The organism is Virgibacillus xinjiangensis (assembly GCF_042643145.1).
GTDB lineage: Bacteria > Bacillota > Bacilli > Bacillales > Amphibacillaceae > Virgibacillus_O > Virgibacillus_O xinjiangensis.
On sequence record NZ_JBHRSA010000031.1, the window covers coordinates 1 to 57671 of the forward strand.

Annotated in this window: 54 protein-coding genes, 2 tRNA genes and 1 other annotated feature (1 of these 57 running past the window's edge); of the genes, 8 read left to right on the top strand and 48 right to left on the bottom strand. The window is 44.2% G+C overall.

The features are described 5' to 3' along the window. Positions 1-115 precede the first annotated feature (115 nt). The 8 genes from minD to ACFOGI_RS07130 all read right to left on the bottom strand — a co-directional run bounded on the left by minD (position 116) and on the right by ACFOGI_RS07130 (position 7427). Positions 116-913 carry a septum site-determining protein MinD gene (gene minD / locus ACFOGI_RS07095; protein WP_390270590.1) on the bottom strand — a complete coding sequence of 266 codons (798 nt, stop codon included), beginning with the start codon at positions 911-913 and terminating at the stop codon, positions 116-118. Next, positions 906-1592 carry a septum site-determining protein MinC gene (gene minC, locus ACFOGI_RS07100; protein ID WP_390270593.1) on the bottom strand — a complete coding sequence of 229 codons (687 nt, stop codon included), beginning with the start codon at positions 1590-1592 and terminating at the stop codon, positions 906-908. The genes minD and minC overlap by 8 nt, the downstream gene beginning before the upstream one ends. Positions 1593-1625: 33 nt before the next feature. Further along, entirely contained in the window at positions 1626-2165 is a 540-nt protein-coding gene (gene mreD / locus ACFOGI_RS07105) for a rod shape-determining protein MreD (protein ID WP_390270596.1), read from the bottom strand. Beyond that, positions 2162-3034 (bottom strand): rod shape-determining protein MreC, encoded by an 873-nt coding sequence (gene mreC, locus ACFOGI_RS07110; RefSeq protein WP_390270599.1) that lies wholly within the window; start codon positions 3032-3034, stop codon positions 2162-2164. The genes mreD and mreC overlap by 4 nt, the downstream gene beginning before the upstream one ends. Before the next feature lie 12 nt (positions 3035-3046). Next, positions 3047-4084, bottom strand: a complete 1038-nt coding sequence (locus ACFOGI_RS07115) for a rod shape-determining protein (RefSeq protein ID WP_390270602.1) — start codon at positions 4082-4084, stop codon at positions 3047-3049. Between the two features lie 204 nt (positions 4085-4288). Then, positions 4289-4978: a RadC family protein gene (gene radC, locus ACFOGI_RS07120; RefSeq protein ID WP_390270605.1), complete on the bottom strand. Its 690-nt coding sequence runs from the start codon at positions 4976-4978 to the stop codon at positions 4289-4291. A 175-nt stretch (positions 4979-5153) separates the two neighbouring features. Next, complete coding sequence (locus ACFOGI_RS07125) at positions 5154-6029, bottom strand: hypothetical protein (protein ID WP_390270607.1); 876 nt, start codon at positions 6027-6029, stop codon at positions 5154-5156. 123 nt (positions 6030-6152) lie between these two features. Further along, on the bottom strand, positions 6153-7427 hold the full coding sequence (locus ACFOGI_RS07130) for a bifunctional folylpolyglutamate synthase/dihydrofolate synthase (protein WP_390270610.1): 1275 nt from the start codon (positions 7425-7427) through the stop codon (positions 6153-6155). Between the two features lie 59 nt (positions 7428-7486). Between ACFOGI_RS07130 and ACFOGI_RS07135 the strand changes: the two genes are divergently transcribed. After that, positions 7487-8398 carry an ATP-grasp domain-containing protein gene (locus tag ACFOGI_RS07135; protein WP_390270613.1) on the top strand — a complete coding sequence of 304 codons (912 nt, stop codon included), beginning with the start codon at positions 7487-7489 and terminating at the stop codon, positions 8396-8398. Further along, positions 8395-9246 carry an ATP-grasp domain-containing protein gene (locus tag ACFOGI_RS07140; RefSeq protein WP_390270616.1) on the top strand — a complete coding sequence of 284 codons (852 nt, stop codon included), beginning with the start codon at positions 8395-8397 and terminating at the stop codon, positions 9244-9246. Before ACFOGI_RS07135 ends, ACFOGI_RS07140 begins: the two co-directional genes overlap by 4 nt. Before the next feature lie 52 nt (positions 9247-9298). Here ACFOGI_RS07140 and ACFOGI_RS07145 read toward each other — a convergent pair whose 3' ends face one another. Beyond that, the gene (locus ACFOGI_RS07145) at positions 9299-11944 is read right to left on the bottom strand and encodes a valine--tRNA ligase (RefSeq protein ID WP_390270619.1); all 2646 of its coding nucleotides are present in this window, start codon (positions 11942-11944) and stop codon (positions 9299-9301) included. 43 nt (positions 11945-11987) lie between these two features. Continuing rightward, positions 11988-12227, bottom strand: a binding site (T-box leader). Positions 12228-12369: 142 nt separating this feature from the next. On the opposite strand from ACFOGI_RS07145, the gene ACFOGI_RS07150 reads away from it, so the two are divergent. Further along, positions 12370-12558: a hypothetical protein gene (locus ACFOGI_RS07150; protein WP_390270622.1), complete on the top strand. Its 189-nt coding sequence runs from the start codon at positions 12370-12372 to the stop codon at positions 12556-12558. On the opposite strand, the gene ACFOGI_RS07155 is transcribed toward ACFOGI_RS07150, so the two are convergent. The 8 genes from ACFOGI_RS07155 to hemA form a co-directional block, all read right to left on the bottom strand. After that, positions 12555-13568 (bottom strand): hypothetical protein, encoded by a 1014-nt coding sequence (locus ACFOGI_RS07155; RefSeq protein ID WP_390270624.1) that lies wholly within the window; start codon positions 13566-13568, stop codon positions 12555-12557. The two genes, ACFOGI_RS07150 and ACFOGI_RS07155, sit on opposite strands and share 4 nt — an antisense overlap. Positions 13569-13651: 83 nt before the next feature. Next, entirely contained in the window at positions 13652-14704 is a 1053-nt protein-coding gene (spoVID, locus tag ACFOGI_RS07160; RefSeq protein WP_390270628.1) for a stage VI sporulation protein D, read from the bottom strand. Between the two features lie 133 nt (positions 14705-14837). Continuing rightward, positions 14838-16124 carry a glutamate-1-semialdehyde 2,1-aminomutase gene (gene hemL / locus ACFOGI_RS07165; protein ID WP_390270631.1) on the bottom strand — a complete coding sequence of 429 codons (1287 nt, stop codon included), beginning with the start codon at positions 16122-16124 and terminating at the stop codon, positions 14838-14840. Positions 16125-16136: 12 nt separating this feature from the next. Then, the gene (hemB, locus tag ACFOGI_RS07170; RefSeq protein WP_390270634.1) at positions 16137-17144 is read right to left on the bottom strand and encodes a porphobilinogen synthase; all 1008 of its coding nucleotides are present in this window, start codon (positions 17142-17144) and stop codon (positions 16137-16139) included. Then, positions 17144-17905, bottom strand: coding sequence for a uroporphyrinogen-III synthase (locus ACFOGI_RS07175; RefSeq protein ID WP_390270638.1), 762 nt, complete (start codon positions 17903-17905; stop codon positions 17144-17146). Before ACFOGI_RS07175 ends, hemB begins: the two co-directional genes overlap by 1 nt. Next, positions 17905-18834, bottom strand: a complete 930-nt coding sequence (hemC, locus tag ACFOGI_RS07180; RefSeq protein ID WP_390270641.1) for a hydroxymethylbilane synthase — start codon at positions 18832-18834, stop codon at positions 17905-17907. Before hemC ends, ACFOGI_RS07175 begins: the two co-directional genes overlap by 1 nt. A 26-nt stretch (positions 18835-18860) precedes the next feature. Then, complete coding sequence (locus ACFOGI_RS07185) at positions 18861-19679, bottom strand: cytochrome C assembly family protein (RefSeq protein ID WP_390270644.1); 819 nt, start codon at positions 19677-19679, stop codon at positions 18861-18863. An 18-nt stretch (positions 19680-19697) separates the two neighbouring features. Continuing rightward, positions 19698-21071, bottom strand: coding sequence for a glutamyl-tRNA reductase (gene hemA / locus ACFOGI_RS07190; protein ID WP_390270647.1), 1374 nt, complete (start codon positions 21069-21071; stop codon positions 19698-19700). Positions 21072-21299: 228 nt separating this feature from the next. On the opposite strand from hemA, the gene ACFOGI_RS07195 reads away from it, so the two are divergent. Continuing rightward, positions 21300-21782: a hypothetical protein gene (locus ACFOGI_RS07195; protein WP_390270650.1), complete on the top strand. Its 483-nt coding sequence runs from the start codon at positions 21300-21302 to the stop codon at positions 21780-21782. Positions 21783-21830: 48 nt separating this feature from the next. Here the strand turns inward: ACFOGI_RS07195 and yihA are convergent, their stop codons facing one another. The 12 genes from yihA to ACFOGI_RS07255 all read right to left on the bottom strand — a co-directional run bounded on the left by yihA (position 21831) and on the right by ACFOGI_RS07255 (position 33448). After that, positions 21831-22412 (bottom strand): ribosome biogenesis GTP-binding protein YihA/YsxC, encoded by a 582-nt coding sequence (yihA, locus tag ACFOGI_RS07200; protein ID WP_390270653.1) that lies wholly within the window; start codon positions 22410-22412, stop codon positions 21831-21833. Next, a complete protein-coding gene (gene lon / locus ACFOGI_RS07205; protein WP_390270656.1) occupies positions 22402-24729 on the bottom strand; it encodes an endopeptidase La in 2328 nt (775 codons plus the stop codon). Before lon ends, yihA begins: the two co-directional genes overlap by 11 nt. A gap of 233 nt (positions 24730-24962) precedes the next feature. Then, positions 24963-26240 (bottom strand): ATP-dependent protease ATP-binding subunit ClpX, encoded by a 1278-nt coding sequence (gene clpX / locus ACFOGI_RS07210; protein ID WP_390270659.1) that lies wholly within the window; start codon positions 26238-26240, stop codon positions 24963-24965. Between the two features lie 318 nt (positions 26241-26558). Then, positions 26559-27845, bottom strand: coding sequence for a trigger factor (gene tig, locus ACFOGI_RS07215; RefSeq protein WP_390270662.1), 1287 nt, complete (start codon positions 27843-27845; stop codon positions 26559-26561). Between the two features lie 138 nt (positions 27846-27983). After that, positions 27984-28967, bottom strand: coding sequence for a tetratricopeptide repeat protein (locus tag ACFOGI_RS07220; protein WP_390270665.1), 984 nt, complete (start codon positions 28965-28967; stop codon positions 27984-27986). Between the two features lie 139 nt (positions 28968-29106). Beyond that, a tRNA-Arg gene (locus tag ACFOGI_RS07225) sits at positions 29107-29180 on the bottom strand. A gap of 19 nt (positions 29181-29199) precedes the next feature. Continuing rightward, positions 29200-29273: transfer RNA gene (locus tag ACFOGI_RS07230), tRNA-Gly, on the bottom strand. Between the two features lie 316 nt (positions 29274-29589). Continuing rightward, a complete protein-coding gene (locus ACFOGI_RS07235; RefSeq protein ID WP_390270668.1) occupies positions 29590-30099 on the bottom strand; it encodes a metallophosphoesterase family protein in 510 nt (169 codons plus the stop codon). A gap of 13 nt (positions 30100-30112) precedes the next feature. Then, positions 30113-30706 (bottom strand): XTP/dITP diphosphatase, encoded by a 594-nt coding sequence (locus tag ACFOGI_RS07240; RefSeq protein ID WP_390270670.1) that lies wholly within the window; start codon positions 30704-30706, stop codon positions 30113-30115. A 191-nt stretch (positions 30707-30897) separates the two neighbouring features. Further along, positions 30898-31989, bottom strand: a complete 1092-nt coding sequence (locus ACFOGI_RS07245) for a GerMN domain-containing protein (protein WP_390270673.1) — start codon at positions 31987-31989, stop codon at positions 30898-30900. A 164-nt stretch (positions 31990-32153) separates the two neighbouring features. Then, a complete protein-coding gene (gene racE, locus ACFOGI_RS07250; RefSeq protein WP_390270676.1) occupies positions 32154-32975 on the bottom strand; it encodes a glutamate racemase in 822 nt (273 codons plus the stop codon). A 20-nt stretch (positions 32976-32995) separates the two neighbouring features. Beyond that, positions 32996-33448, bottom strand: a complete 453-nt coding sequence (locus ACFOGI_RS07255; protein ID WP_390270679.1) for a MarR family winged helix-turn-helix transcriptional regulator — start codon at positions 33446-33448, stop codon at positions 32996-32998. A 222-nt stretch (positions 33449-33670) separates the two neighbouring features. Between ACFOGI_RS07255 and ACFOGI_RS07260 the strand changes: the two genes are divergently transcribed. Continuing rightward, entirely contained in the window at positions 33671-33895 is a 225-nt protein-coding gene (locus tag ACFOGI_RS07260; RefSeq protein WP_010651078.1) for a helix-turn-helix domain-containing protein, read from the top strand. Between the two features lie 228 nt (positions 33896-34123). Here the strand turns inward: ACFOGI_RS07260 and sdhB are convergent, their stop codons facing one another. Genes sdhB through ACFOGI_RS07275 form a run of 3 tightly spaced genes read right to left on the bottom strand, consistent with a single transcriptional unit; the run spans position 34124 to position 37308 of the window. After that, a complete protein-coding gene (sdhB, locus tag ACFOGI_RS07265; RefSeq protein WP_390270685.1) occupies positions 34124-34891 on the bottom strand; it encodes a succinate dehydrogenase iron-sulfur subunit in 768 nt (255 codons plus the stop codon). Then, complete coding sequence (gene sdhA / locus ACFOGI_RS07270) at positions 34891-36657, bottom strand: succinate dehydrogenase flavoprotein subunit (protein ID WP_390270688.1); 1767 nt, start codon at positions 36655-36657, stop codon at positions 34891-34893. Before sdhA ends, sdhB begins: the two co-directional genes overlap by 1 nt. A 30-nt stretch (positions 36658-36687) precedes the next feature. Further along, on the bottom strand, positions 36688-37308 hold the full coding sequence (locus ACFOGI_RS07275; RefSeq protein WP_390270691.1) for a succinate dehydrogenase cytochrome b558 subunit: 621 nt from the start codon (positions 37306-37308) through the stop codon (positions 36688-36690). A gap of 324 nt (positions 37309-37632) precedes the next feature. On the opposite strand from ACFOGI_RS07275, the gene ACFOGI_RS07280 reads away from it, so the two are divergent. Further along, positions 37633-38073 (top strand): DUF2507 domain-containing protein, encoded by a 441-nt coding sequence (locus ACFOGI_RS07280; RefSeq protein WP_390270694.1) that lies wholly within the window; start codon positions 37633-37635, stop codon positions 38071-38073. Positions 38074-38108: 35 nt separating this feature from the next. Here ACFOGI_RS07280 and uvrC read toward each other — a convergent pair whose 3' ends face one another. The 12 genes from uvrC to zapA form a co-directional block, all read right to left on the bottom strand. Then, positions 38109-39890 (bottom strand): excinuclease ABC subunit UvrC, encoded by a 1782-nt coding sequence (gene uvrC, locus ACFOGI_RS07285; protein ID WP_390270696.1) that lies wholly within the window; start codon positions 39888-39890, stop codon positions 38109-38111. A gap of 105 nt (positions 39891-39995) precedes the next feature. Continuing rightward, positions 39996-40310 carry a thioredoxin gene (gene trxA / locus ACFOGI_RS07290; RefSeq protein WP_390270699.1) on the bottom strand — a complete coding sequence of 105 codons (315 nt, stop codon included), beginning with the start codon at positions 40308-40310 and terminating at the stop codon, positions 39996-39998. A gap of 225 nt (positions 40311-40535) precedes the next feature. After that, positions 40536-41507, bottom strand: coding sequence for an electron transfer flavoprotein subunit alpha/FixB family protein (locus tag ACFOGI_RS07295; RefSeq protein WP_390270702.1), 972 nt, complete (start codon positions 41505-41507; stop codon positions 40536-40538). Between the two features lie 27 nt (positions 41508-41534). Continuing rightward, positions 41535-42308 (bottom strand): electron transfer flavoprotein subunit beta/FixA family protein, encoded by a 774-nt coding sequence (locus ACFOGI_RS07300; protein ID WP_390270705.1) that lies wholly within the window; start codon positions 42306-42308, stop codon positions 41535-41537. A gap of 16 nt (positions 42309-42324) precedes the next feature. Further along, a complete protein-coding gene (locus tag ACFOGI_RS07305) occupies positions 42325-43098 on the bottom strand; it encodes an enoyl-CoA hydratase (RefSeq protein ID WP_390271046.1) in 774 nt (257 codons plus the stop codon). 49 nt (positions 43099-43147) lie between these two features. Then, positions 43148-43732 (bottom strand): TetR/AcrR family transcriptional regulator, encoded by a 585-nt coding sequence (locus ACFOGI_RS07310; protein WP_390270708.1) that lies wholly within the window; start codon positions 43730-43732, stop codon positions 43148-43150. Between the two features lie 163 nt (positions 43733-43895). Next, the gene (locus ACFOGI_RS07315) at positions 43896-45572 is read right to left on the bottom strand and encodes a long-chain-fatty-acid--CoA ligase (protein ID WP_390270711.1); all 1677 of its coding nucleotides are present in this window, start codon (positions 45570-45572) and stop codon (positions 43896-43898) included. A gap of 200 nt (positions 45573-45772) precedes the next feature. Beyond that, the gene (locus tag ACFOGI_RS07320; RefSeq protein ID WP_390270713.1) at positions 45773-46183 is read right to left on the bottom strand and encodes a DUF350 domain-containing protein; all 411 of its coding nucleotides are present in this window, start codon (positions 46181-46183) and stop codon (positions 45773-45775) included. Positions 46184-46212: 29 nt separating this feature from the next. Continuing rightward, positions 46213-48555: an endonuclease MutS2 gene (locus ACFOGI_RS07325; RefSeq protein ID WP_390270716.1), complete on the bottom strand. Its 2343-nt coding sequence runs from the start codon at positions 48553-48555 to the stop codon at positions 46213-46215. Positions 48556-48586: 31 nt separating this feature from the next. After that, a complete protein-coding gene (gene polX, locus ACFOGI_RS07330; protein WP_390270719.1) occupies positions 48587-50305 on the bottom strand; it encodes a DNA polymerase/3'-5' exonuclease PolX in 1719 nt (572 codons plus the stop codon). A gap of 96 nt (positions 50306-50401) precedes the next feature. Then, positions 50402-50968 (bottom strand): CvpA family protein, encoded by a 567-nt coding sequence (locus ACFOGI_RS07335; protein ID WP_390270722.1) that lies wholly within the window; start codon positions 50966-50968, stop codon positions 50402-50404. 5 nt (positions 50969-50973) lie between these two features. Further along, positions 50974-51252, bottom strand: a complete 279-nt coding sequence (gene zapA, locus ACFOGI_RS07340; protein WP_390270725.1) for a cell division protein ZapA — start codon at positions 51250-51252, stop codon at positions 50974-50976. 128 nt (positions 51253-51380) lie between these two features. Here zapA and rnhC point away from each other — a divergent pair, with 128 nt between their 5' ends. Next, entirely contained in the window at positions 51381-52316 is a 936-nt protein-coding gene (rnhC, locus tag ACFOGI_RS07345; RefSeq protein ID WP_390270728.1) for a ribonuclease HIII, read from the top strand. A gap of 227 nt (positions 52317-52543) precedes the next feature. Here rnhC and pheT read toward each other — a convergent pair whose 3' ends face one another. The 3 genes from pheT to ACFOGI_RS07360 all read right to left on the bottom strand — a co-directional run bounded on the left by pheT (position 52544) and on the right by ACFOGI_RS07360 (position 57127). After that, complete coding sequence (pheT, locus tag ACFOGI_RS07350; RefSeq protein ID WP_390270731.1) at positions 52544-54973, bottom strand: phenylalanine--tRNA ligase subunit beta; 2430 nt, start codon at positions 54971-54973, stop codon at positions 52544-52546. A gap of 13 nt (positions 54974-54986) precedes the next feature. Next, positions 54987-56021, bottom strand: coding sequence for a phenylalanine--tRNA ligase subunit alpha (gene pheS, locus ACFOGI_RS07355; RefSeq protein WP_390270734.1), 1035 nt, complete (start codon positions 56019-56021; stop codon positions 54987-54989). 332 nt (positions 56022-56353) lie between these two features. Continuing rightward, positions 56354-57127 carry a TrmH family RNA methyltransferase gene (locus ACFOGI_RS07360; RefSeq protein ID WP_390270737.1) on the bottom strand — a complete coding sequence of 258 codons (774 nt, stop codon included), beginning with the start codon at positions 57125-57127 and terminating at the stop codon, positions 56354-56356. 110 nt (positions 57128-57237) lie between these two features. On the opposite strand from ACFOGI_RS07360, the gene sspI reads away from it, so the two are divergent. Next, entirely contained in the window at positions 57238-57462 is a 225-nt protein-coding gene (sspI, locus tag ACFOGI_RS07365) for a small acid-soluble spore protein SspI (protein WP_390270740.1), read from the top strand. Positions 57463-57550: 88 nt separating this feature from the next. On the opposite strand, the gene ACFOGI_RS07370 is transcribed toward sspI, so the two are convergent. Next, positions 57551-57671: the final stretch of a M42 family metallopeptidase gene (locus ACFOGI_RS07370; protein WP_390270743.1), read on the bottom strand. 965 nt of this gene lie beyond the right edge of the window; only the last 121 of its 1086 coding nucleotides appear in the window; its start codon lies off the right edge, out of view — the gene reads right to left on this strand; its stop codon occupies positions 57551-57553.

The following is a 57671-nucleotide window of genomic DNA, read 5'->3' on the forward strand; positions in this document are numbered from 1 at the left end:
GGTTACAATGACCTTCACCGCTCGGGACTCGAACCCTAAAGCGTGCGCACATGCCGGGCACACAAAAGAAGCAATGATTGCACACAATCATTGCTTCTTGGAAAATAATGACGTTTCAACTGCCAATTCCAAAAAATTTCTTTACTCTCTCAAATACTCCTTTTTGCTCTTCCAGAGACTGTAGTGGTACAGTCTCTCCTAAAATTCTTCTGGCGATATTCCGATAGGCTATGGAGGCTTTCGAGTCCGACTTCAATGCGATCGGTGTCCCATTATTCGAAGCCTTGATAACGGCATCATCATCGGTGACAATACCGATCAGATCAATCGACAGGACTTGTACAATTTCATCCACATCCAGCATATCTCCGCTCTTCATCATATGATTGCGGATTCGGTTGATAACCAGACGGGGCGGTTCCATATCCTCTTTCTCCAGTAGGCCAATAATGCGGTCAGCATCCCTGACGCTCGATTTTTCGGGTGTGGTCACCACAATCGCTTTATCGGCACCGGCCACGGCATTCTGATAACCTTGTTCGATCCCTGCAGGGCAGTCAATGATGATATAATCATATTCCTGTTTTAGTTCACCGATGATCTCCTTCATGCCGTCCGCCGTTAGCGCAGACTTGTCGCTTGTTTGCGCAGCCGGAAGCAAAGATAGGTAATCGAACCGCTTATCTTTGATCATTGCCTGCTTCAATTTGCAACGGCCTTCGATGACGTCCACGATGTCATAGATGATCCGATTTTCAAGTCCCATAATCACATCCAGATTCCTCAGCCCGATATCTGTATCAATTAGACAAACTTTTTTTTCCAACATTGCTAAAGCCGTGCCTATATTAGCAGAAGTAGTAGTTTTACCTACCCCGCCTTTACCGGATGTAATAACGATTGCCTCACCCATTTTGCATTCTCCTTTCAAACCTGCTCAATTCTCTTCTCCTCTTGGAAAGAACCTGGAGCCGGTCAATCACAATCTTGTCCTGCTTCTCATCAATCATCCCGCATTCCATATATACACCTTCCGCTTCATAATCGGGTGAGCGGCTGATATAATCAGCGATTCGCAGTTGACTGGGCTTCATATAAGAGGCTGCAACGAATGCTTGGCGGTTTTCATCTGCACCGGCATGTGCAATGCCGAATAAACTGCCCATCACATAGATATTCCCCGAGGAAACAACTTTGCCGCCAGGATTGACATCTCCTATAAGCAGGAGATCTCCTTTGACCTCCAAAACTTGTCCGGATCTCACAATACGGTGGAAGGCTTTGATTTCACTTTCTTCCTTCCAACGCCTGGCATCGTCCTGATGGATAACTTCAGACTCGATTGCTTGGATAACGAACCGGCTTTCCCTCTCGATGATTTTCGTGATTCTCTGTATCTGTTCTTTACTCAGGTAGCGCCTGCCTGTTTTAACGGATACGGAGACTATCGGCTCATCCTGACGGGGATGGCTGGAGGCTATTTTGGATTCCAATTCTTTTGCTGCATCCGCAAAAGCGCAATCATCATCAATAAAAAGAGAAAGGCCATCCCTTGTTCCTTTGATTGTTATTAATTGTTTCCTGTCTTGCACGTTAAGTCACCCCATTAAGATTACCTGGACAGTCTAAAATCTATTTCTATCAAAAACTTGCATCTCACTCCATTTTTCCAATCGTTTGACAATGATCGGATAAAAGATAATTAAAAAGAAGAGATTTGCAAGTACTGTTGGCAATAGCCGGTACATTAAGTAATTTTCCCAAATCATTGCTGCAGTCCCTACAATCATATAGATGACATAAATGAATATATCTGCAGCAACAATCCCCAACATGCCCAACAGAAGTGCTGTTAAAATATTATCATGCAGTATTTTTTTCAATCCATGGGCCAGATAGACCGCCGCCGCATAGGAAAACATATAGACACCCAGAATCCCCGTATAGACGATGTCAATCAGAAAGCCGAAAGCCAGCGCATATAATACGGAATAATATGTAGACTCCTTATCATAAAAAATCGCTAGCATTACTAGAAAAATGAGGACCCAGTGCGGGATGATCAGATAATCCCCGCTAACAATACCGGGAGGCAGCAAATCCAGAGCCACTCCTTCCGAAATGGTCAACAGGAACAGGATGCCGGGTACATATAACCGCTTCATTCTTCTTCCTCCCCGCCTTCTTCACTTTCAGAAAGTTTGCGGTCCACGACGATGACTTGATCTACATCGTACATATTGGCTGCTGGTTCAACAAGCGCTGTGCGGGTCAGGCCATATTGATCGGGAACTACATCCTTCACTGTCCCTATCTGAAGCCCAGCCGGAAATACACCGCCCATACCTGAAGAGACAACGAGCTCCCCTTCCTGCAGGTCTTCATCAGATTCTTCTATGATCCGGAACAGCAGAGAATCAGACTCAGGATCGAATCCTTCAATCATCCCGAATATATCCTGGCCCTCTTCACGGGAAATGGTGGCAGAGATTCTATTAAGCTGGTCAAACCCGGTAAGCAGTTGTACAGTTGATGTAAATTGAGAAGCTGTCTGTATTTTGCCTACCATCCCTTCAGAAGTGATCACGGCCATATTGGGGCGGATACCATCCTGTTCCCCCTTATTGATGGTGACCTGCTCCATCCACCTCTCAGGTGAACGGGATACAACAGAGGCCTGTACCGGATTGTACTCTCTTATGGAGTCCGTGATGCCCAATGTGTCTCTGAGTTCCTCATTCTCTTCTCTTAATTCCTGTACTTCATAGATAAGCCCACCGTACTCGGCCAGTTTCTCCTTCAACAGCCGGTTTTCCTCAAAGGTATTCTGGATTTCGTCTATATTGGTGAAAATATCTGTAATAAACTGGACCGGGGCATGTACTGTACGCTGAGCCCAGCCGACCGTATCATTAATGAACTGCTCTGCAGTTGTGATGTTATCCCTGTTACTCAGTGAAAAACCTATTAAAGCAACTAATATAATAAAACCTATCAATAGTATAAATAATTTTCTTTTACGTAAAAATGACATACCTACACCTACTTAATCAATGGAAGAACGTGACGATACATTTGGGTGGGCTCGGAAATGCTGGATATACTCCAAGGATTTTCCGGTTCCAAGAGCCACACTGTCCAATGGATTTTCTGTCACGAACACAGGCATTTTTGTCTCATCGCTGATGATTTGATCCAAGCCTTTTAACAAGGCGCCTCCACCGGATAGGACGATGCCACGATCCATTATGTCCGCAGCTAGTTCCGGGGGAGTATGCTCCAGGGTGTTTTTCACCGCTTCCACAATCGCTTCGACTGTATCATGGATGGATTCCAGAATTTCTTCTCCTGTAATACTGATGGTTTTCGGCAGTCCTGTCAACAAATCCCTGCCCCGTATATCCATCTCGACAGGCTCCTTCAATATGGCGGCTCCGATGTCCATCTTAATAGATTCAGCTGTTCTCTCCCCAATCATAAGGCTGTATTTCTTACGAATATACTGGATGATCGCCTCGTCCATTCCATCTCCTGCAGTCCGTATGGATTGGCTGGTGACAATCCCACCCAGGGAAACCACTGCTACTTCTGCAGTGCCGCCGCCAATATCAACAATCATACTGCCAGTCGGTTCCCAGACGGGAAGGCCCGCACCGATCGCTGCTGCAAATGGTTCAGCAATCGGGAATGCCTCTTTAGCACCCGCCTGCTTTGTAGCATCTATTACAGCCCGCTCTTCTACCATGGTGATTCCTGATGGGACACAAATCATGACATTCGGCTTTCTGGCAAAGAACGAGCGGTTCTGCATTGCTTTTTTAATATAATACTTCATCATTGCTGCGGTGGTGTCATAATCTGCTATCACCCCATCCTTCATCGGCCGGATGACAGAGATATTACCTGGTGTCCTCCCGATCATATTGCGGGCCGATTCCCCGACAGCCTCTATTTCCCCTGTGTGTCTATTCCGTGCAACCACGGATGGCTCTCGCACAACAACACCCTTGCCTTTAACAAAAACGAGCGTATTGGCAGTACCTAAATCAATCCCCAAGTCCTGTGACAAGTTGAATATTCCCAAATAAACCTTCCTCTCCAAGCATCAACATTCATGATCCCGGTATATCGATCAATGAACCATTCCTATTTTCACATCTTATTATAGATAAGTAAAATGGCACGTCCACCAGCACGCGCAATAAGCGCCACTTTCCATAAAAAATGAAAAATGGCGCCGACCTTCTCTTTATACAATTATACGAAAAAACCTATAAAATAGATAGTATTATAAATACCCTTTTTCTTTCAACGAGACAAATTTCCTGTCACCAATCACCAGATGGTCCAATAGCTCTATCCCAATCATTTTTCCCGATTCTGCCAGGCGTCTGGTAACATGGATGTCTTCCTGAGAGGGCGAGGGGTCTCCAGAAGGGTGGTTATGGGCGACAATCAGGGAAGCAGCAGAACGTTTCACCGCCTCCCGGAACACTTCCCTGGGGTGTACAATAGATGCATTCAGGCTGCCGATGAAAATGGTCTGACGATGGATGATTTGGTTTTTAGTATTCAAAAATAACACCACAAAATGCTCCTGGTTGAGGCTCCGCATTTCTTCCATAACATAGTCTGCACCATCTTCCGGTGAACGGATTACATAACGTTCGTTCGGTTTATATTGGTTCATCCGCTTGCCGAATTCAATAGCAGCAAGCATCTGAACCCCTTTCGCCAAACCGATCCCCCGAATGGCAACCAGTTCTTCAATAGCGGCGTCATTCAAAAGTTTCAGCCCTTCAAAATGCATGAGCACCCGTTGGGCCAATGCCATGACAGATTCTTCCTTAGTCCCGCTGCCAAGTATGACTGCAAGCAGTTCCTGATTAGACAGATGGGATGCCCCCAGTTTTAACAGTCGTTCTCTCGGTCGGTCTTCCTTTGGGACGTCTTTAAGCATAATTGATGTCGTCTTCATGATTCAACCTCCTTTCCAAGATAAAATCATCTTATTGGAAAGGAACGGAACTGACAAACTGCCAAAAAAGGAAATTCACTTGATCTGCCTTCCCGAAACTAGGAAAACCGTCCTGCAAAAATAGCAGAACGGCTGTCCATGTTATCCTAGAAAATTAAAAATGCATATTTTGTGATTATTGGCTGACAGTTTGTTCATACTGCAGCCACATATGCAGGAGACTCTCCTGGGTTCCCTTGCCCCCCTGTTCTATTCCGTCCTTCTGACTGGCTATTTCTTCTTTCATAGGGAGTAGTTCTTCCGATTCACTCGGGAATGTTTCCAACAACTCTTCCCATCCTTGTATATCAACTGCAGAGGTATTTGTCAGGCCTTCCAGGCTGCTATTCCACTGTTCTACAAATTTCCTGACCCACGCAGCTTCACCATTTGTAAGCTCCACTTCTGGCTCTGTTGTCTGCCATTCTTTCACAAAAGACTCCAATTGATAATCCGCCATATCACTTGAAAGTTGGGAGGCCGTATCTTCATCCGCAGCAATCCCAGCAAATAGAAAGTATTGCCCATCCTTCTGCCAAATCACTTGCGGCATTCCTGCACTAGAGAATTTCTCCGCCCACTCTTCCGCATTCACCCTGTTGCCGAACACACCACCTTGGACAACAAAAGCCTGGAGCCCTTGGAGAGGGGTGGGAGCATGGCCCTTTTGTTCCTCTTCATTTTCAGTAACCCCTGCTCCGACAAAAGCCGTCCCATCATCAGTTCCATCAGCATCTATACCGGCAATCATGCGCAACATGACAAACCCTAACACCGAGCCGATAAGGACAGCGGAAATACCTGCCATGAGAACAGGTTTGAACAAATTATATCCAGAAACTTTCCTCCCAGCCGTCTTTTTCTTTTTTTTTTGAGGTGCTGTCGGGGTCAGAACCGGTTCCTCGTCTTGATCCTCTATCACAGCCGCCTGCTGCTCTTTGGCAGGATCGCTGAGTTTGAAACTGATTCTATTGCCTTCTTTTTTCATCTCTACTTTTCTTTCTCTATCCATATTTTGCCCTCCCGCCGGTGGTTAATATATCACCAACTCTAGCATATGAAAGATGAAAAGTAAGACGAACCTTGTCAAACTTTTAAAAAAGCATTCAGCAAAATACGTCGTGGTCGGCTTCCATTATTCCATAAGAATCTGTCGGACTTCTGCGATAAAATGAAGAGAGCCGGCAATGAAATAACAGGTATCTCTATCAGCCACCATCTCTCCCATCATACTTTGCCATTGGTCCACCACGGAAACACGGAGTCCTGCAACCATCCCCTCCAGTTCGGAGGCCGTGGCAGCCCTTGGATGGTCAAAGGAAGTTACCGTTATGGAATCAAAATATTGCGCAGCCCTGTGCAGCATCCCCTTAACATCTTTGTCCTTGAATGCAGCAAAAACAAGATGCTTGTCCCGCTCCTTGTAATGATTATGGACAGTTTCAAGAAACTGTGTCATTCCTGCCGGGTTATGTGCCCCGTCCACAATGATTGTCGGATCTCTCCTCACCATTTCGAAACGGCATGGAAGCTTCGCCTGCTCTATTGCCCGGATCGTATGTTTTTCATTGAGCGGAAAACCTTTTCTTTTGATGACAGACAACGCCATCCAGGCGAGGGAAGCATTCGCCATTTGATGCTTGCCCTTCATAATCAATTCCAGATCTACCGGCTTTTTTTCGATCCCTGTCAAATTTTGTAACTGCATTTTCCCTTCCCCTGTTTGGATGATGTTGAAATCCTGACCCAGCATGAAAATTTCCGACTCGTTTATTTTCGCTTCACCACGAATTACATCAGCCGCTTTCTCTGGCATCCAACCGATGATCGCAGGTGTTTTCGGCTTAATGACTCCTGCTTTATGATACGCTATTTTCTCTTCCGTATCGCCTAAAAATTTTATATGGTCCTTGGCAACGTTTGTTATAATAGAGACCAGCGGATGAAAGCAATTGGTTGTATCTTCTCTTCCTCCCATCCCCGCTTCAATTACAGCTATGTCTGTAGTCGAAGAAAAATGAAGAAAGGCTATGGCAGTGATGATTTCGAATTCCGTGGGGGCATCTCCTTGCTCATCCATCTCATTGACTATGGGCAGTACCCGATTACATAACCGGATGAACTTTTTTTGGGACACAGGCTTCCCATCCACCAAAATATGTCCAGTAATCCCCGAGTGGCTTGGAGAGGTGAATACACCCGTACGATATCCATTGGATAGGAATGCCTGTTCCAGAAAATGAGCAGTTGAGCCTTTACCGTTCGTTCCAGCAACATGGATCCCTTTTATATTTTCCTGCGGGCTGCCAAGGCGTTTCAAAAGTGACTGGATACGACCCAGCCCCGGCTTAATACCGACTTTTTTTCGATGTTCAAAAAAGGCTGACGCCTCTTCAAAGGATTCATACATTGGATACACCACTTTCTACTTTTCAATCCCTAATAGTATAGCAGAAAGGATATATACAATTGAATTTACATGGATGGATCATTTATAACGGAAACCTTCCTGGAGATAAATTCCTGGATTTTGCACAATGGATCCACGAAGCGGCATCCAGGAAGAACAGCAAAACAGTGATATATCAAAACAATGAACTTCTAAGTCTATTGGACGCCAGCAAATTGGATATCCTCGGACACTCTACTGCCCCTCTTCCAGATTATGCCGTGTTCGCTGACAAAGATATTTATTTGGCGAGACAGTTGGAACTGTTGGGCATCCGGGTATTCAATAGTTCAGCAGCGATAGAACGGAGCGATGATAAAATTGCTTCTTATCAACAGCTGGCCAGTCAACATATACCTATGCCAAAGACCATTGTTTCTCCAAAAATTTTTTCAACTGGTACGATTGGGGAAGAAATAACCCGACATGCGGTTGAGGAACTTGGATTCCCACTGATCATCAAGGAGGCATATGGCTCCTTCGGTGAACAAGTTTATCTTATTACCAATGAAACGGAACTCTATCAGAAAGCAAATGAACTTGCGGGAACAGCTTTCATGTTTCAGGAATTCATTTCTTCCAGCTATGGAAGAGATCTGAGACTGCATGTGGTAGGAAACAGGGTTGCTGCTGCAATGAAACGGCAATCAAAAAATGACTTCCGCGCCAATATTACTGCTGGTGGAACAATGGAACCCTATCAGCCGACAGACTATGAAGTAGAACTGGCCGTGTCCGCTGCAGCTTGTATTGGCGCAGATATCGCAGGAGTGGACTTGCTGTTTGGCCCAGATGGAAGCCCACTTGTATGTGAAATCAATTCCAACGCACATATAAGAAATTTGTATGAGTGTACAGGTATTAATGTTGCCGAAAATATAATCGACTACATTTTAGAAAAATTGAGTCAGCAAGAAGGTGGCACCCGGTGAAAAGAGGATGGCTGATTTACCGGAAAGAAGATGCAGTCAGGAATCAGGATTATATTGACTGGATGAAAGAGGAAGCAATCTTACAAGGGCTTTCCTTGGAGTTACTTTATCGAGAAGAGCTGGACATCGGCATCACACATGGAAGTTATGGAATTTGGAGAAATGGCTGTCGGCTGGAGCTACCGGATTTTGCCATAAACAGGACGGTCGATCCGTTCTTCAGCTTTCATATGGAAAACATGCAGATCCAAGTCTTCAACTCTTCAGAAATATCAAGAATTTGTAACGACAAAGCTTTAACCTACCAATATATCCAGCAGATGGGAATCCCTGTAATAGATAGTTTATTTTACCAAAAGAAAGACTTGCCTATTGCCCCTCCTCTTCCATTGCCCGTGGTTGTAAAGGAAACTGGAGGTAGAGGTGGAGAAAATGTCCATCTCATCCATAATCAAAAGGACTGGGAGATGGCCATGCAGAAGCTTTCACAGACATCCATCATAGTACAATCGGCAGATGTGCAATTAGGAAAGGATCTCCGGGTGTTTGTGGTCGGGCAGGAAGTGGTAGCAGCTGTTCTGAGGAAGAACAATCATGATTTTCGCGCGAATTATAAACTTGGTGGCAATGCCTCTCTCTATCAATTGACAGAAAAAGAGTCAGCTGCTGTGCAAAAGATTATCCGGCGTTTCCCGTTTGGCATGGTCGGCATCGATTTTCTGATAGGGAAACAGGGAAACTTATTGTTCAATGAGATAGAAGATGCAGTGGGGTCCAGGACACTGAGCAAAGTGGAGGGACCTAATATTGTCCAGAGATATATGAAGTTTATACGGCAGAAATTATAAAAGGGCGGCCCCAAAAGTCTGATAAGACTATGTGGGCTGCCCTTTATTCACCTTAGTTTTTCAACTCTTCCAGTCTTGCCTTAACTTTCGCTTGTTTCTCCAGATAATCTTTTTCTTTTTGTTTTTCTTCATCCACCACAGCTTGCGGAGCCTTGCTCACAAAGCCTTCATTTGCCAGTTTCTTCTGCACACGAATGACTTCTTTATTCCATTTATCCAGTTCCTTTTCCAACCGCTTGATCTCTTTATCGAAATCAATCAGGCCTTCCAATGGCAGGAATAACTCCGCGCCGGTCACTACTGCGGACATCGCCTTATCCGGAGCATCCACCTTTTCAGCAATCTGCAGTTCGCTTGGATTACAGAAACGTTCCAGGTACTCCCGGTTCTTTTCCAACTCCTTCGCAATCTGTTCATTTTCTGCCTGGATTAGAAGCCTTACTTGCTTGGACATTGGAGTGTCCACTTCCGCCCGGATATTTCGGACGGACTTGATAATGGAGACCAGACGATCCATTTCTTGTGAAGCCTGCTTGTTGTCAAATTCTTCTCTCACCTCTGGCCAGGAAGCAACGGTTATAGATTCGCCCTTATGTGGGAGCTGCTGCCAAATCTCTTCTGTAATGAATGGCATGAATGGGTGTAGCATACGCATCGTCTGATCCAATACGTAGGCAAGCACGGAACGTGTCATGTTCTTCTTCTGTTCATCTTCTCCATAGAGAGGCAGTTTCGCCATTTCTATATACCAGTCACAAAGCTCATCCCAGATAAAGTTATACAAGTGACGTCCCGCTTCACCAAATTCGTATTTATCCGTGTTGCGGGTAACATGTTCAATCGTTTCATTGAGCCGAGTCAAAATCCATTGATCAGCCAAGGTTTTCTCACCAGATAAATCGATATGTTCATAGGTGAACCCTTCCATATTCATCAAAGAGAAACGGGAGGCATTCCAAATTTTATTGGCAAAATTCCAAGTCGCTTCTACTTTCTCCCAATGAAATCTCAGGTCTTGCCCAGGTGTAGAGCCTGTCAGTAGAAAATACCTCAAGGAGTCCGCCCCATATTTCTCTATGACATCCATCGGGTCAACTCCATTACCGAGGGATTTACTCATCTTCCTTCCTTCTGCATCACGAATAAGGCCATGTATGAGGACATCTTTAAAAGGTCTTTTACCAGTAAACTGTTTCGACTGGAAGATCATTCGCGCTACCCAGAAGAAGATGATATCATATCCGGTTACAAGTACGTCGGTCGGGAAATAACGCTTGAAATCTTCTGCATCCTCATCCGGCCAACCCATAGTAGAAAACGGCCATAAGGCAGAGGAGAACCATGTATCCAGCACGTCCTCATCCTGTTCCCAATTCTCCAGATCCTTTGGAGCTTCCTTGCCGACATGGATTTCTCCTGTATCTTTGTGATACCAGGCAGGGATTCGATGGCCCCACCATAACTGCCGTGAAATACACCAATCACGAATATTTTCCATCCAATGAAGATAGGTTCGTTCAAATCTTTCGGGTACAAAGTTGACTTTTTCATTGCCTTCCTGCAATTCAATGGCAGCATCTGCAAGTGGCTGCATGTTCACAAACCATTGCGTAGAGAGGTAAGGTTCCACCACTGCTCCGCTTCTTTCTGAATGCCCCACTTGATGCACTCGATTCTCGATTTGGAAAAGGACTCCCTGATGCTGAAGATCTTCCACTATTTGTTTTCGGCATTCAAAACGATCCATCCCCTGGTATTTACCAGCATTTTCATTCATGGAACCATCTTCATTCATGACCAGGATACGCTCGAGATTATGTCGGTTACCTATTTCAAAGTCATTCGGATCATGTGCCGGTGTAATTTTAACGGCACCCGAGCCTAATTCCATATCTACATACTCATCTGCAACTATTTCAATTTCCCTGCCGGTAATCGGAAGAACCACTGTTTTTCCGATTAAATGCTGATAACGTTCGTCCTTCGGATGGACAGCGACTGCAGTATCACCAAGCATGGTTTCTGGCCTTGTCGTGGCTATTTCAATTGTTTCATCACTGTCTTTGAGAGGATAACGCATGTGATAGAATTTTCCTTCTACCTCCTCATAAACCACTTCAATATCGGAAAGGGCTGTCTGTGTTGCAGGATCCCAATTGATAATATATTCGCCACGATAGATGAGTCCTTTTTCATATAATGAAACAAATACTTCTTTTACTGCCTCAGAAAGCCCTTCATCAAGAGTGAAACGCTCTCGGCTATAATCGACACCAAGCCCCATCTTTTCCCATTGGGAACGGATGAAATCAGCGTACTCCTCTTTCCAATCCCAGGATTTCTCCAGAAACTTCTCTCTACCCAGATCATAGCGGCTTGTTCCTTGTTCCTTCAGTTTTGCCTCCACCTTTGCCTGGGTTGCGATGCCGGCATGGTCCATTCCCGGCAACCACAGAACATCATATCCTTGCATCCTTTTCATGCGAGAGATGGTATCCTGCATGGTTGTATCCCATGCATGGCCCAGGTGCAGCCTTCCTGTTACATTAGGGGGTGGAATAACAATAGTGAAGGGTTCTTTATCCGGGTCGCCCGCAGCCTCAAAAAACTTCCCTTCCAACCAGAACTTGTATCTCCCTTTTTCTACTGCCTGTGGGTCGTACTTTGACGGCAGGGAATTACGTTCATTTTCCTTCATTTCCTTTACCTCCATTTCATCTAAAAAACCCTTCCCATCCTAATTAAAGGACGAAAAGGGTCATTTCCGTGGTACCACCTTTGTTTACATAAACATTCCGTTTGTGCACACTTATTCAATGATAACGGTCATATCCCGGCTTCTTCTATTGAGAAAAGTTCATTCCTTTCAAAGAAGCAGCATCCAGGGCGACTTCCAAAATAATGAATCCTAGGAAATTTCCAGCACATGATTTCCCTCTCTGCAGGTATTATTTTGTACTACTCCCTCTCAACGCCTATCGTATTTCATTATAATTAATTTTATCCATTCCTACGACTGTCGTCAACTGTTAGTCAAGTTTTTGCACAGAGCGGGCCTCTTTATACATATAATGGATAATAAAATCATGTTTCTTACTGATTTTGAGTGAAGGAGTGACCAATATGGCCCGCTATTACCGATACCGTCTGCCTCCCTGGGCAAGACAATGCATGACGGTTATCGAAAAAGTTACATTACCTATTTTGATTTTCCAGCTGATCCGCACGTTGTTTTTCCCTTCAACTCTGGATGTTTTCCTTCTTGGCCTGCTTGTTGGGCTGTTTATCGCTTTTTACTTGGAGTGGATTTAATCATCCTCTTGGAACGATATAGTCTCAAACTCCTGTTCAATATGCTGTGAAAATTCGAGTCCAAATAAAACACGCCGGTAGTACCGCTGGAGAGGAGGGATATAATCCATCATCCTCCCTTTGTCGGCTTTGCCGGTGTATTGCTTCACCAGTTTCATATAATGGGATGGATCGAGCATGTGAATAACCAGCAGGTGCAACTCCGTCTCTGACAGTCGATTTCTTTGCATATATGACCCAAACAGTTCGATGAACCAACTGCCTGGGTGATTATGATAAAGAGTCTCACGGCTATATAGACCAGTTAAGTCACTGACAGCATTATCAAATCTGCTATTTTCCCAGTTGATAAAAAAAGGATCGGCAGCAGTCTGAAGGGTGTGTGACATCCTTAGGTTCCCGTGACATAGACTCCAGCTCCACGTGCCGTCCTTTTTCGCACTGTCCACCAGCTGTTCTGTCCGCTTAGAACCTATATGGCAGGCAGCTTCCAGTTCTTTGAAATGTGTGCATACTAGGAGTTCCACCGGCGACATATATCGTTTTTTTTCAAACTGTCCTATGAAGGATGTCAACTCTCGATGTGTGCTTTGGCAATAGTCCCTATATGTATCGAATCTTTTCCAAGCATCCTCTTGTGCCAAATCTTTCTTCCTCTTTGTACGTGCGTGGATATCTCCCAGATGGCGATAAATTCCTTTAATATGGTCTTTTCTTCCCCGGTGTTCGTCTGTCTGTACCCATGGCGTTAAATAATAGATGTGGCCATCCATTTCTACATGCAGTTTTCGGTTATGGGTCAAATAAACCGGAAGGACTGCGTCCAAATTCCGAGAGGAAGCCAGGTGGTAGGTGTTTTCAAAAGAGACGGCTGTTTCATGTGTCATCAGGCTTCTCTTTAATGCATAATCGCCTTGGCCATCTTGTATCCGAAACAATCGATCGGTTATTTGGGTGATATTGGCTGGGTAGATGGAATAGGCATTCATGACCCTTTGTATAGATTCCATTAGATCACCATCTTTACCGTAGAATGATAGAGAACCTCTGAAAAAGCAGACACCCCTTGTTCTGAGAGCAAGGGGCTTAAAAGTCACCTTCGTTTGAAAGGGATATGCAACAATTGGCCTTCAGATATATCATAGTCATCGTCGAGACCATTCTGTTTAATCAACTGCAGAGCAGAGATTTCATACCGTTCTGCAATCGATTCAATGGTATCATTATTTTGGACGATACAGAGCCTGAGACGTGTATATTCCTCTTCCTCCGATTTTCTGAACACATCGGAGAGATAACTGGCATCTTCCACTTCCTCTTCTGATGCATGCATCGAATGCTCTTCTACGACAGCAGCATCCTCCCCTTCTTTTGATAGCGTTGTGTCCTCTACTTCCCCACTCTCTTCTTCCATGCCACCTTCGTTCTCCACTGATTTGCCCTCTTGGAAGAAATCCTTCAGAGATTGTGTCTGTTTATATTTCCATCGATCCTTTTCAGCTGATTCCTTCTCAGCAGCTGGTTCCACTTCCGGTTCCAGTGCTGGAAAATCATTCGATTGTTCTAAGACTTCTTGCCCTTGTTGTTCACTCAAATCCTCTTCAGGTTGTTTGATTTCAAACTCAAATGTATCTTTTTCCTCGTCCCTGTCGAAAGGCTCCTCTTCTTCTAGAACCTCTTCTGTTTCAGCTTCTGTTGCCTCCGCCTGGCCGTCTATCCCTTCAATTTCGATAGTCGAATACAACTTCAACTGCCGCTGCTCAGGTATTTCATAATCAAATGACTGTACCGTTACCGTGACATCACTCAAATCCTTGACACGATAAGAAGGAATGGAGATCTCAACCGGGAACCGGTGGGTAAATGTAGACAGACCCTCATCCGTATCATCGACTCTCTCTACATACCGTCTCGCTTGGAAATTCCCCTCCTCTTCCAGCTTCTCCTCTGCTTTGTCCGAACTGTCCAATTTCACATATTCCCCGTTCAGTTCAATAGCCCCTCGTATTGAAATATAATCATTAAAAGATTGAATGGATATTTCAGGATCCAGGGAAATACCTCGCAACTCTTCAACTTCCTGTCCCTTTTCAAAATAAAGGGATTCATTTAATTCAAAACTGAAAGCCGACTGGTCGTTAGACAAATGAACTCCTCCCCTCAACATACCAATACCTTATGTTGGCAATATCTAAATTATTTATATGACATGGGGCGAGAAGTTATGCCCAGGAACCACAAAAGCCATCCCCATAGGGAATGGCTTTACCAATATCTACTTAATTGATTTTTGAAAATGCTTTACGTATCGCTTCTACCGTTTGATCAATATCTTCGTCCGTGTGAGCTGTCGATAGAAACAGACCCTCAAACTGAGATGGAGGAAGGAAAATGCCTTCTTCAATCATCGCACGATAATATTGGGCAAAGTAGTCAAGATTGGACGATTGTGCTGAATTATAATCCACTACATCTTCGTTGGTAAAGAACACTCCAACCATAGAGCCGGCTCTATTTACATGAAGTGGGATATCATATTCTTCTGCTGCCTGCTTGAATCCATCAATCAGTTTGTCCACTTTACGGTTGATTTCTTCATAGGAGGTTTCGTCCAGCGCACGCAACGTTTCATAACCAGCAGTCATGGCCAGCGGGTTGCCGGACAAGGTACCTGCTTGATATATAGAACCGGTAGGAGCAACCTTTTCCATGATTTCTCGTTTCCCTCCGTACGCGCCTACAGGCAGTCCTCCTCCGATCACTTTACCGAGACAGGTCAGGTCAGGTGTCACACCGAAATGCCCTTGAGCACATTGATAACCAACCCTGAAGCCTGTCATGACCTCATCGAAGATCAACACGCTATTATGTTCTTCCGTAATTTCTCTTAATCCCTCCAGGAACTTGTTGCGGGGAGGAACTACACCCATATTTCCTGAAACCGGTTCAACAATAACTGCTGCAATATCATCGCCATACTGCTCAAATGCATAATGGACGCTCTCCATATCATTATAAGGCACGGTTATCGTATTGCGGGCAATGGATTCAGGGACACCCGGACTGTCTGGAAGGCCCAGCGTCGCAACTCCTGACCCTGCTTTAATGAGCAGCGAGTCTCCATGTCCGTGGTAGTTCCCTTCAAATTTCAGAATTTTATTCTTGCCAGTGTACCCTCGTGCCAGCCTCAATGCACTCATGGTTGCTTCCGTACCGGAATTCACCATTCGGACTATTTCGATAGAGGGCACACGGTCGATAACCAGTTCTGCGAGCTTGTTCTCCATGATGGTAGGCGCGCCGAAGCTGGTTCCGTTGGCAGCAGTCTCCTGCAACCCAGAAACAACCCTATCATCCGCATGTCCAAGAATCAGTGGTCCCCAACTCAGAACATAGTCAATATATTCATTTCCATCAATATCTGTAATCTTCGAACCTTTTCCGGATTCCATGAAAATTGGTGACATACCAACTGACTTGAATGCACGGACAGGAGAATTCACTCCACCAGGCATCAATTGGACGGCGTCTCTATAAGCACCTTCTGAACGTTCAAAACTTTTCATGATACATCCATCCTATCTTTCTGTATTTTGTCTGTTTTCTTCTTCCTTCAACCATTGGGCCGCATCTTTTGCAAAATAAGTGATGATCAAATCAGCACCAGCCCGCTTCATTGCTGTGAGTTTTTCCAACACTAATTCTTTTTCATTTACCCAACCGTTCTGTGCTGCTGCCTTTATCATGGAATATTCTCCACTTACATTATAGGCTACTACAGGAAGGTTGAAGCGGTCTCTTACATCCCTGACAATATCAAGGTAGGAAAGAGCCGGCTTTACGATAAGAAAATCCGCTCCCTCTTCTACATCCGATTCAGCCTCGCGAAGTGCCTCCAAGCGGTTGGCCGGATCCATCTGGTAAGTTTTCCGATCTCCGAATTGAGGAGTGCTGTCCGCCGCATCACGGAAAGGGCCATAAAATGCAGAAGCATATTTGACGGCATAAGACATAATAGGAATATTATGGAATCCTTCTTCATCCAAAGCAGCCCGAATGACAGCCACAAAACCATCCATCATATTGGATGGGGCGATGATGTCAGCACCGGCCTTAGCTTGGGATACGGCGGTTTGCGCCAATAGCTTCAACGATTCATCATTGTCTACATCCTGGTTGTGGATCACTCCGCAATGCCCATGCGAAGTATATTCGCAAAGACAAGTATCAGCTACCACAAGGATGTCCGGATAAGTTTCTTTAATTACTCTAGTTGCTTCCTGAACAATCCCGCTGTCAATAAAGGCACCGGTTCCATGCTCATCTTTTTCATCCGGAACACCGAAGATCATCATGGCCCGGATTCCCAAGCTGTATATTTCCTTCAGTTCTTCTTTCAGAAGATCGAGGGAGATTTGATGGACACCTGGCATGGAAGGTACTTGATTCTTCTTGTTTTCGCCCTCCACGATAAATATTGGATAAATGAAATCCTCCGTACGAAGGTGGTTTTCCCTGACCAACGATCTCATCGATGCAGAAGATCTCAATCTGCGGTGACGTTTGAATTGCTGGTTTATCTTCATCATAACCCGTCCTTTCCGGCGATGTAATCACTGATCAACTCCAACATGCTGTCAGTCGTGAACACTTCAGGAGATAAGACTTCATAAAAACCCATCTCTTCGGCCCGCTTCTTTGTTGTAGATCCTATGCAGATACAGGGTGTTTCCCGATTAGGAGTCATTTCACAGAAGGCTTCTACTGCTGACGGGCTGGTGAATGTCAGAATATCTATGTTCTCTAGTCTTAACTTCTCTTGTAGTACTTGCTTCATTTGCAGGTTTAAGGAGGTATCATATACTTCTACCATTTCAAAAGGGATACCAAGTGCGGAAAATGTATCAGGAAGGACATTCCGGGAGCGGTTTCCCCGGACAAGCAGGATGGGGCCCGGATTCGCATACCTATTCAGAAACTCATTTCCCATCGCCTTCGCATCATAAATGGAAGGGACAAAATCAGCCGTGAACCCATAGGAAGCCAAGGCAGCTTCCGTTTTATGGCCCACTACAGCTGTCTTTATTCCCTGCATGGATAGTTCCTTATCCTGTTTTAATGTTTGAAAAAAGCAATGGACTCCATTAGCACTTGTAAAGAAAATCCATTCAATGGTTTGTAAACGTTCTAGTATTTTTCGGTTATCCTTGCAATCTTTGCAGGTGATTTTCAATAAAGGAACCGTTACAGGAATGCCTTCCAACCGTTTCACTTTATCTGCTAATGTCTTCGCTTGATGTTCTTCCCTTGTCACAAGGATTTTCTTTCCTTTCAGGGAAACGGCCATTACTGGTCAAGCTCCTCTTTCACCTGATCCACAATATCTTTTGCACCTTGGGCCATGAGCTTATCGGCTGCTTCTTTGCCTACTGCTTGCGGATCCTTGCCACGTACGGTCTCTTTAAGAATGGTTTTCCCGTCCGGAGTCCCAACTAAGGCAGTCAAAATAATTTCATCCTGGTCCAGATAAGCATACCCTCCTATAGGAACTTGGCATCCTCCTTCAAGCAGATGAAGGAATGTACGTTCAGCTGTTACGGTTTTGGTTGTATAATCATCATTGATCCTTTCCAGCAATTCATCAAGCTCTGTATCATCTTCTCTGCTTTCTATCGCTAGGGCTCCCTGTCCGACAGCAGGTACACATACATCCGGTTCCAGATATTCCGTGATCAATTCTTCACTCAAGCCCACCCGCTTCAAACCTGATACAGCTAGGATGATAGCATCATAATCCTCTTCTTTCAGTTTTCGCAGTCTTGTCTCTATATTACCGCGAATCCACTTGATGGATACATCCGGTCTCTCTGCAAGAATTTGCGCAGCGCGTCGCAGGCTGCTGGTACCCACAATTGCTCCAGAAGGCAGCTGTTGGAGGGGAGTATGGTCAACAGCAATGTAAGCATCCCGATGATCTTCCCTGATTGGGATGGAGGAAATTTTCAATCCATCAGGCATTTCGGAAGGCATGTCCTTCATGCTATGTACGGCAAAATCGACCTCTTTATCATACATCGCCTGTTCTATTTCTTTGACGAATAGACCCTTTCCACCTACTTTGGATAAGGTTACATCGAGGATTTTATCCCCCTTGGTGACAATTTTCTTTATCTCAAATTCGTTCTCCACACCCGCTTGCTTCAACTGGTCAATGACCCATTCGGTTTGTGTAAGCGCCAGATTGCTGCGTCGGGAACCGACGACTATTTTACGCATGGTTATCCTCCTTATGAACTCATGATTTAAAAGTGAAAATTGGATAGTACACTAAACAAAAAGAAATTAACTAATAAAATAAGGAAAGCTGCAGTATTGTAGACAGCAAGCACTTTCCCCTGATAACCTACCATCAATTTCAGCAGCAGATAGATAATATATACCACTAGCACCAAAATTGACCCAGCTGTCTTCATATCAACCCAGTAAAATTCTGAGCCAGTCACATGTGCCCATACTACACCCAATATGATACTGATTAAAAGCAAAGGGACTCCCAATGTGACAGAAGTAAAAGAATAGGTATCCAACCGTTTCAAGTCACCAAAGCGCCACATCCACTTCAGGCCTTTTTTTTCTTTGAGAAAACGGTATTGAATAACGTACATAAATGAAAAAATACAGGACACCGTAAAAAAACCATAAGATAAAACTGCCAGTACAATATGGGTAATCAAGATTTCATGCACTAGTTCGATACCGTTGCCCGCCATCTGATTTTGTGCTTCAGTCACTAGATAGAAAAGCAATAAAAAGAAGCCAAACAAGTTGATGAAGAAGATGATAAAATCCACGGCGAAGAGTCGCTGGATAATCAGTGATAATGTTACAAGTATCCAGGAAAAAAGAAAGAAACTGTCCACCAATGTAGCGACTGGAAAACTTTTTTCATAGAAAATACTTATTGCAAAAGCCGTGGTTTGAATACTCCAAACCATACTAAGCAACCAGAAAGCTATACGATTCGCCTTCTGGTTGTTTTGAATGAAATCAATAAAATATCCTAGTAAACTACACCCATAAATCAACAGGATGATCTCGGAAAGCCATTTAAGTTCAAACATAGTTGGATTCCCTTCATTTTACATACCGGCTAATTTATGCATCAGTGAGAAGGACAGTCTTCCGCTCTTGTCCAATGCAGAATACGCATCATTTTCACCGGCTTGTTTGATCAGTTCTTCCTTCACTTCATCCTGTAAACCAAACACGCGTACAAACAAGTCAAGGGATTCCTCAGCATTTTCTTCTCCGGCTAATTCCTTTGCTTGGGTCACCGGTTCTTTCAGAAGCTGATTAATGATACTTTTTGTATGCTTACTAAGGACTTTTCTTTCACGGTCTGTCAAATCCGGCATCTTTCTTTCAATGCTATTCATAGTTTCCGCTTGGATGGACAGCGCCTTTTTCCTCAGTGCAGTGATTACAGGAACGACGCCAAGTGTTTGAACCCACTCTTTAAAGGCTACAATTTCACCTTCCAGCTGTATTTCAATTTCCTCAGCAACTGCTTGACGTGCAGCCATGTTTTCATCCACGATATGCTGCAAATCATCAATATCATATAAGAATACATCGTCCAGTCGGCTAATGGCCGGGTCAGCGTCCCTTGGGACTGCTATATCTACAATAAAAAACGGATTCCCTTTCCTCTTTTTCATGGAAGGACCGATCAGCTCTGGAGTCAACATATAGGAGGCTGCACCCGTGGAGGTTATCAGAATATCCGCCTTCTCGACTACTGATGGGAGGTCTCGTAAAGATGCGACTTCTGCGTCAAACTTCCCGGCGAGTTTTTCGGCTTTCTCCGTCGAACGATTGACGACCGTAATATGGTCGGCTCCTGATCCTTGCAGATTTTTCACGGCAAGCTCTCCCATTTCTCCCGCTCCCAGGATGGCAACATGCTTATGTTGCAGCTTCCCAAAAATTTTTCTTGCAAGCTCTACGGCAGCATAACTTACGGATACGGCCTGTGTTCCAATAGCCGTCTCCTTCTGTGTCCTCTTCGCGAATGTAATGGCTTGTTTAAAAAGTTCATTGAACATCGTACCGGTAACCTTTGCCTGCTGAGCAACCATGAATGAGTGTTTGACCTGTCCCAGTATCTGTGTTTCACCGACTACCATGGAATCTAGCCCGACAGTTACCCGAAATAAGTGTTCGATTGCACCGTCGTCTTCAGAAATATGGAGATAAGAGGAAAATTCCTCTTTTTTCACTCCAAACCAATCAGCCAAAAACTGTTTTATATAGTAACGGCCAGTATGCAGCTGATCCACAACAGCGTATACTTCCGTTCGGTTGCATGTGGAGATGATCACATTTTCCAATATACTTTTTCGTTCTTTCAGTTCAACCATCGCTTCGGGCAGCGACTGTTCTGAAAAAGTCAGCTTTTCTCTGACTTCCACTGGGGCTGTCCTATAATTGAGTCCAACTTTAACGATATGCAAAACTAAATACCCCCATCATCACTTTACAAATATGAATCCATACTTCTTCTTATAGAATAATTCTAACATAAATCAAGGAACACTTTTTTTGAAAATGTGAACAGAAAATGAAACAATAAACTGACTCTCTTCGTATATTATTGAATGATTTCCCATGTAATTTATCATAACAGTTCTCAATTAGCAAGAAATCGACATTAAGTGGAAAGCGCAATGGGGTGGAATAGAATGAAAAAAAGGGGTACACTGTTTGCTTATATTCTTATAGGGTTCGGCTTATTTTTCTTATTCCGTGAATGGCAACTGCCGGTTTTTACCGACTTCTATTCATGGATAACACTACTTATTATCGTCGGCTTGGCAATGGTTATACACAGCTACACATCAAAAGCCTATGATAATTTATTTCCGGGAACCCTGCTTCTCGGCATAGGAATACATTTACATGGCATGCGCCATTATGGATGGTGGATCGATCACTGGGGAGTCTATTTGCTGTTGATCGGAATAGCACTTCTGATAAAGTCGACGAAAATGAAGGATGGATGGTTTATTGGCGCTATGTTGACCGTTTTCTCGCTATCGCTGATATTTTCCGTTCCATTTCCTGAATGGCTTTCTTGGCTCTATCCAGCGATGGATTACCTGGAGAGACTTTGGCCTGTGATATTAATTTTATTAGGCATTTATCTTTTGAAAAGGAAGAAATAAGACAAGTGGCTGTATATTCCAAAGAAAATGAATATACAGCCACTTTGTTTATAGGTAGCTTCTAAGAAGCCCCCATGCCTCATCCTTGCCATCCCCGGTCTCCGAGGAGAAAGCCACCAGTTCATCTTGGGATTCCATTTCCAAAGTTTCCCTGGTCCGCTTTAAATGGGCGTGCCGCTTACTTTTCGGCACCTTATCTATTTTTGTAGCGATTACTATCACCGGCAGTTCAAAATACTTCAGAAAATCATACATCTGAATATCATCCCGTGTCGGCTCATGGCGGCTGTCGGTAATCAGTACGACGGCTCTCAATGTATCCCTTGTCTGGAAATACTCCTCCATCATTCCTCCCCATTTTTCCCGTTCTTTTTTGGAGACTTTCGCGTAACCGTACCCAGGCACATCCACAAAGTAAAAGGCATCATTCAACCGATAGAAATTCAATGTCTGGGTTTTCCCCGGTTTGGAGGAAGTTCGCGCCAAATTCTTTCTGTTGATCAACTTATTGATAAAGGAAGATTTCCCTACATTCGAGCGACCCGCCAAAGCAATTTCCGGCAACCGGTCTTCTGGGTATTGTTTTTTACTTACTGCACTAATGACGATTTCTGCATGATTAACTTTCATTTTCTGCCTCCGCAAGTGCCTTCTTCAGTACCTCATCCAGGTGGCTGACAGGGATAAATGTCAACCCTTCCCGTACACTTTCTGGAATATCATCTATATCTTTCTTGTTTTCTTTAGGAATAATGATGGTAGATATTCCAGCACGGTGGGCACTAAGTGATTTTTCCTTCAGTCCTCCGATCGGTAGTACACGACCCCGCAGGGTGATTTCCCCTGTCATAGCCACTTCCTTTTTCACTGCTCTTCCCGTAAGCGCGGATACAAGGGCGGTAGCCATTGTAATGCCTGCCGATGGTCCATCTTTAGGAGTCGCTCCCTCTGGTACATGGATATGGATGTCATACTTCTCATGGAAATCCGGGTCTATATTCAATTCACCGGAGCGGGAACGGATATAGCTGAATGCAGCCTGGGCGGACTCTTGCATGACGTCTCCCAATTTCCCAGTCAACGTCAGTTTACCTTTTCCAGGATAGTGAGAGACTTCAATCGATAATGTATCGCCGCCAGCAGATGTATATGCCAAACCTGTCGCCGTCCCTACCTGGTCTTCCTCTTCCTTCATCCCATAGCGGTAAACTGGTTTTCCAAGGAGGTCTTCAATACTCTTTTCTGTTACGACCACCCGTTTCTTCTCTTCGGATATAATGATTTTTGCTGTTTTCCTGCACAGGGTGGCAAGCTGACGTTCCAGATTTCTCACCCCTGCCTCTCGGGTATAACGCCGGATGAGTTTCAATAGCGCATCATCTCTTACTTGCATGTCGCCTTTCTTCAACCCATTCTCCTTCAGTTGTTTCGGAAGGAGGTGTTCTTTGGCAATATGCAGTTTCTCCACCTCTGTATATCCAGGTATGGAGATGAGCTCCATACGGTCCAATAGAGGCTCCGGAATGTTATTGACATAGTTGGCAGTTGCCACAAACAATACATTGGATAGGTCATATGTTTCTTCAATGAAATGATCACTGAAATTCACGTTTTGCTCGGGATCCAAGACCTCGAGCATGGCCGAGGAAGGGTCTCCGCGAAAGTCATTGGACATTTTGTCAATCTCATCAAGGAGGAAAACTGGGTTAACCGTTTCAGCTTTTTTCATTCCTTGGATAATTCTTCCCGGCATCGCCCCGATATAGGTCCTTCGATGACCTCTGATTTCCGCTTCATCCCGCACGCCTCCTAAGGAAATCCTGACAAAGTTCCTGTTGATGGATCGCGCAATGGATTTAGCCAAGGAAGTTTTACCTACGCCCGGAGGACCAACAAGACAAAGGATTGGGCCTTTAATGGACTTCGTCAATTTCTGGACAGCCAAGTATTCCAGGATACGCTCTTTTACTTTCTCCAGGCCATAATGATCATCATCCAATATTTTTTCAGCTTCCGGAATTTCTATGGTATCCCGGGTTTTTTTGGTCCATGGCAAAGCAAGGAGCCAGTCCAGATAATTGCGGATCACGGAACTTTCCGCTGAGCTTTGCGGAACCTTCTCAAAACGGCCAAGTTCCTTCAGTGCTACTTCCTTGATATTCTCAGGCATGTCTGACTGTTCCACTTCTTCACGGAGCTGTCCTACTTCCCCTGTTTTACCTTCTTTCTCCCCAAGTTCTTTTTGGATGGCTTTCAACTGCTCACGAAGGTAATATTCCTTTTGTGTTTTTTCCATAGAGGTTTTTACACGTTGGCCGATTTTCTTTTCGAGGTCCAGTACCTTTTGTTCATTGGAAATCAGCTTCACAAGATGCTGAAGCCTTTCTTTAATATTAAGAATTTCAAGCAGCTCTTGCTTTTCTTTCACTTTCAACGTCAAGTGTGAGGTGATAATATCTGCCATCCGACCCGGTTCGTCAATGTCAGTGACAGTATTCAAAGTTTCTTGTGTAATTTTTTTGGAAATCTTTATATAGTCCTCGAACTGGGAAAGCAGAGAACGCATCAATGCTTCCTCTTCATTGGGATCTCCCTCGATATCCTCCAGCTTTTCTACTTCTACTTGAAATTCTTCTTCCTGTTCGACATAACGAATGATCTGTGCTCTGTTTAACCCTTCCACAAGCACCCGCAGTGTCCCATTGGGAAGTTTGATCATCTGATTCACCTTGGCCATTGTTCCAATATCATAGATATCCTGGGTCTCTGGTTCATCTATACTGACTTTCTTCTGGGCGGCCAAAAAAATAACCTGGTCATCCATCATCGCCTTTTCCAGTGCTGCGACAGATTTATCTCTGCCCACGTCCAAATGCAGGACCATGGAAGGGAAGACCAGCAGGCCACGTAATGGAAGGAGGGGAAGTTGAATTGGCTCATTTGGCATAAATATGTACCTCCATCAAAATTAGATATTTTCTTCCTATGTATGTTCTTAAAGTTTATATAAAACTCTGCTGTTTGTAAATGTTTATATGGTAATATTATCCTGCAAGCTCCAAGGATGGTCATACCAAAGGCGTTGATATCAAAAGACTGACCAAAGCATATTTCTTCGGCCTGATAAGCGAAGAAGTTATACACTAGGTCAGTCTTCCCAAATTGATTACTTTCTATGAATTAGGCACTCTCTTTTGGAAGTGTTTTGTTTCCTTCCTTGACTGTTCCATCCCTGAACACCAATTTAGGGCTTCCGTTTTCCCTTGAGATCGTATCCTTGGTAATGATGCATTTCTCAATATCTTCCCTCGAAGGCAACTCGAACATCACATCGAGCATAATTCCTTCAATAATGGAGCGGAGTCCCCTTGCGCCGGTTTTTCGTTCAATAGCTTTTTTCGCAATTTCTTCAAGCGCTCCATCTTCAAAGTCCAATTCCACATCATCCATCTGGAATAGCTTATTGTATTGTTTAACCAGAGCATTCTTTGGTTTGGTGAGAATCTCTACAAGAGCTTCTTCATCCAGAGGCGTGAGACTTGCCACTACTGGAATTCTTCCGATAAATTCCGGAATCAGCCCATAACGCAACAGGTCTTCTGGAAGCACCTTCTCCAACAGTTCAGCTGGTTCAAGGTTTTCCTGTTCGGCATTGGCACCGAAACCGATCACCTTCTCACCAAGGCGGCGCTTGATCACCTGATCGATGCCATCAAAGGCACCCCCGACGATGAACAGAATATTCGTTGTATCGATTTGGATGAATTCCTGATGTGGATGCTTGCGTCCACCTTGTGGCGGTACACTTGCGACTGTGCCTTCAAGGATTTTAAGCAGTGCCTGTTGGACACCTTCCCCTGACACATCACGTGTAATTGAAGGGTTCTCCGATTTACGGGCCACCTTATCGATCTCATCAATGTAGATGATACCTTTCTCCGCTTTCTCCACATCATAATCTGCTGCCTGAATAAGCTTCAACAGAATGTTTTCCACGTCTTCCCCGACATATCCAGCCTCAGTTAAAGATGTAGCATCAGCCATGGCGAACGGAACATTGATGATTCTAGCCAATGTCTGAGCAAGAAGGGTCTTCCCGCTACCAGTTGGCCCGAGCATCGCTATGTTACTCTTAGCAAGCTCTACATCGTCCGCATTTTTCGGGGAGTTGATCCGTTTGTAATGATTGTATACAGCCACCGAAAGGTTCTTTTTCGCTTTATCTTGGCCGATGACATAGTCATCAAGTGTTTCCCTTATTTCTTTTGGTTTTGGAATCTCTTTCAGCTCTACTTCTTCTTCCGTGCCGAGTTCCTCTTCCACAATCTCCGTACAGAGTTCAATACATTCATCACATATATATACACCAGGTCCAGCAACCAGCTTACGGACCTGTTCTTGACTCTTGCCGCAGAATGAGCACTTCAATTGCCCTTTTTCTTCATTAAATTTGAACATTCAATTCACCCCTAAAAGTTTATATCTGCTCCCATGGTCAATTAGGTACAACTTTTATAGTCATCATATCAGATGAATATTAAAAAACAAAACGATACACCTTTAACTTCAAGAATATAATCAATTATGGCCTTCTTCATGGAAAAGTCAAACACAGTTACTTATACTATATGTCCAACTTTGGTTTTAAGTAGCAAAATTGAAAGTGACCCCGGTTATTCATCTGAAATTACAAGTAAAATGGAAACAAGGTGCGAATATTCGCACCTTGTCCATATAATTACCCTATTCATCTGTACCTAAACATTTCAAAGGCTATTAGACAGCTTTACTGTTTTCGACAAGAAAGTCGATTGCTTTTTTGAATTTCAAATCTTCTTTTATAGCGTTTGTATTGCCGCCCAGCATCTGCTTAAGCTGTTCTTTATCAGTTCCATACATGGAAGCCATATTTTCCAGTTCTGCATCTACATCCTCTTCTGATACTTCAAGGTTTTCTGCATTTACAATGGCATCCAATGTTAAGTTGGTTTTCACACGTTTTTCAGCATCTTCTTTCATCTGCTCTTTTAATGCAGATTCATCTTGGCCGGAAAACTGGGAGTACATTTCCATTGTCATTCCCTGCATTTGTAGACGCTGTTCGAATTCGCGCACCATCTGATCCAGTTCCGTTTCTACCATAACTTCAGGGATGTCAACCTCAGCATTCTCGGAAGCTTTCTCCAACAATGTTTCACGCTTTTGGTTGTCGGCATCCTGTTCTTTTTGAGACTGGAGCTCTTCTTTTTTCTTCTTCTTCAAATCATCCAGTGTTTCTGCCTCTTCGTCGACATCCACAGCGAACTCATCGTCCAGTTCTGGAAGCTCTTTATACTTCACTTCATGAATTTTTACTTTGAATGTAGCCTTTTTACCTGCAAGTTCTTCTGCATGGTAATCTTCTGGGAATGTTACTTCAATTTCAGTATCGGCGTCGATATCTTTTCCTACCAGCTGTTCTTCAAATCCTGGAATGAACTGGCCGGAACCGATCTCCAAGGAATGGTTCTCACCTTTTCCGCCTTCAAACGCCTCTCCATCGAGGAAACCTTCAAAGTCGATAACCACTGTATCGCCTTCTTCTACGCTTCCTTCTTCTTTAACGACAAGTTCTGCATGGTCTTGACGAAGTTTGTCAATCGTTTCATCAACTTCTTCATCAGTTACTTCAACAGACTGTTCTTCCACTTCAAGGCCTTTATATTCTCCAAGATTAACTTCTGGTTTCACTTGGACTTTTGCTGTAAATACCAAATCTTCGCCACGTTCGATATTCTCGATATCAACTTCCGGCTGCTCGATCGGCTCAATGCCTGTCTCATCAATTGCCTGAACATAGGCATTTGGAAGAACAATATCTACTGCGTCCTGATAGAGTGATTCTACTCCAAAACGGCTTTCAAAGATTTTACGCGGAATTTTGCCTTTACGGAATCCTGGAATCTGGATATCCTTGCGTACTTTTTTAAATGCCTGATCCAAAGCCTTTTCAAACTCGTCCGCAGAGACATCGAATGTTAGTACCCCTACGTTACCCTCTTGTTTTTCCCATTTTGCTGACATTACTATTCCCTCCAAAATCTATTGAGTCATTCATTTTTCACGTTCATACAATCAGCATGATCATCTAGATGCTAAATTTGCAACCATCTTATTATAACATAATTATAGTGCCTTTCAAGCATTTGGCAAGCTGCCACCCTATTCTTCTATCACACTTGAGTACAGTGCATCGCATAATCTAATTTCTTCTATATATTTCTCGACAATAGGACTTGCATCTATACCGGTTTCTTCATGGGTGTTCAAATAATCCAACCCTACACTACGAAGAGCTTCCGCAACCTTAAGTGCATCTTCATACGGTGGAACGACAGGGTACCTGACATAAAGGTAACGGTAGAGCAAGGAATTTAAAAGGTTGTACAGCGATGGATCCTTTTGTTCAATCTCGTTTATCAGTAATGAAATTTGTTTGGCTAAACCATTTCCTTGTATTCCTGCTGCCTCATTCGGTATGACGTCCATTTTTCGCTCAAATTTATGTATAGTCACCTCATTGGGTGAACCTTCTTCCTTTAACCAGAGGAATATCGCCGTCTTAATTACCGGGTGGATCTGCTCTTCAGCAAGGTATTCTACAAGTCTCTCTGGTCTGACAGTGTTTGACTTCCTTAAGCTTTCTATGAGACGCCACTGTTTACCATGGTCATTGCTTTCCACCGCCTGATAGAATTCATCCAAGTGTGTCCTGGCATCTTCGATGACCAGGTCATTCTGCATTTTTGTACTCATGTCATATAGCTGCTCAAACTGCTCTTTTAATACAGGAGGGATCTCTTCACCCTGAAGTTCGTCTTCGACCTGTTCCATCAGCAAACCATATTGGTTGGTCTGGAACAAAATTGTCAAATAGATATGTACGTAATGGTAATAATGTTCATCCCTCTGTCCCAGCAGCTCTTCACATAAGTATTGTGCTTCCCTATGTCTGCCCAACTCCATCAGGCAAATCAGTTTTCCTATGATTATTTCATGGCTGTCAACCTGGTAGCTCAACAACTGGTCCAATTTGGCAAGAGCCTCATCATATCTTTTTTCCTTTAAAGCCTTCAAACTCTCCTCTTCCAGGATGGATTTCCACTTCGGAAACAGTATGATATTGTCATTAGCGGACTGCTGCATTTATTCTCCCCCTTCCACCACTAATAATAGTATTTATGGTTCTTCTAATAGATATACATTCCCCGGCCATTTATGTATAAAACCCATTCCTGGAAATACAAAAGAGAAACCTACATGATCATAGGTTTCTCTCTGCTGACGTCCCAGGCAGGATTCGAACCTGCGACCCACAGCTTAGAAGGCTGTTGCTCTATCCTGCTGAGCTACTGGGACTTGTTATGCAATGATGTATTGGAGCGGGTGAAGGGAATCGAACCCTCGTCATCAGCTTGGAAGGCTGAGGTTTTACCATTAAACTACACCCGCATTATGTAAGATAAATTGCTTTTTATCAATTCCGCCTGAACTATGCCACTGCATCTTAAAGGTTAATCAGGGATGTTAGTGCTTCGGGGCAACTCGCAGCCTATTCGGCAGATGCTTTGCTCGTGGCTGAGGTTTTACCATTAAACTACACCCGCATGGAACATGGGGATTTTTTCAACTGATGTTTCTTGCTATGTATGTCGCTGTGTTTTAAGCGAACAATAGTTATTATATGTTCCTCAACTAATTTTGTCAACACTTTTTACAAAGAAATTTAAAAGCCTGTGATCCATCATCATGGCCACAGGCTTTTTTGCTATAACATGGTTGAGTATGCCATATCAGGTACAATTTCACCTGTCTCCGTATAGAAGTTCACTTTTATGTCGTCCTTCGAGTTCCATTCCATGATGGCATAAGTTTTTTCTTGGCGATTTCTAGGAAGGCGGATGCTCCCCGGATTTATCAGCAGTTGTGCTCCCAATTTTTCAGCGCCGGCTATATGGGTATGTCCAAAGCAGATGACCTGGGCACCTTCCTCTTCCGCTCGGTAGGCAATGGTCGAGATGTTGCCTTTTACATTATGAAGATGGCCATGAGCTATGAAGAAAGTCAGGCCGCCGATGGTGACCGTCTGTTCATCGGGAAAGCGGTGATCCATATCCATATTCCCGCCAACCATATAAAACCCTTCCAATTCCGTTGCATCCATTTCCAATTCAGAATCGCCACAATGTATCATATAATCAACAGTGTGCCGCTTCTTGATCTCTTTCAACTCCTTTGTCAAGCCGTGACTGTCACTTAGAATTAGCACTTTTGTCATGCAGTGATCCCTCCTATTGCTTGTCCAACCAGGCTCCAAGCTCTTGCAGAGCCTTTGCCCGGTGGCTGATTCTATTTTTTTCTGCTTTTGGGAGCTGGGCCATCGTCTTTTCATATCTCTCCGGGATGAAAATAGGATCGTAGCCAAAACCGTTCTCCCCCGCTTCCGTATGGGCGATATGCCCCTCACAGATTCCTTGCCGGAAAATCGTCTCTTCTCCCGGTGTTGCCACAGCCAGGACACAGATGAATCTTGCTGTCCTCTTTTCTGCTGGTACACCATCCAGTCCATGCAGAACTTTGTTGATATTTGCTTGGTCATCCTTTTGATCCCCCGCATACCTTGCAGAATAGACACCTGGTTCTCCGTCCAGTGCATCTACCACCAGCCCCGAATCGTCCGCCAGCACTGGAGCAGACAGGATTTCTGCAGTCTGCTCTGCTTTCAAGGCAGCATTCTCCTGGAAGGTGTTGCCTGTCTCATCAATATCTTTTGGTTCCCTGTCAAGTTCTGTTAAAGACCGGGCATTTATGCCATATTTAGAAAATAACTCCTTGAATTCGATTGCTTTTCCTTGGTTCTTAGTCGCAATGATAATTTCCTTCATCAGATGCCTCCTGACTATTTTCTAACCTAGATAGTTATCACTTTGCTTATTCACCTATTCACCGTGAATCCTCCATAATTAGCTTATCATATATTACTGGATCGTATCATTTCCGTAACAGCTTGCCAAATAAAAAAAGGCTGTGCTGACAGCCTTCTAAAAAAGTTCTTTTAATGATATATGGAATCCTGTCAAAGCTTCTCTGCTGGAATGAACATATCACTGGTAACAGGCTCCTCGTATGCTTCTCCGCTTTCATTCACCAGTTGATCGACACTTTCCACTTCTATCTGGACAGCTTCCACATCCTGCAGTTCCGTCATCGTACGCACAATTGTCTCCATGACCTCATCGGCTATTACCGGATGTCCTTCTTGTGCGAGAATATCTTGGGTGAATTCCAACTCCAACACACCGTCTGTCAAAGTTGGTACATCTGCTAACCCCGTCTGCCCATTAAATACCTGTGTTGCATTTGTCTGATAACCAGGCCCGTCAACCAGCTCCCTAATAATGTTGGAATACATTTCTTCCTGTTCCCCTTCGACATATTGAGTTACTGGAACATAATAACTATCATCACCTTGTCGGGCAGGATAATACATGGTGACTGGTTTACTGTCCACTAAATCCACGGTATCGTTCTCTGCTATATTGATTCCGTTCGTTTTAGAATACCCATCTCCAAGAGGTGTCCCATTTACAGGCATCGTTTCGAGGGGGGTGCCGTTCATCCTCAGTTTCATTCTCTCCACATTCTCAAACTGCGTCAATGTATAGGTCATAGCCTCCAAAATTTTACGTTCGTCCTCGGCCTTATAATTCTCGAACTCCTGAGATACATCTACTATGATGGTACCATCCTCTTGGAGATTCAAACTCAGAATCTCGGTTCCTTCCGGAAGGACCGCCTGAAACCCGTTAGGCAGCATCGGTGTTACCGGCCCACCCTTCACCAAATGCTGCAATGCCTGGGCTGCAACCTCCTTGGATTCCTCCAGCGGAAGATTCAACGTCTGTGAAGCAACCATTCCATTGGCATCCAGTAAATATAATTGTCTGGGTACAGTCTCTGCTTCACCCACAGGAGTACTTGAGTCATCACCCTCCGTCTCAGAAGCAGTTCCCTCGTCAGATTCTGTATCGATCTCCTCCAGGCTGTCCACAGGCTCTGCATCTTCCGGAGCATCGATTTCCTCCATCGACTGTTCCCCTTGGAAACATCCAGCTAATATAAAGGTAAGAACAACTAATCCGGTCCATAGTAAATGCTGCTTTCGCATGTACTTCCCCCCTATGATGGTTTGTACTATTATGTATACGAGCCCAGTAAAAAAATAGACCAACCAATATGGGAAGAGAATTCTTATCTACCACCACCATCCTATCGGGACAATTGCTCGCCTGTGGCTTTTCCATGACAAATAAAAAAGCCAAAAGGCGAAGGTTACGCCTTATGACTCTTTGTTATTTCCACCTTCTGAATAGTCAGCATCAAAGCATAATCCTTCTCGAATATGCTTTTTGATATCTCCATGAAAATGTCCAGATCGCCAGTGGTGTAAAATTGATGGATGGGACTCTTTTCTCGATTACTGGATAGTCCGTGGACATCCAAGATGGTACTAGTTTCTGCTGCCGTCTCTTCACTAGAAGAGATTACCGACACGGACTCCCCAACCACCTTTTGTATGGTATCTTTCAAAAGCGGATAATGGGTGCACCCGAGAATCAAGGTGTCCATTCCATTTTGTTCCATCGGCCTTAAAGTCTCTTCCACTACACTTTCCGCCTTGGGACCAGTCCGCACTCCCTGCTCAACCATCGGTACGAACAAAGGGCATGCCAAGCTGTCCACACGTAGTTCCGGTTTTATTTTATGCAGTTCTTTTGTGTAAGCAGCACTTGATACAGTGCCTTCTGTTCCAATTACACCCACATGATTATTCTGCGTATGCTTGATCGCCGCCCGTGCGCCTGGCTGGATTACCCCGATGACTGGGATATCCAGCTTATCCTGTAATTCTTTCAACGTGAAAGCTGTAGCGGTATTGCATGCAATTACCAGCATTTTGATATTTTTTTCCACCAGGAAATCGACCATTTCCCAAGTGAATTTCTTTACTTCTTCGGCAGATCTCGGCCCGTAAGGACATCTTGCCGTATCCCCAAGATAAATCAGCTTCTCTTTAGGGAGCTGACGCATCAATTCAAGTACTACCGTCAGTCCACCAACCCCGGAATCAATTACTCCTATTGCTCGTTCCACCTGTATCCCTCTTCTGCACTTTATTTTTTCTGTATTTTCTCCATCTCTTTATACAAGAGGCCTAACAACTCATTTAAACTCCCTGCTTCTTCCTCTGTAAAACCTTCCAAGACAGCGCCAAGAAAATCCTGTCGTTTTTCAATAACTTCCTGGATAATCGTACTCCCTTTTTCTAACACATGAATTCTCACAACGCGTCTATCTCTTGTATCCTTCACCCGTTCCACCAGGTCGTTTTTTTCCATCCGGTCGACCAAATCGGTAGTGGTACTAAAAGCGAGACTAATTTTGTTCGATAGCTCTCCAATAGTCAAATCTCCTTCTTCCACGAGCCATTGGAGGGCAACAAACTGAGGAGAAGTTATCGGATAGTTATTTAAAATCTTTCTCCCGTTTTGCTTAATGATCCCAGAAATATATCGAAGTTTTTTCTCTAAATCTACAATCTCACTCGCAGAAAAGTCATTTTCCAACTATAGTCCCCCTTTAACGGCGGATGTTCATCCCATTATGTAGCAAATTAGATAATCGCTGCTATGTATTATATCAGAAAAAACAGGTTCACAGAATAATAATGGGCCAAACGTTTATTTACCGGTTCCCACACGCACTGATTCCGCTTTTTTTCATAAGCTATAAAGACTAAATAATTTCCCTTCAGACGCAGCTCTATGACAGCAAGGAGGGGTTAACATTTGAAGGACAACGAATATAAACCGAAGCAGTTATTGACTAAAAGGGAAAAGGAAGTATTTGAACTCTTGGTACAAGACAAAACAACAAAGGAAATTGCACAGGAATTATTCATATCAGAAAAAACTGTCCGTAACCATATTTCAAATGCGATGCAAAAATTAGGGGTGAAGGGGCGATCTCAGGCTGTGGTGGAGCTTCTTCGAATGGGTGAGCTGAAGCTCTAGTCCTGCTTGAATTCGACAGGGAAGCAAAGCCGTTATAAATATACAGCCTGTCTTCTTGGATAACCGGTTTCCTTTCTATGGAGCCGGTTCTTCATTTCGCTTGCCCCTTCCTGTATTAATGGAGAAAGAGTGGGTTTTTAGCAAACCAGCATATAGAAGAGAAAATTTACTAATCAAAAAGAGGCCCTTACCACATATGCGGCAGGGCCATCCAAATCTCACATCTATTTAGTGAGCATTGTCACTTCCGAAGAAGTTTTTGAATGCTTGTATATTTGTTGCTCTGTTCATCGCTGCAATGGATGTTGTCAAAGGAATACCTTTCGGGCAGACTTGCACACAGTTCTGCGCATTTCCACATCCATCAATACCACCGTCTTCCATCAGACCATCCAGCCTTTCACTCGCATTCATCTCTCCTGTTGGATGAGCGTTGAACAGACGTGCCTGGGAAATAGGTGCTGGTCCAATAAAGTTGGACTTGTCATTCACATTGGGACATGCCTCAAGGCATACACCGCATGTCATACACTTGGAAAGTTCATATGCCCATTGGCGCTTTTTCTCAGGCATCCTTGGTCCTGGACCAAGATCATGGGTGCCGTCGATCGGAACCCATGCTTTGACCTGCTTCAAAGCATCAAACATGCGTTCCCTATCTACAATCAAGTCTCTTACTACCGGGAACGTATCCATCGGAGCCAAACGAATTGGCTGTTCCAGCTCATCGACCAATGCAGCACAAGACTGTCGAGCTGTACCATTGATGATCATAGAGCATGCACCACAAACTTCCTCCAGACAGTTCATGTCCCAGTAAACAGGTGATGTTTCCTTGCCATCAGCATTGACAGGGTTTTCCCTGATCGACATCAACCCGGAAATGACGTTCATATTCTTCCGGTAAGGCACGTTGAATGATTCTTCGTAAGGAGCTGAGTCCGGACTGTCCTGTCTAGTAACGATAAAAGTAACCGTTTTTTGTTCTTCAGCCATTACTTCTTACTCCCTTCGCTTTTTTTTGTATAGTCACGCTTACGAGGCGGAATCAGAGAAACATCCACATCTTCATAGCTGAATACCGGCGATTCTTTTGAAGGATCAAAATCTGCGATAGTAGTCTTCAACCACTCTTCGTCATTTCTATCAGGATAAGCTGGTTTGAAATGTGCTCCTCGGCTTTCATTCCGGTTATAAGCCCCAATTGTGATGACGCGTGCCAAATGCAGCATGTTTTTCAACTGCCGTGTAAACATGGCACCTTGGTTATTCCAGCGCGATGTATCGTTAATATTGATATGGTTCCAACGTTCAAGCAATTCTTGGATTTTTTCATCTGTTTTCAGCAATTTATCGTTGTCACGGACAACGGTTACATTGTCCGTCATCCATTCACCGAGCTCCCTATGGAGACGATAAGCATTCTCTTCCCCATCCATATTCATCATTGCTTCAAACTTCTCTTCTTCTTCCCTTACCCTGGACTCAAACAGGTCATCAGGCATATCATCCGCGTGTTTGTCCAGACCGTCAATGTACTTGATTGCATTTGGACCTGCAACCATGCCACCGTAGATGGCAGAAAGAAGTGAATTGGCTCCAAGCCTATTGGCTCCGTGTTGGGAATAGTCACATTCACCAGCAGCAAACACGCCTGGAATACTGGTCATTTGGTCATAATCAACCCAAAGGCCGCCCATGGAATAATGAACTGCAGGGAAGATTTTCATTGGTACTTTCCGAGGATCTTCCCCGACAAATTTTTCATAGATTTCTATAATGCCACCTAGTTTGACATCGAGCTCTTTTGGATCTTTATGGGATAGGTCCAGATAAACCATGTTCTCTCCGTTAATGCCCAACTTCTGATTGACACAAACATCGAATATTTCACGTGTCGCAATGTCACGTGGCACCAGGTTTCCATATGCAGGGTATTTTTCTTCCAGGAAGTACCATGGTTCTCCATCCTTATAGGTCCATACACGGCCACCCTCGCCACGGGCAGATTCGCTCATCAATCTTAGCTTGTCATCGCCCGGTATGGCTGTCGGGTGAATTTGAATAAACTCACCATTCGCGTACTTGGCTCCCTGCTGATAAAGTGTACTTGCAGCAGAACCGGTATTGATCATGGAATTAGTGGATTTACCGAATATGATTCCAGGACCACCTGTTGCCATGATCACTGCGTCAGAGCGGAAGGACTTAATTTCATGGGTTTTGATGTCCTGTCCGACAATACCTCTTCCCCTGCCGTCATCATCTAGAACAGTACCGAGAAATTCCCAGCCTTCATATTTTGTGACAAGGCCTTCAACTTCAAATCGGCGGACCTGCTCATCCAGCGCGTATAATAACTGTTGCCCTGTTGTAGCACCTGCATAAGCTGTGCGGTGGTGCTGGGTTCCGCCGAACCTTCGAAAGTCGAGAAGCCCTTCAGGTGTACGGTTGAACATAACACCCATCCGATCCAACATATGTATGATGCTTGGCGCGGCATCCGCCATCGCTTTCACTGGCGGTTGGTTGGCCAGGAAGTCTCCACCGTAGACAGTATCATCAAAGTGGATTGCAGGCGAATCGCCTTCACCCTTGGTATTTACAGCTCCGTTGATTCCGCCTTGGGCACACACAGAGTGAGATCGTTTTACGGGTACAATGGAGAATAAGTCAACATGGACCCCTGCTTCTGCTGCTTTTATTGTTGCCATTAACCCGGCGAGACCCCCGCCGACAACAGCTACTTTGCGATTACTCATTTGGTAACTCACTCCCTAATTTCTTTATCTTTACACTCCGTAAGCAAACGTGATCAATGATCTGATTCCGATATAACTTACTCCCAGGAACACAAGAATGGTTGCATATGTAGCAATTTGCTGTGATTTAGGTGATTGCGTGAATCCCCATGTTACCAGGAAGCTCCATAATCCATTGGCAAAATGGAAAACGGCTGATAGTACACCGATTACATAGAACCAGAACATAAACGGGTTGGTCAAAATGCCTTCCATCAGACTATAGTCCAAATCTGCATTTCCTAGACCGATCTGTACTCTAGTCTCAAACACATGCCAAGCGATGAATACCAGCGTTATAACACCAGTATAGCGTTGCAGTTTGAACATCCAGTTGCGGAAATAACCATATTTGCTTACATTGTTTCGTGCGGTGAATACAATGTAAACCCCCAAAATGGCATGGAATAAAATCGGAATGTAAATTACCACGATTTCCAACAACAGTCTGAATGGCAGGTCATGCATAACGCCCGCTGCCGCATTAAAACTTTCCTCCCCATACACAGCGAAATGGTTGATAACCAAGTGCTGCACTAGAAAGATCCCGATTGGAACTACCCCCAGCAGGGAGTGCAGCCTCCTGTACCCAAATTCACGATGTTCTGCCATGTTTCTCCCCCCTTAGTTTAACTCGATAGTTTTTGGTTGCGATTACATAGACAATACAACCAAAATAGACAATTATCACTTTTTTTGGTTTATTGTCTAATAATGCAAATTTAATAACATGTTTATTGTACTTCTATCTTTATAAAGCGTCAAGAAAAGGCGGTCGGTAATTTTAAGATTTAGATAGTTTAATAGAAAGGGATTTCAGGTATGGCAAATGGATACTTGCTTAATATGATATTTACATAGATAATATAGACTGGCAGTAATTTTAACTGACACCGTCGTCAGTTTGAACCGTTTCAGCAAGAAAGGATGAACCTTTTGGCACAAAAACAAAATGCAATCCCTTTATCCCAGTTGGAAGAACTCCATACAAGCGGGGCAGGCTATGATATATTGCGGTACATTGGCCTCCCAGAGATATTGGGGGCAGAATCCCCCGCACTTCTTTACTTTTTGGGGAGGAACCTTGCAAGGAAGTTTCAAATCGAGCAGCTGGAGGATATTTATTACCTCTTTGATCAGATGGGTTGGGGAAAAATCGAGTTGGTCAAAGAAAAAAGAAAAGAAATGACATTTCACCTTCTGGCCGACAGTGTAGTCAGGCGGCTGAGTTCATCTTCTTTTCAGGCGGATTTTCGTATGGAAGCCGGTTTTCTTGCAGAAGCCGTACATATGTTGAAAGGCACGGAATGTGAGTGTGCAGAGGAAATCAATCAGAAGATCCATCAGGTGGAATTCACCGTAGTGTGTGCCACGTAAAAAAAGCAGCAATTCCAAAGTGAATTGCTGCTTTTTCAATCTCCTTTCTCGTTGAGATGTCCTAATATATCTTCTGCTGTATTTTGCGGGATGCCAAGTTTTGTAAAGTCTGTAATACTGGCTTTCTTAATCTCTGAGACTGATTTGAAGTGACTTAGCAGCAATCTCCTTCTTTTCTCACCGACACCTGGAATTTTATCCAGTTCAGATTGGAAAACACTCTTTCCCCTTAGCTGACGATGGAAACTGATAGCAAATCGGTGGACTTCATCCTGTATCCGCTGGACAAGATAGAACTCCTGGGACTGCCTGGACAGTGGCACTATTTCAGGTGGGTAGCCATATAGCAATTCACTAGTTTTGTGCTTATCATCTTTTGCCAGACCGCATAACGGAATATCCAGCCCCAGTTCATTTTCGAGTACATCCAGGGCCGCACTCATCTGACCCTTTCCACCATCAACGATAATCAGGTCAGGAAGGCGGAGATTCTCTTTCAGGACTCTTGTATAACGCCTGCGCACCACTTCCTTCATGGTTTCATAATCATCCGGACCCTCCACCTGTTTGATTTTATATTTCCGGTATTCCTTTTTATTCGGTTTCCCATCTTCAAAGACTACCATAGCAGATACTGGATCTGTCCCTTGAATATTGGAGTTGTCAAATGCTTCAATCCTATGTGGCGTCTCAATATGAAGCAGTTCGCCGAGCCCCTCAACCGCTAGTATTGTTCGTTCTTCATCCCTTTCGATCAGGGAGAACTTCTCTTCCAGTGCAATTTGTGCATTTTTGCCGGCAAGCTCCACCAGTTCCTTCTTTCGCCCACGGTAAGGTGTGTGGACATTCACTTCCAGCAAACCTTTCAGCATATCTACATCGGAACCGAGGGGCAACAGAATTTCTTTGGGCATCGGATGATGTTGATGGAGATAGAACCGGCCGATGAAACTTATGAACGTTTCCTGAGGGTCATCAAAAAATGGGAATACTGATACATCCCGCTCAATCAGTTTTCCTTGTCTGACAAAAAAGGTTTGTACGCACATCCAGCCTTTATCATAGCTGTACCCGAAGACATCCCTGTCCACCCTGTCATTGATCGTCATTTTCTGCCGTTCCATGACTGCTTCAATGTGTTGGATCTGATCCCGCAATTCCATTGCTCTTTCAAAATTGAGCTGTTCGCTTGCTTCTTGCATCTTGCTGCTCAGATTCCGTTTGATCTCCTTATACCCGCCTTGAAGAAATGAAGTAATATCCTGGATGACTTTCCGGTACTCCTCCCGTGTAGGAGGCTTTTCGCTGCATGCCAGGCACTGGCCCATATGATAATAGAGGCAGGGGCGGCCAGCAGGGTTATTACACTTTCTTAAAGGGTATAACCGATCCAGCAGTTTCTTGGTTTCCCTCGCCGCAATCACGTTCGGGTACGGACCGAAATACTTCCCCTTATCTTTTTTCACTTTCCGAGTGATCAGCAAACGCGGATGCCTCTCAGCAGTGATCTTAATATATGGATAGGTTTTATCATCTTTTAGCATGACGTTATATTTCGGGTCATACTTTTTAATCAAGTTCATTTCTAAAATCAGGGCTTCCATTTCCGAAGAAGTAACCACATATTCAAAATTCTCAATCTCTTGTACCAGCCGTTGTGTTTTTCGATCATTTGCTCCGGTGAAATAAGAGCGGACCCTGTTCCGCAGCAACTTTGATTTCCCTACATAGATGACTGTTCCATGTTTATCTTTCATTAAATAGCAGCCCGGTTCAGCTGGAAGGACTGCCAGTTTCTCTCTGATTGTCTGATTCATTGTACTATTCAGTCCTTAAATTAAGAATCTTTAATGAAAGATAATCCCTTGCTACAGCTATGTAACAAGGGATTATCCATTCATTCTTATTCAATTATACAGGGTTTAAGCATGTTTGTTAATCAAATCAACAAGTGCTTCTTTCGGTTGGAAACCGATAACCTGGTCAACAACTTCTCCATCTTTGAACAAGAGTAATGTCGGGATGCTCATCACACCGTATTTGCCTGCAGTCTCCTGATTTTCGTCAACATCAAGTTTAACAATCTGTACTTTCTCATCCATTTCACCATCAATTTCTTCAAGGACTGGAGCAATCATTTTGCAAGGTCCGCACCATGGTGCCCAGAAGTCCGCAAGAACTAACCCCTCTGCAGTTTCTTTTGAGAAATTTTGATCGGTTACATTTACAATAGCCATATATTTTCCTCCTTGATATTTATCCATTCTTTGGTTGAGTATACCACCGTTAGTATTCACTTGCGAATAGTTTGCTTATACCCATATAAAGTGGGCTTAAATTATGACAGTGGTTTACATATGATTCCCGCTCTGATGGGAGGAAAAACCTAGCCTGCGATCAGCACTGCCACGGTATATGTCAGGAACTTCATGTTATATGGAAATCGTTTTATGGCACCCACATTATTTCATTTTTCTTATCTCCTCCGTCAGCTTCGGAACCACTTCAAATAAGTCTCCGACGATGCCATAATCCGCAACATTAAAGATATTTGCTTCAGGATCTTTGTTGATGGCCACAATTACCTTGGAATTGGACATTCCGGCGAGATGCTGAATTGCCCCCGAAATACCAACAGCAATATACAGATCGGGTGTAACTACTTTTCCTGTCTGACCGATCTGCAATGCATAATCACAGTACTCGGCATCACACGCACCCCGGGAAGCTCCAACAGCACCGCCAAGTTCTTCCGCCAATTCATATAATGGCTTGAAGCCTTCATCGCTCTTTACTCCGCGTCCTCCAGCTACGATCACATTTGCTTCGGAGAGGTCTACACCTTCAGATGCTTTCCGGACGACATCCTTGATGATTGTCCGGATATCAGTGATATCCACCTCTTTGGAAGCAACTTCACCTGAGCGAGATTCATCCCTCTCCAATGGAGAGATATTATTCGGACGAATGGTGACGAAGGTCAGCCCATCTGTGATCACTTTCTTTTCAAATGCCTTTCCAGAATAAATGGGTCTGGTGAAAGTGACATTATCACCTTCCCCACTGATATCAATTGCATCTGAAATCAGCCCTGTTCCTAGTTTCGCAGCAAGCTTCGGAGTCAGATCTTTTCCGACAGAAGTATGGCCCATCACTATACCATCAGGTGATTCATCCTGGATTACTGCAAGCACTGCCTGGCCGTAACCTTCTGAAGTGTAACTGCCAAGTTGCTCATGCTCAACTATAACAGTGCGATCTGCTCCATAACGGATGATTTCCTCTCCTTGTGCTTGGAGGTTCTTTTCCCCGCAAATGATACCGACCACTTCAGCTTCTGCATCTATCTTTTTAGCAGCTGCCACAGCTTCGAATGTTACGTTTCTAAGTTCCCCTTCTCTGCTCTCTCCGATTACGACGATTCTACTAGCCATGTCTATTCCCCTTTCTTTATGGAAGGTCTACAGTACTTTCTTTTCTTCTTTAAGCAGAGTTACCAGTTCTTTCACCTGATCATCGACTTCACCTTCAAGGACTTTTCCTGCTTCTTTCTCTGGTGGCAGAAATATATCGATTGTTTTTGTTTTCGCTACCAATTCATCTTCATCCAATTCTAGATCATCGATCTCCAGTTCCTCGAGTGGTTTCTTTTTGGCTTTCATGATACCCGGTAGGGAAGGATAGCGCGGCTCGTTGAGCCCTTGTTGGCAGGTGACGAGCAATGGCAGGGAAGATTCAACAATCTCTACGTCACCCTCCACGTCCTTTTCCATCGTTGCTGTATCTCCGTTGATCGTTAATTTGGTGATCGTAGTGACATAAGGGATGCCCAAGGCTTCAGCGAGTCTTGGCCCCACCTGGCCGCTTGCTTCATCAATAGCTACATTGCCTGCTAAAATGAGATCTGCTTCCTTATCTTCCAAATATGCTTCCAGGATCTTAGCTGTAGTGAATTGGTCTCCTTCCTCCAGGTCTTCCTCTGTATTGATTAACACTGCCTTATCTGCGCCCATTGCGAGGGCAGTGCGCAGCTGTTTTTCTGCTTCTTCATCCCCTACTGTGATGACAGTCACTTCTCCCCCATGTTCATCCCTTTGGGTGATAGCCTCTTCTATAGCATATTCATCGTATGGATTGATGATGAATTCCGCTCCATCTTCTTCTATCTGCCCATTTGAAACATTGATTTTTTCTTCTGTATCAAATGTCTTCTTCATTAGTACATAGATATTCATCCCTTTTCCTCCTCATCTATTTATCTTGAAAATCAGGCTCCCGTTTCTCCAGGAAAGCTTGAACTCCTTCTTTTGCGTCGGCAGAACCGAAAACTTCTGCAAAGCTTTCCGCTTCCGCCTTCACTCCTGTACTGAACTGATCAGTATAAGAGTATGGAAGCAGTTTCATAATTGCGTTGATCGAACCCCTGCTTTTTGCTGCAATATTTTCTGCAAGCCGGGTCGTTTCCTCGATGAGGTCTTCGGTACGGACCACCCGGTTTACCAAACCCGATGCTTTGGCTTCTTCTGCCGTGATCGGCTGCCCAGTGAGTATCATTTCGTAAGCTTTCGCACTACCTACATACCTTGGAAGACGCTGTGTTCCGGCAAATCCCGGTATGATTCCCAATGTTAATTCAGGCAGTCCCAACTTGGTTTCTTCGGCAGCAATCCTCATATGACAGGACATTGCAAGCTCCAGTCCACCACCCAACGCTGCTCCATGAATAGCAGCAATGACCGGGATCGGATAATGCTCGATCCGATCGAAGAGTTTCTGCCCATTCTCGGATAGTGACTGATAGTCAGCTGCATTTTCCAGTGATGTAAATTCCTTGATATCTGCCCCAGCGGAAAAGAATTTGCCATCCCCCTTGATTACTATTGCTTTGACACCTGCGTCCTGCTCCGCCTTGTCCAGATTTTCAGCTAGTGACTCGATCAGCCCTGTGGACAAAGCATTCGCAGGAGGACTCTGAATAGTTAAGTATGCAACATGATTACTTGATTCATAGAGTATATTCGCCAATGAACCTTCCCCCGCTTCTATCATAATTTTCAAACTAGTGAATCTACCTCTATGATACAGAAAGACCTTTTGTTAATAAAGCGTGAACCTCCGGCGCCTGTTCCACCAAGTCATATTTATGCTCTTTCATGACCCAGTTCGTCACTACTTCATCAAGTGTACCGAAGACCATCTGCCTTACGAGCCGCCGATTTAAATCACTGCGGAATACGTCCTCCTGTATACCTTCCTCAATCACCCCGTCAATCACCTTTAAATAGGGACGTAGTACTTTATTGATCTGTTGGCGTAAATCCGGGTTGGACTGCCTTAACTCCAGCTGTGTCACGATGGCGAGGAATCGGTCTTCCGACAATTGGCGAAAATGCATCTCAATCAGTACAAAAAGTTTTTCTCTGACATCCTCTTTCTCATTGATACTATCTGTTATTCTTTTGATAAACTGCCCCATCTTTTCTGTAAACACGGAAATCAGCACATCTTCTTTGTTTTTGAAATAAAGATAGATCGTCCCATCGGCAACCCCCGCCTTTTTGGCGATCTTTGAAACCTGAGAAGCATGATAGCCGTTTTCGGCTATCACTTCGACAGCTGCTTCAATAATTTGGTTATACTTTGGTTTATTATTTTTCATCATCGATCTCCATTCTTATCTTCCGGCAATTATGAATGAATAATCATTCATAATATAATCTTACCTTTCACAGAATATCCTGTCAACACAAGCACGTCCATTCTTTTCACACGCCCGGCAACCGCCAAGCGCTATTAAATGGGTTTGCCGTCCAATATGTTCCTTACATTTTTTGCCTTTCCTCTTCCACCAGCTGTCTCCTCAATATCTTACCGACAGCCGTCTTGGGCAGCTCTTCACGAAATTCATATAATTTTGGAACCTTGAAAGTTGACAAGCGTTCTCTACAGAATTGGTCCAATTCTTCTTCGCTTATGGTACTTCCCTTCTTCCGGACAACATAAGCTTTGACAGTTTCTCCTCGATAAGCGTCCGGTACACCTGCCACTACGACTTCTTGCACTTCCTGATGCTCATACAGCACTTCTTCCACTTCACGAGGATAGATATTAAAACCGCTGGCAATTATCATATCTTTTTTCCGGTCGACTATATAGAAGTAGCCATTGTCGTCCATATAGCCGAGATCACCAGTATGGAACCAGCCGCCTTTCAATACTTTCTCTGTTTCTTCCGGCCTGTTCCAGTAACCTTTCATGACCTGTGGACCCTTTACCACAATCTCACCCACTTCCCCAACAGCCGCTTCTTCTTCTGTATCAAAATTGATGATCTTTGCATCCGTATCCGGCCACGGAACTCCGATGCTCCCATTTACCCGACGGCCCCATACAAAATTAGAATGCGTGACAGGGGATGTTTCCGTTAAACCATAGCCTTCCACCAGCCTGCCGCCTGTAACACTCTCAAACTGTTCCTGGATTTCACCCGGCAAAGGGGCTGAGCCACTGATACAAGCTTCGATGGAAGATACGTCGTATTTCTGTAAACTGGGATGGTTTAAAAGACCAATATACATAGTAGGAGCTCCAGGAAACAAGGTAGGTTTCTGCCTATGAATGGTTTGCAATACCTTCTCCGGCTGGTAATTAGGCAGGAGGACCATTTTAGACCCTTGCATAATGGACATATTCATGACTGTGGTCATCCCATAAACATGAAAGAAAGGGAGTACACCAAGGATGATATCGTCTTCTTTTTTTGTATGGTAAAGCCATGCTTGGGCCATTTGTACGTTTGCAGTCAAGTTGAAGTGGGTGAGCATCACTCCTTTTGGATAGCCTGTTGTTCCTCCTGTATATTGAAGTAGTGCCAAATCTTCTTGAGGATCAACTTCCACCTCCTTAAATTCTTCTCCTGCTATAGCCATCATTTGCTTCCAAACATGGGTGTCTTCCGTCTGTTCTACTTTGACCACCATATTATATTGTTTCTTTTGGACTATGGGATAAAAAAGGTTTTTCGGGAAAGGGAGGTAATCCTTGATGCTGGCCACCACCGTATGCTTCAACGCTGTCTTATCTCTAACATTCGTTACTCTCGGGAGCAGGATATCGAGGCAGACAATGAACGTAGCTTCAGAATCTTTCAATTGATATTCAAGTTCGCGTTCCTTATATAGCGGGTTAGTCTGTACAACTATTCCACCTGCTAGGAGAACAGCATAGTAACTGATTACCGCTTGGGGACAATTGGGAAGCATAACAGCAACTTTATCTCCTTTAGATAAACCTAAGGATTGTAAATAATTTGCCATTCTCTGTGCTTGGGAAAGCAAATCTTCATAAGACAGATCTAACCCCATAAAATAAAGCGCTTTCTTTTTTGGGAAGCGTGCCACAGTTTCCATTAAAAATGAATGGAGAGGCTTTTTCTCATAAGCAATGCTGGTCGGGATTTCTTCCGGATATTGAGCATACCACTTTTTAACTTTTTCCATTGATTCTCCCCCTTTTTATATTCTACTCCCATTATAACGATTATTTTCTATAATTTGTATTTTCTAAACAAAAATATAGAAAAATAAAAAGACTGCCTTGCAGGGCAGTCTCCTTATAATACATAAAACACACCAACCAGTATAAATAATATAGCTACACCAATACATACTTTTGCTAAAGTTTCCACACGTTTCTCCCCTTATGTGATACTCGCACCTACGACAAAAGAAAGACCGAGGGAGATTACCAGGGAAATCAACCCAACCGCCTTATTCCCACGACCAATTTCTTCATCCACCTTTATCGTTGGGGTCAGGAATTCGAATATCAAGTACCCCATTAGCAGAAGTACAAACCCGAATATCCCCCAGCCGACCGTCTGCAGCAAGCTGTCGTTTTGCTCGATCGAATAACGGAATATATTGGCTATACCGATAATCTTTCCGCCGGTCGCCAAAGCGACAGCCATATTTCCACGTTTTATTTCCGTCCAATTACGGTAGGTAGTAACCAGTTCAAAAACAGCAAGGAAAACCAATGTACATAAAATGACAATACTGTATCTCGCTGCAGCGATGACCATGATATTTTCCCAAAAGACACCGTTCATGAACTCACTTCCTTCCATATTGGTTCTGATTACTTAAACTCGAGGATCGTCACCCCACTGCCTCCCTCACCGGCTCCTCCAGGACGGGAAGAGGAAATACTCGTATGCCTTTTGGCGAATTCCTGGACACCTTTCCTCAAGGCACCCGTTCCCTTACCGTGAATAATGGAGGCATTGGAGTACCCTGCCAGCAAGGCATCATCTACATACTTTTCCAACTGTCTTAAGGCATCTTCATAACGTTCGCCCCGTAAATCCAGTTCAGGCTTCACATGATGACTAGATCCCCGGACCATCGCCATTGGTTTCTCTGTGTTCTGTTTCTGTTTCCGCACTAGCTGGAGGTCGTCCCGGTCCACTTTGACCTTCATGATGCCGACCTGGACCATATACTCCCTTTCGTTTACCTTCTCCAGCACGCTGCCATTCTGGTTCACGGTCAACAGTTTAATTTCATCGCCTGGTTTCAGTTCTTTATCCGATGTTTTTTTGTCTTTTGGCTTATTTCCCTGCTTTTTCGATAGTTCCGGCCTAGCCTCTTCCAGCATTTTCCTTGCTTCAATCCACTCATGCTCTTTCATTTTCGTATTTTTCTGCATCGACTTGATTTCATCGACAATCAATTGAGCTTCCTCTTTGGCCTTTTCCAGTGCCTTTTCGGCTTTTTCTTCCGCCTTTTTATAGAGCGATTCTCTTTGTTGATCGAATTGCTTCCACTTTTGCTCCAGTTCTTCCCTCAATTTCTCGCTTTCTTCCAAGAGAAGTTGAGCCTCTTCCTGATCCTTTTCTGCTTCAAGTTGAGCTTTTTCAAGGGAAGCAATCATATTTTCCACGCTCGTAGATTCCACACCTATATGGTTTTGTGCCTGCTCAATGACGGAGGCATCCAATCCGAGGCGTTTGGATATATCAAATGCATTGCTTCGTCCCGGAACACCGATCAACAGCCTGTACGTAGGCTGCAGTGTTTCGACATTGAATTCGACAGAAGCATTGATGACCTGTTCGCGATTATATCCATAGGCCTTCAATTCCGGATAGTGGGTAGTTGCTATGACTCGCGCTCCCCGTGAGATGACCTCGTCCAAAATGGACATGGCCAGAGCGGCACCTTCTTGTGGGTCTGTACCTGCACCAAGCTCATCAAAAAGCACCAAAGACCGATCATCTACTTCGTTCAAAATCTCGACGATATTCGTCATATGGGAGGAGAAGGTACTTAAACTCTGTTCGATCGATTGCTCATCGCCAATGTCAGCATATACTTGGTCAAATACCGCCATTTCACATCCATCCAGAGCAGGTATCTGAAGTCCTGATTGCGCCATTAATGTACAGAGGCCCACCATCTTCAATGTTACTGTTTTTCCGCCCGTGTTAGGACCCGTAATGACGATGGATGTATACGAATCTCCGATTTCCACATCATTCGCCACTACCTCCTCTTTCGGTATAAGGGGATGACGTGCTTGCTCCATCCGTATTACACCATTGTCATTCATCAATGGTTTTGCAGCTCTCATATCCTGTGCAAGTTTACCCCTGGCAAAAATGAAATCGATCTTTGCAAGCACCTTCACATTTTCTTGAAGGAAGCTTTCCTGGCCGGCAATCTGTTCAGAAAGTTCTCGAAGGATCCGTTCAATTTCACGGCTTTCCTGCACACGCGACTCCTGAAGCTGATTATTCAATTCCACCACGGCTCTCGGTTCCATGAATAAGGTTTGTCCAGAGGAAGATTGGTCGTGCACGATGCCCCCTATAGATGCACGGTATTCTTGTTTGACAGGAAGTACATAGCGGTCATTCCGGATGGTGATAATAGCATCTGACAACATATTGCTGTTCTGTTTCGTATAGCTGTCAAGCTTGTCACGCACCCTGCTCTCGGAAGTACGTATAGATGAACGAATGCTGCGTAGTTTCTGTGAAGCGCTATCCATTACATACCCATGGTCGTCCAGGCAGCTCTTGATCTGCCTTTCCAGCTCCCTAAGCGAAGTGATGCGTTGGGCAAGATCCACCAGTATCGGGTAATGCTCCTCCAGACCGTCAATAAACTCCTTTGCTTGCCTTCCTCCATAGATCGTGTTGGCCACATTCAGACATTCCTCCGGTGTCAGAACCCCACCGATGACACTCCTTTTCAGACTTTCCCTAATATCATAGATTCCACCTAGGGGGACGGATTGGTTGGATTGCAGAATCTGGACTGCTTCGTCCGTCTCTTCCTGTAATGCTGTGACCTCTTCCATCTGAGCCGCCGGTTTGAGTTTATTTGCAAGATCTTTTCCGAGGGATGTGGCCGCTTGTTGATTCAATCGATCTGTTATTTTTTTGTATTCCAGTATCCGCAGAATTCTTTCATTCATACATGCATGCTCCTTCGACAAATCCTTCCCATTATTTATTTCTTGTGAAAAATTCCTTCAGCTGATCAGGGGACCATGTATTCAGGACAGTCTCTTTCCGTACCCAGCCTTTTCTTGCGGCACCAACACCGTATTTCATATGATCAAGCATCTGGTAATCATGTGCATCTGTATTGATGGCAAGTTTGACCCCTATTTCCTGCGCTTTACGTGCCCATTCAGGTGCCAAGTCCAGCCGGTTCGGATTAGCATTGATTTCCAGAGCCGTTTCGGTTTCCTTCGCTCTCTTCAAGAGTCCATCCATATGGACGGCATACCCTTTTCTACGTCCGATCAGCCTGCCTGTCGGATGTGCAATCAATGACACATAAGGATTATCCATTGCATTAAAAAGCCGTTTCATTATTTTTTCCTCAGACTGGCTGAAGCTTGAATGGATGGCACCGATGACGAAGTCCAACTCCCTGAGGAAATCATCCGTGAAATCAAGGCTTCCATCTGGCAATATATCCATCTCGACCCCGGCAAATATCTCAATATCCGTATAGTTTTCATTCAGCTTCGATATTTCTTCGCGCTGTTTTCGAAGCCTGTCTTCGTCCAGTCCGTTAGCCACCCGGAGATATTTTGAATGATCGGTCACCGACAGGAAGCTATACCCTTTTTTCCTCGCTTGATTGACCATTTCTTCCAAGGATTGGGCTCCGTCACTCCAAGTCGTGTGCATATGCAGGTCGCCCCGGATATCTGAAAGCTCGAGCAGGGGCACGTCTTTTGTGAACGCCTCGACCTCTCCAGTATTTTCCCTTACTTCCGGTGGTATATAAGTCAACCCGAAATGCTGGAAAAATTCTTCTTCTGTGGAGAAGGTGAACAATTCTCCTGTTTCTTCTCTTTCGATGCCATATTCATTTATTTTTTCCCCTCGAGCTTTCGCCAACTGTCTCATCGCCACATTATGGTCTTTCGAACCAGTGAAATGATGGAGGGTTGTGGCAAACTCCTCTTTAGCCACCAGCCGGAAATCAACATTGATATCATAGACATCATCCATTGCTACAGAGATTTTCGTATCTCCCTTGGCAATCACCTCTTTGACGTGGTCCATCTTCAATAATTGATCCCGCACTTCAGCCGGTTGGCTGGTTGCAATAATATAGTCGATATCCTTGACTGTTTCCCTCATCCTTCTGAGACTTCCTGCCCGGGAAAAATCTTCCACTTCTTTTATCATACTAAGGTAGCTTTCAATTCTTTCGGCAAGCGGCAACATGATGGCAGCAGGCAGGCGTTCCGGACGTTTGCCAGCCTCTTCGATGGCAGCTAGGATCTTCTGTGCTGACTTTTTCCCGAACCCGGGTAAATTTTCCACCCGACCATCCTCCGAGGCTTCCTTTAACGAATTGGCGTCGGTCACGCCAAGTTCCTGATAGAGCTTGGCCAGTTTCTTGCCGCCAAGTCCAGGCAAATCCAACAGAGGTATCAGCCCGGACGGTACTTCTTCCTGCAGGGCAGCAAGTGTTTCCGACCTTCCTGTATTTACAAATTCATCAATGACTGCTGCCGTCCCCTTTCCAATTCCTTTGATCTTCGTAAAATCCTCTATGTCGGATAAGGACCGATCATCCTGCTCCAAAGCTTGTGCAGCCTTTCTGTACGCAGAAATTTTAAAGGGGTTTTCCCCTTTCAGTTCTAGGTGAACTCCAATTTGCTCTAGCAGTTTTATTATATCTTTTTTGTTCACTGACATCGTCAATCACCTGCTTTTCCATTAAATAAAGAGAGACTGGCTCGGCTGAATCTTGCTATTTTATCAAGTTATGCTGAGCATACCGATCGCTAGCCATCAGCCCAGTGTCAAGTCTTCTACTATACCGGCAACATGTGCCAACCAAAGTTCTGTTATCTTTCCGGAAAAATAGGGGGTGTGCTCAAGGATAAACAAAGCAACCGATGACCCATTCACCCATGATTGAATTCCCGCAAGGGGCGTTAAAGCTAAAATATAGAGAATGATGAACAGAAGCAGATAGACCTCCACAAATCCAAGAAGAGAGCCAAGAATCTTGTTCACCGACCTCAATAGCGGGATGGATGCGACAAAATCCAGCATGGATGCGATAATCTGCAGAATCATTTTCACTGCAAAAAAGATGACCGCAAATGACACGGCGTTATAAAATCCGACTTCCAAAGGAAGCCCTTGGAGAAACTCTGCCCATGCATGGTCTTCACCAAGATCCGGATATGGCACCCATAGTGCCAGCCTGTCTCCAAGTACATCGTAATACATAACTGCAACAATAAAAGCGATGATGAAACCTGTCAGATGAAATAATTGGAGGATGAACCCCCGCTTCATCCCCATTAAAAAACCAAAAATAAGTAATAATATCAATATGAAATCAACCATAATATTTATTTCCTCTTTCTTTGATGATCCCCCTGGTCTTTCATGGAACCCAGAAGTTTCGCATAGTCTTCTTTAAGTTTCAAATAATCGTTCATCGTATTGACAGCAGTGAGAACAGCGAGTTTGGTTGTATCCAGATGCTGGTTTGACTGATAGATTTCACCCATCTTTTGATCAACCAGACTGGCAACCAGACGGACATGGCTTGCCGGCTCTTCCCCTACGATTGTATACTTTTTATTATGTATTTCTACCGTAATTCGTTCTTTTTCATTCCGGGCCACGATGTTACCCTCCTGCCTGTGAAAAATTATTCACTTTATCTTAACATGAAGTGATAGAATTAGGAAATAAAACTGAATTCACGGTATCTCATGCAAATAGGGATAAAATTATGGACGGAGGACAGCCAATGCCACAGAATGTACAAAAGGTATCAATGGATACCATAAAAGAGATGAAAAGCCACTATATAGGCAGCTTGCAGTCTACACCTCAGGGAGCAATGTTTCGAGCCAAAACCCCACATGCAGTAATTACAGCCTATAAATCAGGCAAAGTCCTGTATCAAGGAAAATCTCCTGAGACAGAAATGAAGAAATGGGATAGCAGATCAACTTCCAAGCCAGTATCTTCCTCGAAAAAAAATCAGACATCCCCATCCTTCTACCACCCGCCAGCCAATTTGTTTTTAAGCCATCATATCGGGACGGATGAGGCTGGCACAGGAGATTACTTCGGACCTATAACCGTCGCTGCCCTTTATGTGGAAGGCCATCAAATAGAGGAGTTGAAACAGATGGGGGTAAGGGATTCAAAAGATCTTTCTGATCCTGTCATCCGCAGATTATCAAAAAAAGTGGTGGCTATGAATTTGCCATACTCCCTGCTGGTGCTCCATAATCCCAAATACAACAGACTGCAGAAGAAAGGGTGGTCGCAGGGGAAGATGAAAGCAATGCTGCATCAGCATGCGATTAATAATCTTCGGAAAAAAATTGGGGAGAAACCATTAAATGGCATATTGATTGACCAATTCTGCGAACCAACGATCTACAAGAAACATATAGCATCTGAAGGGGAAAAACTCCTCAAAGACACCTACTTTATGACAAAAGCGGAAAGTTATTCCATTGCAGTAGCTGCTGCTTCTATTATCGCCCGAACCAGCTTCCTGAATGAAATGGATAAACTCTCGCATAAACTAGGAATTACCCTTCCTAAAGGAGCATCCAAAAAAGTGGATCAATCCATTGCTGAACTTATACGCAAACATGGAACCGAAATGTTGGATTCTTGTGGGAAAACCCATTTCGCCAACACGAAAAAAGCAGACCAATATTTATAAGAATTCACGCCTGGAATTATGATGCACGATCAAAGAGCATGGAGTTGTAGGTACGTGAGGATCTTCCCTTCCTGATGCAATTATGGTTCTGGCAGAATTTAGACATAATATGAAAAGACATCCTCTAAGTCATGCTGCACTCTAACTTAGGGGATGTCTTTCATTAACAGGGATATATGATTTTGTTTGTTTTATCGAGCTTCCATCTGGAAGGCTATTCTACTTATTTAAGATCGAACAAATGCACCATACTGTTGATTCACAGTGGCAACGATCGATTGATAAGATTCTTCCACTTCCTCATCTTTCAGCGTCTTCTCCGGATCCTGGTAAAGGAGGCTGTAAGCAATGGATTTTTTCCCCTCCGGAACATTCTCTCCTTGATAGACATCAAAGATCTCAACCCGTTTGACCAGGGGCGCCCCTGCTTGCTCTATCGTTTTCCTTACATCCCCTGCGAAAACATTTTCATCTAAGATGAACGCAATATCTCGGGAAACAGAAGGGTATTTAGGAACCGGCTGATAGGAAGGTTTGTTTCCACGGGAATTGAAAACCTCTTCCATATTGATATCAAATACGTATGTCTCTTTCAAGTCCATTTCTTTTGCCAGTGCAGGATGAACTTGTCCAAGAAATCCAACGACCTTGCCAGCAGCTTTGACTATTGCTGTTCTTCCCGGATGCATTTCCGGAAGCTTGGCCTGTTGGAATTCCACCGGTACTTGCAGATGTTCGAACAAACCTTCCAAAATACCTTTAGCAACGAAGAAGTCTACTTCTTTTTTCTCCTGCTGCCAGGGATGGTTCACCCAATTCCCGGTCAATGCTCCTGCTAACCGGGTCTGCTCATTCGGCTGACTCGTCAGTTGCTCTTCATCTGTGAGGAAGACACTTCCGTGTTCATAATAGGCAAGATCATTCTGATTTCTAGCCAAGTTATAAGCTACAGTTCCCAACAACTCAGGAAGTAAGCTGAGGCGAAGGTATTTATGGTCTTCACTCATGGGCATGGACAATTGTACAGGAACTGGACGCTGTTCCGTGATATCCGGACTTATAAGCCTCTTGACATTAGCGGTACTGGTAAGTGAGTAGGTGATGGTTTCTGATAGTCCAGCACCTTCTAGATATTGCTTCATTTTACGCCGCAGTTGTTGCCTGTTTGTCAGAGAACCAGCACTTGACTCTCCAGCTGGCAGTGTGAATGGCAGATTGTCATATCCGTAAATACGCGCTATTTCCTCCAGCATGTCCTCAAAGATGGTAATATCCTGACGGCGAGTTGGTATGTGTACGTTGAATGTGTTTCCGTCTAGATCAAATTCAAACCGGAGTTTACTAAGAATACGGCTGATTTCTTCTGCCGAAATTGCAGTACCTAGCCGTTTGTTGATTTCCTCCGTCTCCATGGAAACTTTTTTCTCTGAGCGGTCCAATTGATCCACTTCGACAGGGTTTGCCAGTACCGTTCCACCAGCATATTGCTGTAGGAGCTGACAAGCTCTTCTTCCTGCCTCTCTTACACGATTGGGATCAATACCTTTTTCAAATCGGGTGCTTGATTCGCTTCGAAGGCCTGTTTCTTTCACCGTCGCACGCACCGAGAATGGATCAAAATATGCAGCTTCAAGCAGTACAGTGGTGGTTTGATCTGTTACTTCGGTACTTGCGCCACCCATCACTCCTGCCAATGCAATCGGTTGTGTACCGTCAGTGATCACTAGGTTATTTTCAGACAATGTTCTTTCCTCACCATCCAACGTAACAAGCTTCTCTCCTGCTGCTGCGCGACGGATTTTTACTTTTCCAGTTGCAAGTTTTTCATAATCAAACGCATGAAGCGGCTGACCGTACTCGAGTAAAACATAGTTTGTTATATCCACCACGTTATTGATCGGGCGGATACCAGCAGCCATCAAGTAATTGCTCATCCATAATGGAGAAGGAGCAACCTTGATATCCTTAACCAGGAATGCCCCATAGTACGGGTTCAATCCTTTGTCCTCTATTTCGACAGAAACGTAGTCTCCTGCATCTTCCTGCAATTCTTCTATTTGTATGTCAGGGAGATTGATTTCCTTATCAAGGATGGCAGCCACCTCATAGGCAACCCCTAGCATGCTCAGTGCATCTGACCGATTTGGAGTCAGATCGAATTCCAGGACTGCATCATTCAAATTAAGCAAATCTTCCACACTTTCTCCTACAGTCACTTCCTGAGGGAAGACAAAGATACCGTCGGCCGCATCCTTTGGTACATACTTTTCATCAATCCCCAGTTCGCCAAGTGAACAGATCATCCCATTGGATTCTACCCCGCGCAGCTTCACTTTTTTTATCTTGAAGTTTCCCGGTAATACGGCTCCTGGCTTTGCCACTGCGACTTTCTGTCCCTGTGCGATATTTGGTGCCCCACAGATGATCTGAAGCTTTTCCGGCTCCCCTATATCTACCTGACAAAGATTCAGCTTGTCTGCATTCGGATGCTGTTCACAGGAATCCACATAGCCGACAACAACATCGGTACTTTTTTCTGCTATGTACTCAATCCCATCCACTTCAATTCCAGATTTGGTTATCTTTTCTGCTAGTTCTTCTGTACTGATATTTTCCAGATCTATATATCTTTTCAGCCAATTGATCGATACTAACAATGACCTTACCTCCTTACGCTTTATGGTACTGTTTCAGAAAACGTTTATCATTCAAATAAAACTGTCGAATATCGTTAATGCCATATTTCAGCATGGCAATACGCTCCGGTCCCATTCCGAAGGCGAATCCACTAAATTCTTTCGGGTCGTAGCCAGCCATTTCCAGGACATTCGGGTGAACCATACCTCCCCCGAGGATTTCAATCCAACCGGAATGCTTACATACCGAGCAGCCTTCTCCATGACAGACCTTGCAAGAAATGTCCATTTCCACCGAAGGTTCCGTGAATGGGAAAAAGCTTGGTCTTAACCTGATTTCCCTATCACTACCGAACATTTTCTTGGCGAACTTGTCCAGTACCCCTTTCAAATCGCTCATCCGTACGTCCCTATCTACATATAGGCCCTCGATTTGCGTGAATTGGTGGGAGTGTGTAGCATCGTCGGTGTCACGGCGGTACACTTTTCCTGGGCAAATCATCTTGACAGGACTGCTTTCTTCATTCCCCTTCATGGTCCTTGCCTGTACTGGGGAAGTATGAGTCCTCATCAACAATTCATTCGTAATATAGAAGGTATCCTGCATATCTCTTGCCGGGTGATTCTTAGGTAAGTTCAATGCTTCAAAGTTGAAGTAGTCTGTTTCTACTTCCGGCCCTTCCCTCACTTCAAATCCCATGCCAATGAACAGATCCTCTATTTCCTCCACAATGCTGGTGAGAAGATGTGGGCCGCCATTAGGTACGGGACGCCCTGGGAGTGAAACATCGACCGCTTCTGCTTCCAATTGTTCTTCCAGAGCTATTTTCTCTAATGCCTCGTTTTTTTCGTTCAGTGCAGCAGTAATAGATTCTCTGACCCGGTTGGCGATTTCGCCGACCACCGGCCGTTCCTCCTTCGACAGTTTTCCCATGCCTCTCAGCACACCAGTCAAAGAGCCCTTCTTGCCAAGATAAGCAACTTTGATATCTTGCAATTGGTTCATCTTATCTGCTTGTGCAATTTTTTCCAGGGCTTCTGCTTGAATGGATTCCAATTGTTCCTTCATTATTATAAGCCTCCTTTTATTCTTCCCGACATACAAAAAGCCCCGTCCCAGGAAAGGGACGAGGCTGTTGATTCGCGGTACCACCCTTGTTTGACACAGATATGCTGTGTCCAACTCTTGTTTGATAACGGATGAAACATCCGGGCAACCTTTACTTGCCGATGCAAGGTCCAAGTGCCTGCTCCAGAGTGAAAGGATCCACATTCAATACGATGGAAATGCTCTCAGTCTGGGACATTTCCTCCCTTTATCGCTCGTGAATTGTGATCCGGCTCCTTCAACGCTTTTCTATACTAAAATCATTATAATGAAATTGGCATCTCCATGCAACATTAACTTCTCAGGTGATACATCAGGATGCCGGCTGCAACACTGACGTTCAATGATTCCGCTTGGCCATATATCGGTATATGGACGATCTTGTCAGCCAAGCTCAACAGCCCTTCATTAACCCCTGCTCCTTCATTTCCCAGCATAACAGCGGTTTTTCCAATAGTTCCCACTTCCGTATATTCCACCGCATTTTCTAGAGCAGTTGCAAGTACTTGAAAACCATCCTTCTGAATTCTAGGGATAAATTCTAGAAGTTCCTTTTGGACTACCGGTAAATGGAAAACAGAGCCCTGTGTCGACCGCAGAACTTTATCGTTGAACAAGTCCACCGTGCCTTTGCCTATCACTATGCCATCAACGCCTGCTGCATCAGCCGTACGGATAATGGTCCCGAGATTACCCGGGTCTTGGATTGAATCGATGAGCACAAGGAAATCCCCCTCTATTTTTTCAAATGCCGCCATGTGTACCACTGCAGCAATGCCCTGAGGTGTTTCCGTTTGGGAGATATGTTGAAAAACAGAAGCCGTAACAGATTCAATTGGCATTTCTTTTGCCCATGAAGGCATATCCGCACTTTCCGCAAGAATGATTTCTTTGACTTTCCAACCGCTCTTCCAAGCTTCCTCCACCAGATGATACCCTTCCACTAGAAAAGTTCCCGAAACTGTGCGTCCCTTTCTTTTGTGCAGCTTACGCCATTCTTTTACCTTTTCATTTTTAACCGATGTAATCATAATTTTTTCATTCCTATCCATTAAATCTTCTATCATCATACATATATCCACAATAAAAGGTCAAACTATCTATAGGTCCCTGCACTAGGTTCCGTAAACTGTCTACAACGGGCAACAGGATGATTTATGAAAAGGTGGTGGAACATATGGATTTAAATCTGCGCAAAGCTATTTTGTCCAATATATCGACCAATAATCAGGACCAACTGGAAGCAACCATCAAGGATGCGGTCAACGGAGAAGAAAAGATGCTTCCGGGTCTCGGAGTCTTGTTTGAATTGATTTGGAACCATTCCGATCAACAAGAAAAGCAGGAAATGGTCGATGCCCTGGAAGAGGGAGTCAAACAGGCCTCCAACGGCCAACAATAATCTTTACAAGAGGCGGATGCATCAAGCATCTGTCTTTTTTGTCATGATAAAAAGCTTTCTCCCTGCAAGGGAGAAAGCTTACCATCGACTATGTCAACGTGATCTCTTTCACCGTGTCTGCATCAAGTTTTTTGATGGTTGCTACAATAAGCTTCACGGCATGTTCAAAATCATCACGGTGTAATATGGCAGCATGGGAATGGATGTAG

What these genes read in the sequence shown, in the direction of transcription:
- minD (WP_390270590.1), bottom strand. Translation starts at nt 913, where the DNA reads ATGGGTGAGGCAATCGTTATTACATCCGGTAAAGGCGGGGTAGGTAAA.
- mreD (WP_390270596.1), bottom strand. Translation starts at nt 2,165, where the DNA reads ATGAAGCGGTTATATGTACCCGGCATCCTGTTCCTGTTGACCATTTCG.
- mreC (WP_390270599.1), bottom strand. Translation starts at nt 3,034, where the DNA reads ATGTCATTTTTACGTAAAAGAAAATTATTTATACTATTGATAGGTTTT.
- radC (WP_390270605.1), bottom strand. Translation starts at nt 4,978, where the DNA reads ATGAAGACGACATCAATTATGCTTAAAGACGTCCCAAAGGAAGACCGA.
- ACFOGI_RS07125 (WP_390270607.1), bottom strand. Translation starts at nt 6,029, where the DNA reads ATGGATAGAGAAAGAAAAGTAGAGATGAAAAAAGAAGGCAATAGAATC.
- ACFOGI_RS07130 (WP_390270610.1), bottom strand. Translation starts at nt 7,427, where the DNA reads ATGTATGAATCCTTTGAAGAGGCGTCAGCCTTTTTTGAACATCGAAAA.
- ACFOGI_RS07145 (WP_390270619.1), bottom strand. Translation starts at nt 11,944, where the DNA reads ATGAAGGAAAATGAACGTAATTCCCTGCCGTCAAAGTACGACCCACAG.
- ACFOGI_RS07150 (WP_390270622.1), top strand. Translation starts at nt 12,370, where the DNA reads ATGGCCCGCTATTACCGATACCGTCTGCCTCCCTGGGCAAGACAATGC.
- ACFOGI_RS07155 (WP_390270624.1), bottom strand. Translation starts at nt 13,568, where the DNA reads ATGGAATCTATACAAAGGGTCATGAATGCCTATTCCATCTACCCAGCC.
- hemL (WP_390270631.1), bottom strand. Translation starts at nt 16,124, where the DNA reads ATGAAAAGTTTTGAACGTTCAGAAGGTGCTTATAGAGACGCCGTCCAA.
- hemB (WP_390270634.1), bottom strand. Translation starts at nt 17,144, where the DNA reads ATGAAGATAAACCAGCAATTCAAACGTCACCGCAGATTGAGATCTTCT.
- ACFOGI_RS07175 (WP_390270638.1), bottom strand. Translation starts at nt 17,905, where the DNA reads ATGGCCGTTTCCCTGAAAGGAAAGAAAATCCTTGTGACAAGGGAAGAA.
- hemC (WP_390270641.1), bottom strand. Translation starts at nt 18,834, where the DNA reads ATGCGTAAAATAGTCGTCGGTTCCCGACGCAGCAATCTGGCGCTTACA.
- ACFOGI_RS07185 (WP_390270644.1), bottom strand. Translation starts at nt 19,679, where the DNA reads ATGTTTGAACTTAAATGGCTTTCCGAGATCATCCTGTTGATTTATGGG.
- ACFOGI_RS07195 (WP_390270650.1), top strand. Translation starts at nt 21,300, where the DNA reads ATGAAAAAAAGGGGTACACTGTTTGCTTATATTCTTATAGGGTTCGGC.
- yihA (WP_390270653.1), bottom strand. Translation starts at nt 22,412, where the DNA reads ATGAAAGTTAATCATGCAGAAATCGTCATTAGTGCAGTAAGTAAAAAA.
- lon (WP_390270656.1), bottom strand. Translation starts at nt 24,729, where the DNA reads ATGCCAAATGAGCCAATTCAACTTCCCCTCCTTCCATTACGTGGCCTG.
- clpX (WP_390270659.1), bottom strand. Translation starts at nt 26,240, where the DNA reads ATGTTCAAATTTAATGAAGAAAAAGGGCAATTGAAGTGCTCATTCTGC.
- tig (WP_390270662.1), bottom strand. Translation starts at nt 27,845, where the DNA reads ATGTCAGCAAAATGGGAAAAACAAGAGGGTAACGTAGGGGTACTAACA.
- ACFOGI_RS07220 (WP_390270665.1), bottom strand. Translation starts at nt 28,967, where the DNA reads ATGCAGCAGTCCGCTAATGACAATATCATACTGTTTCCGAAGTGGAAA.
- ACFOGI_RS07235 (WP_390270668.1), bottom strand. Translation starts at nt 30,099, where the DNA reads ATGACAAAAGTGCTAATTCTAAGTGACAGTCACGGCTTGACAAAGGAG.
- ACFOGI_RS07240 (WP_390270670.1), bottom strand. Translation starts at nt 30,706, where the DNA reads ATGAAGGAAATTATCATTGCGACTAAGAACCAAGGAAAAGCAATCGAA.
- ACFOGI_RS07245 (WP_390270673.1), bottom strand. Translation starts at nt 31,989, where the DNA reads ATGCGAAAGCAGCATTTACTATGGACCGGATTAGTTGTTCTTACCTTT.
- sdhB (WP_390270685.1), bottom strand. Translation starts at nt 34,891, where the DNA reads ATGGCTGAAGAACAAAAAACGGTTACTTTTATCGTTACTAGACAGGAC.
- sdhA (WP_390270688.1), bottom strand. Translation starts at nt 36,657, where the DNA reads ATGAGTAATCGCAAAGTAGCTGTTGTCGGCGGGGGTCTCGCCGGGTTA.
- ACFOGI_RS07275 (WP_390270691.1), bottom strand. Translation starts at nt 37,308, where the DNA reads ATGGCAGAACATCGTGAATTTGGGTACAGGAGGCTGCACTCCCTGCTG.
- uvrC (WP_390270696.1), bottom strand. Translation starts at nt 39,890, where the DNA reads ATGAATCAGACAATCAGAGAGAAACTGGCAGTCCTTCCAGCTGAACCG.
- trxA (WP_390270699.1), bottom strand. Translation starts at nt 40,310, where the DNA reads ATGGCTATTGTAAATGTAACCGATCAAAATTTCTCAAAAGAAACTGCA.
- ACFOGI_RS07295 (WP_390270702.1), bottom strand. Translation starts at nt 41,507, where the DNA reads ATGGCTAGTAGAATCGTCGTAATCGGAGAGAGCAGAGAAGGGGAACTT.
- ACFOGI_RS07300 (WP_390270705.1), bottom strand. Translation starts at nt 42,308, where the DNA reads ATGAATATCTATGTACTAATGAAGAAGACATTTGATACAGAAGAAAAA.
- ACFOGI_RS07310 (WP_390270708.1), bottom strand. Translation starts at nt 43,732, where the DNA reads ATGAAAAATAATAAACCAAAGTATAACCAAATTATTGAAGCAGCTGTC.
- ACFOGI_RS07315 (WP_390270711.1), bottom strand. Translation starts at nt 45,572, where the DNA reads ATGGAAAAAGTTAAAAAGTGGTATGCTCAATATCCGGAAGAAATCCCG.
- ACFOGI_RS07320 (WP_390270713.1), bottom strand. Translation starts at nt 46,183, where the DNA reads ATGAACGGTGTCTTTTGGGAAAATATCATGGTCATCGCTGCAGCGAGA.
- ACFOGI_RS07325 (WP_390270716.1), bottom strand. Translation starts at nt 48,555, where the DNA reads ATGAATGAAAGAATTCTGCGGATACTGGAATACAAAAAAATAACAGAT.
- polX (WP_390270719.1), bottom strand. Translation starts at nt 50,305, where the DNA reads ATGTCAGTGAACAAAAAAGATATAATAAAACTGCTAGAGCAAATTGGA.
- ACFOGI_RS07335 (WP_390270722.1), bottom strand. Translation starts at nt 50,968, where the DNA reads ATGGTTGATTTCATATTGATATTATTACTTATTTTTGGTTTTTTAATG.
- rnhC (WP_390270728.1), top strand. Translation starts at nt 51,381, where the DNA reads ATGCCACAGAATGTACAAAAGGTATCAATGGATACCATAAAAGAGATG.
- pheS (WP_390270734.1), bottom strand. Translation starts at nt 56,021, where the DNA reads ATGAAGGAACAATTGGAATCCATTCAAGCAGAAGCCCTGGAAAAAATT.
- ACFOGI_RS07360 (WP_390270737.1), bottom strand. Translation starts at nt 57,127, where the DNA reads ATGATAGAAGATTTAATGGATAGGAATGAAAAAATTATGATTACATCG.
- sspI (WP_390270740.1), top strand. Translation starts at nt 57,238, where the DNA reads ATGGATTTAAATCTGCGCAAAGCTATTTTGTCCAATATATCGACCAAT.